The sequence below is a fragment of the Amycolatopsis sp. NPDC003731 genome (assembly GCF_053586895.1).
In genome coordinates, this window is sequence record NZ_JBSFNC010000072.1 from 1 (window position 1) to 44,420 (window position 44,420).

The 44,420-nt window shown below is 71.0% G+C and carries 44 protein-coding genes and 3 pseudogenes; 35 read left to right on the forward strand and 12 right to left on the reverse strand.

Annotation, left to right across the window (positions count from 1 at the left end):
• A partial coding sequence (locus ACWDN5_RS26715) for a hypothetical protein (RefSeq protein WP_449678210.1) occupies positions 1-199 on the reverse strand: 199 nt, incomplete at its 3' end.
• Positions 200-262: 63 nt separating this feature from the next.
• Between ACWDN5_RS26715 and ACWDN5_RS26720 the strand changes: the two genes are divergently transcribed.
• From ACWDN5_RS26720 to ACWDN5_RS26730, 3 genes are read left to right on the forward strand one after another with little or no spacing between them, the layout of a single operon-like run.
• Positions 263-1,432: an acetoin utilization protein AcuC gene (locus ACWDN5_RS26720; protein WP_310976365.1), complete on the forward strand. Its 1,170-nt coding sequence runs from the start codon at positions 263-265 to the stop codon at positions 1,430-1,432.
• Between the two features lie 3 nt (positions 1,433-1,435).
• A complete protein-coding gene (locus ACWDN5_RS26725; RefSeq protein WP_310976364.1) occupies positions 1,436-4,117 on the forward strand; it encodes a bifunctional acetate--CoA ligase family protein/GNAT family N-acetyltransferase in 2,682 nt (893 codons plus the stop codon).
• 2 nt (positions 4,118-4,119) lie between these two features.
• A complete protein-coding gene (locus ACWDN5_RS26730) occupies positions 4,120-5,253 on the forward strand; it encodes a serine hydrolase domain-containing protein (protein WP_449678211.1) in 1,134 nt (377 codons plus the stop codon).
• Here ACWDN5_RS26730 and ACWDN5_RS26735 read toward each other — a convergent pair.
• Both ACWDN5_RS26735 and ACWDN5_RS26740 read right to left on the reverse strand, forming a co-directional pair.
• Positions 5,250-6,275 (reverse strand): acyl-CoA dehydrogenase family protein, encoded by a 1,026-nt coding sequence (locus ACWDN5_RS26735; RefSeq protein WP_449678212.1) that lies wholly within the window; start codon positions 6,273-6,275, stop codon positions 5,250-5,252. The genes ACWDN5_RS26730 and ACWDN5_RS26735 overlap by 4 nt on opposite strands.
• 8 nt (positions 6,276-6,283) lie before the next feature.
• Entirely contained in the window at positions 6,284-7,447 is a 1,164-nt protein-coding gene (locus tag ACWDN5_RS26740; RefSeq protein WP_449678213.1) for an acyl-CoA dehydrogenase family protein, read from the reverse strand.
• Between the two features lie 70 nt (positions 7,448-7,517).
• Here ACWDN5_RS26740 and ACWDN5_RS26745 point away from each other — a divergent pair, with 70 nt between their 5' ends.
• From ACWDN5_RS26745 to ACWDN5_RS26810, 14 genes are all read left to right on the forward strand, one after another.
• Entirely contained in the window at positions 7,518-7,709 is a 192-nt protein-coding gene (locus ACWDN5_RS26745) for a ferredoxin (protein ID WP_449678214.1), read from the forward strand.
• An 82-nt stretch (positions 7,710-7,791) separates the two neighbouring features.
• On the forward strand, positions 7,792-8,649 hold the full coding sequence (locus ACWDN5_RS26750; protein WP_449678215.1) for a 3-oxoacyl-ACP reductase: 858 nt from the start codon (positions 7,792-7,794) through the stop codon (positions 8,647-8,649).
• Positions 8,646-9,404, forward strand: coding sequence for a glucose 1-dehydrogenase (locus ACWDN5_RS26755; protein ID WP_449678216.1), 759 nt, complete (start codon positions 8,646-8,648; stop codon positions 9,402-9,404). Before ACWDN5_RS26750 ends, ACWDN5_RS26755 begins: the two co-directional genes overlap by 4 nt.
• A gap of 99 nt (positions 9,405-9,503) precedes the next feature.
• Positions 9,504-10,292, forward strand: a complete 789-nt coding sequence (locus ACWDN5_RS26760; protein ID WP_310976357.1) for an MlaE family ABC transporter permease — start codon at positions 9,504-9,506, stop codon at positions 10,290-10,292.
• Positions 10,292-11,140 (forward strand): MlaE family ABC transporter permease, encoded by an 849-nt coding sequence (locus ACWDN5_RS26765; RefSeq protein WP_310976356.1) that lies wholly within the window; start codon positions 10,292-10,294, stop codon positions 11,138-11,140. Before ACWDN5_RS26760 ends, ACWDN5_RS26765 begins: the two co-directional genes overlap by 1 nt.
• Positions 11,137-12,459, forward strand: coding sequence for an MCE family protein (locus tag ACWDN5_RS26770; protein WP_449678217.1), 1,323 nt, complete (start codon positions 11,137-11,139; stop codon positions 12,457-12,459). The genes ACWDN5_RS26765 and ACWDN5_RS26770 overlap by 4 nt, the downstream gene beginning before the upstream one ends.
• On the forward strand, positions 12,456-13,493 hold the full coding sequence (locus ACWDN5_RS26775) for an MCE family protein (protein WP_449678218.1): 1,038 nt from the start codon (positions 12,456-12,458) through the stop codon (positions 13,491-13,493). Before ACWDN5_RS26770 ends, ACWDN5_RS26775 begins: the two co-directional genes overlap by 4 nt.
• A complete protein-coding gene (locus ACWDN5_RS26780) occupies positions 13,490-14,521 on the forward strand; it encodes an MlaD family protein (RefSeq protein WP_310976353.1) in 1,032 nt (343 codons plus the stop codon). Before ACWDN5_RS26775 ends, ACWDN5_RS26780 begins: the two co-directional genes overlap by 4 nt.
• Positions 14,518-15,711, forward strand: a complete 1,194-nt coding sequence (locus ACWDN5_RS26785; protein ID WP_449678219.1) for an MCE family protein — start codon at positions 14,518-14,520, stop codon at positions 15,709-15,711. Before ACWDN5_RS26780 ends, ACWDN5_RS26785 begins: the two co-directional genes overlap by 4 nt.
• A complete protein-coding gene (locus ACWDN5_RS26790) occupies positions 15,708-16,853 on the forward strand; it encodes an MCE family protein (protein ID WP_449678220.1) in 1,146 nt (381 codons plus the stop codon). The genes ACWDN5_RS26785 and ACWDN5_RS26790 overlap by 4 nt, the downstream gene beginning before the upstream one ends.
• A complete protein-coding gene (locus ACWDN5_RS26795) occupies positions 16,850-18,079 on the forward strand; it encodes an MCE family protein (RefSeq protein WP_449678221.1) in 1,230 nt (409 codons plus the stop codon). The genes ACWDN5_RS26790 and ACWDN5_RS26795 overlap by 4 nt, the downstream gene beginning before the upstream one ends.
• A complete protein-coding gene (locus ACWDN5_RS26800) occupies positions 18,076-18,564 on the forward strand; it encodes a hypothetical protein (RefSeq protein ID WP_310976349.1) in 489 nt (162 codons plus the stop codon). Before ACWDN5_RS26795 ends, ACWDN5_RS26800 begins: the two co-directional genes overlap by 4 nt.
• Positions 18,561-19,043, forward strand: coding sequence for a hypothetical protein (locus tag ACWDN5_RS26805; RefSeq protein ID WP_449678222.1), 483 nt, complete (start codon positions 18,561-18,563; stop codon positions 19,041-19,043). Before ACWDN5_RS26800 ends, ACWDN5_RS26805 begins: the two co-directional genes overlap by 4 nt.
• A gap of 139 nt (positions 19,044-19,182) precedes the next feature.
• On the forward strand, positions 19,183-19,713 hold the full coding sequence (locus tag ACWDN5_RS26810) for a DUF4760 domain-containing protein (RefSeq protein ID WP_449678223.1): 531 nt from the start codon (positions 19,183-19,185) through the stop codon (positions 19,711-19,713).
• Positions 19,714-19,747: 34 nt separating this feature from the next.
• On the opposite strand, the gene ACWDN5_RS26815 is transcribed toward ACWDN5_RS26810, so the two are convergent.
• Positions 19,748-20,227 carry a hypothetical protein gene (locus ACWDN5_RS26815; protein WP_310976347.1) on the reverse strand — a complete coding sequence of 160 codons (480 nt, stop codon included), beginning with the start codon at positions 20,225-20,227 and terminating at the stop codon, positions 19,748-19,750.
• Positions 20,228-20,290: 63 nt separating this feature from the next.
• On the opposite strand from ACWDN5_RS26815, the gene ACWDN5_RS26820 reads away from it, so the two are divergent.
• The 3 genes from ACWDN5_RS26820 to ACWDN5_RS26830 all read left to right on the forward strand — a co-directional run bounded on the left by ACWDN5_RS26820 (position 20,291) and on the right by ACWDN5_RS26830 (position 23,800).
• Positions 20,291-21,532 (forward strand): aminotransferase class I/II-fold pyridoxal phosphate-dependent enzyme, encoded by a 1,242-nt coding sequence (locus ACWDN5_RS26820; RefSeq protein ID WP_310976346.1) that lies wholly within the window; start codon positions 20,291-20,293, stop codon positions 21,530-21,532.
• A gap of 116 nt (positions 21,533-21,648) precedes the next feature.
• Entirely contained in the window at positions 21,649-22,626 is a 978-nt protein-coding gene (locus ACWDN5_RS26825; protein ID WP_310976345.1) for a ferritin-like domain-containing protein, read from the forward strand.
• Positions 22,627-22,693: 67 nt separating this feature from the next.
• A complete protein-coding gene (locus tag ACWDN5_RS26830; RefSeq protein WP_449678224.1) occupies positions 22,694-23,800 on the forward strand; it encodes an FAD-dependent oxidoreductase in 1,107 nt (368 codons plus the stop codon).
• On the opposite strand, the gene ACWDN5_RS26835 is transcribed toward ACWDN5_RS26830, so the two are convergent.
• Positions 23,790-24,833 (reverse strand): LacI family DNA-binding transcriptional regulator, encoded by a 1,044-nt coding sequence (locus tag ACWDN5_RS26835; RefSeq protein WP_449678225.1) that lies wholly within the window; start codon positions 24,831-24,833, stop codon positions 23,790-23,792. The genes ACWDN5_RS26830 and ACWDN5_RS26835 overlap by 11 nt on opposite strands.
• Before the next feature lie 160 nt (positions 24,834-24,993).
• Between ACWDN5_RS26835 and ACWDN5_RS26840 the strand changes: the two genes are divergently transcribed.
• Genes ACWDN5_RS26840 through ACWDN5_RS26865 form a run of 6 tightly spaced genes read left to right on the forward strand, consistent with a single transcriptional unit; the run spans position 24,994 to position 31,842 of the window.
• Positions 24,994-26,274 carry an ABC transporter substrate-binding protein gene (locus tag ACWDN5_RS26840; protein WP_310976342.1) on the forward strand — a complete coding sequence of 427 codons (1,281 nt, stop codon included), beginning with the start codon at positions 24,994-24,996 and terminating at the stop codon, positions 26,272-26,274.
• A complete protein-coding gene (locus tag ACWDN5_RS26845; RefSeq protein WP_310976341.1) occupies positions 26,274-27,194 on the forward strand; it encodes a carbohydrate ABC transporter permease in 921 nt (306 codons plus the stop codon). The genes ACWDN5_RS26840 and ACWDN5_RS26845 overlap by 1 nt, the downstream gene beginning before the upstream one ends.
• 8 nt (positions 27,195-27,202) lie before the next feature.
• Complete coding sequence (locus ACWDN5_RS26850) at positions 27,203-28,090, forward strand: carbohydrate ABC transporter permease (RefSeq protein WP_449678226.1); 888 nt, start codon at positions 27,203-27,205, stop codon at positions 28,088-28,090.
• Between the two features lie 17 nt (positions 28,091-28,107).
• The gene (locus ACWDN5_RS26855) at positions 28,108-29,532 is read left to right on the forward strand and encodes a GH1 family beta-glucosidase (protein WP_449678227.1); all 1,425 of its coding nucleotides are present in this window, start codon (positions 28,108-28,110) and stop codon (positions 29,530-29,532) included.
• A gap of 56 nt (positions 29,533-29,588) precedes the next feature.
• Positions 29,589-30,755 (forward strand): HEPN-associated N-terminal domain-containing protein, encoded by a 1,167-nt coding sequence (locus ACWDN5_RS26860; protein WP_449678228.1) that lies wholly within the window; start codon positions 29,589-29,591, stop codon positions 30,753-30,755.
• A gap of 28 nt (positions 30,756-30,783) precedes the next feature.
• Positions 30,784-31,842, forward strand: a complete 1,059-nt coding sequence (locus ACWDN5_RS26865) for a hypothetical protein (protein ID WP_449678229.1) — start codon at positions 30,784-30,786, stop codon at positions 31,840-31,842.
• A 10-nt stretch (positions 31,843-31,852) separates the two neighbouring features.
• Here ACWDN5_RS26865 and ACWDN5_RS26870 read toward each other — a convergent pair whose 3' ends face one another.
• Complete coding sequence (locus tag ACWDN5_RS26870; protein WP_449678230.1) at positions 31,853-33,649, reverse strand: AMP-dependent synthetase/ligase; 1,797 nt, start codon at positions 33,647-33,649, stop codon at positions 31,853-31,855.
• A 127-nt stretch (positions 33,650-33,776) separates the two neighbouring features.
• On the opposite strand from ACWDN5_RS26870, the gene ACWDN5_RS26875 reads away from it, so the two are divergent.
• The 6 genes from ACWDN5_RS26875 to ACWDN5_RS26900 are packed head-to-tail and all read left to right on the forward strand — an operon-like array spanning position 33,777 to position 37,980.
• Positions 33,777-34,187, forward strand: a complete 411-nt coding sequence (locus ACWDN5_RS26875; protein WP_449678231.1) for a polyketide cyclase / dehydrase and lipid transport — start codon at positions 33,777-33,779, stop codon at positions 34,185-34,187.
• Between the two features lie 10 nt (positions 34,188-34,197).
• The gene (locus ACWDN5_RS26880) at positions 34,198-34,992 is read left to right on the forward strand and encodes a metallophosphoesterase family protein (RefSeq protein ID WP_310976335.1); all 795 of its coding nucleotides are present in this window, start codon (positions 34,198-34,200) and stop codon (positions 34,990-34,992) included.
• A 27-nt stretch (positions 34,993-35,019) separates the two neighbouring features.
• Positions 35,020-35,454 carry an SRPBCC family protein gene (locus ACWDN5_RS26885; RefSeq protein WP_310976334.1) on the forward strand — a complete coding sequence of 145 codons (435 nt, stop codon included), beginning with the start codon at positions 35,020-35,022 and terminating at the stop codon, positions 35,452-35,454.
• Between the two features lies 1 nt (position 35,455).
• Entirely contained in the window at positions 35,456-36,583 is a 1,128-nt protein-coding gene (locus ACWDN5_RS26890; RefSeq protein ID WP_449678232.1) for an ArsA family ATPase, read from the forward strand.
• On the forward strand, positions 36,580-37,026 hold the full coding sequence (locus ACWDN5_RS26895) for a hypothetical protein (RefSeq protein ID WP_449678233.1): 447 nt from the start codon (positions 36,580-36,582) through the stop codon (positions 37,024-37,026). The genes ACWDN5_RS26890 and ACWDN5_RS26895 overlap by 4 nt, the downstream gene beginning before the upstream one ends.
• 15 nt (positions 37,027-37,041) lie before the next feature.
• Positions 37,042-37,980 carry an ROK family protein gene (locus ACWDN5_RS26900; RefSeq protein WP_285993738.1) on the forward strand — a complete coding sequence of 313 codons (939 nt, stop codon included), beginning with the start codon at positions 37,042-37,044 and terminating at the stop codon, positions 37,978-37,980.
• A gap of 708 nt (positions 37,981-38,688) precedes the next feature.
• On the opposite strand, the pseudogene ACWDN5_RS26905 reads toward ACWDN5_RS26900, so the two are convergent.
• A pseudogene (locus ACWDN5_RS26905) lies at positions 38,689-39,021 on the reverse strand (hypothetical protein); the annotation flags it as partial.
• A gap of 26 nt (positions 39,022-39,047) precedes the next feature.
• Here ACWDN5_RS26905 and ACWDN5_RS26910 point away from each other — a divergent pair.
• The gene (locus ACWDN5_RS26910; RefSeq protein ID WP_449678234.1) at positions 39,048-39,890 is read left to right on the forward strand and encodes an NUDIX domain-containing protein; all 843 of its coding nucleotides are present in this window, start codon (positions 39,048-39,050) and stop codon (positions 39,888-39,890) included.
• Here the strand turns inward: ACWDN5_RS26910 and ACWDN5_RS26915 are convergent.
• The 5 genes and pseudogenes from ACWDN5_RS26915 to ACWDN5_RS26935 form a co-directional block, all read right to left on the reverse strand.
• Positions 39,887-40,114: pseudogene (locus tag ACWDN5_RS26915) on the reverse strand (IS481 family transposase); the annotation flags it as partial. The gene ACWDN5_RS26910 and the pseudogene ACWDN5_RS26915 overlap by 4 nt on opposite strands.
• 10 nt (positions 40,115-40,124) lie before the next feature.
• Positions 40,125-40,277: pseudogene (locus ACWDN5_RS26920) on the reverse strand (IS481 family transposase); the annotation flags it as partial.
• A 119-nt stretch (positions 40,278-40,396) separates the two neighbouring features.
• On the reverse strand, positions 40,397-41,536 hold the full coding sequence (locus ACWDN5_RS26925) for a glutamate--cysteine ligase (RefSeq protein WP_310976329.1): 1,140 nt from the start codon (positions 41,534-41,536) through the stop codon (positions 40,397-40,399).
• Positions 41,537-41,549: 13 nt separating this feature from the next.
• On the reverse strand, positions 41,550-42,041 hold the full coding sequence (locus ACWDN5_RS26930; protein ID WP_449678235.1) for a hypothetical protein: 492 nt from the start codon (positions 42,039-42,041) through the stop codon (positions 41,550-41,552).
• Positions 42,038-42,805, reverse strand: a complete 768-nt coding sequence (locus ACWDN5_RS26935) for an alpha/beta hydrolase (RefSeq protein WP_310976327.1) — start codon at positions 42,803-42,805, stop codon at positions 42,038-42,040. The genes ACWDN5_RS26930 and ACWDN5_RS26935 overlap by 4 nt, the downstream gene beginning before the upstream one ends.
• A 212-nt stretch (positions 42,806-43,017) precedes the next feature.
• Here ACWDN5_RS26935 and ACWDN5_RS26940 point away from each other — a divergent pair, with 212 nt between their 5' ends.
• Together ACWDN5_RS26940 and ACWDN5_RS26945 are read left to right on the forward strand one after the other, a co-directional pair.
• On the forward strand, positions 43,018-43,779 hold the full coding sequence (locus tag ACWDN5_RS26940; protein ID WP_086845273.1) for a lysophospholipid acyltransferase family protein: 762 nt from the start codon (positions 43,018-43,020) through the stop codon (positions 43,777-43,779).
• A 17-nt stretch (positions 43,780-43,796) separates the two neighbouring features.
• Complete coding sequence (locus ACWDN5_RS26945; protein ID WP_310976326.1) at positions 43,797-44,285, forward strand: polyadenylate-specific 3'-exoribonuclease AS; 489 nt, start codon at positions 43,797-43,799, stop codon at positions 44,283-44,285.
• Positions 44,286-44,420: the final 135 nt, after the last annotated feature.

The following is a 44,420-nucleotide window of genomic DNA, read 5'->3' on the forward strand; positions in this document are numbered from 1 at the left end:
GGGCCAGCCGGGCCAGCCGGGCCAGCCGGGCCAGCCGGGCCAGCCGGGCCAGCCGACCCGAGCCCGCCCGCCGGGCCGCCGTGTCTCCGGCCGGACCGCCCTGCCCGGCGCGCAGCGACCCCGCACCCCGGCGGGACCGGCCACCGCCGCCCACCCACTGCGAGCCCGCCCACTCCGAGCCCGCCCACCTCGAGCCCACCCACCCCGACCCGCGAGCCCGTCCACTCCACGCAGCCCCGCGATCGGCACTAGAGTCGACCGCATGTCGCCGGCCGTTGTTTGGGATCGGGCCCTGCTGGGTTATGACCTGGGCGGGGATCACCCGTTCAATCCCGTGCGGCTGGAGCTCACCGTCCGGCTGGCCACCGAGCTCGGCGTGCTCCAGGACGTCGAACTGCTCGTTCCCACCGCGGCCGGGGACGAAGAACTGCTGCGGGTCCACGCTCCCGAATACCTCGCCGCCGTGCGGGAGGCTCCTCTGGTCGGGTGGGATGTCGGGCATGGGCTCGGGACCTCCGACAACCCCGTCTTCTCCGACATGCACGATGCCTCCGCCCTCGTCGTCGGGTCGACGCTGCTCGCCGCGCGGAAGGTTGCCGAAGGGGAAGCCAAGCGGGCCGTCAACATCGCCGGGGGGCTGCACCACGCCATGCGGGACCAGGCCGCCGGGTTCTGCGTCTACAACGACTGCGCCGTCGCCATCTCGTGGCTGCTGGACCACGGCTTCGAGCGCATCGCCTACATCGACACCGACGTCCACCACGGCGATGGTGTCCAGGCCGCCTTCTACGACGACCCGCGCGTCCTCACCATCTCCATGCACCAGCACCCCTTCACGCTCTGGCCCGGCACCGGCTACTCCGCCGAGACCGGCCGGGGGAAGGCCGACGGCACCGCCGTCAACGTCCCGCTGCCGCCACGCACCAAAGACCCCGGCTGGCTGCGGGCCTTCCACGCCGTCGTTCCTTCCCTCCTCGCCGACTTCGAACCGCAGCTGCTCTTCACCCAGTGCGGCGTCGACTCCCACGAGGAAGACCCCCTCGCCGATCTCTCCCTGTCCGTCGACGGGCACCGGACCATCTACGCCACCCTCCGGGACCTCGCCGAGACCTACGCCGGCGGCAAGTGGATCGCCGTCGGCGGGGGTGGCTACCAGCTGATCCGGGTCGTTCCCCGCTCCTGGACGCACCTGCTCGCCACCGTCCTCGACCGGGACGTCGACCCCGCGACGCCGCTGCCGCCCGGCTGGCGGGAAACCGTCACCAAGGCCGCCCCGCACGCCGAACTGCCGCAGACCATGTCCGACGACCGCGACACCGGATTCAAGCCGTGGGGTGACGGCGAGGACGACCCGGTCGACATCGCCGTCCGGGACACGCGCCGCGCCGTCTTCCCGCTGCACGGCCTCGATCCGGACGACCCCAGGGACTGACCGATGGCCGGACGGGATCCCTTCGACTACCCCCGCGACTGGGAGGCCGACGTCGTGCTGTCCGACGGCGGCACCGTCCACCTGCGCCCGGTCGTGCCCTCCGACGCCGACGGCCTCGTCGCCTTCCACGCGAAGCTCTCCGAACGCACCCGCTACTTCCGCTACTTCGGCGCCTACCCGCGGATCCCCGAAAAGGACCTGAAGCGCTTCTCGACCGTCGACCACCACGACCGGGTCGCGTTCGCCGCCTTCCTGGGCGACGACATCGTGGCCGTCGGGCGGTACGAACGGCTCGACCACGGGCCGTCGGCGGAGGTCGCCTTCGTCGTCAGCGACGCCCACCAGGGCCGCGGGCTCGGCTCGATCCTGCTCGAACACCTCGCCGCGGCCGCGTCCGAATGCGGGCTGCGCCGGTTCGTCGCCGAGGTGCTGGCCGAGAACTCCGCCATGGTGCGGGTCTTCCGCGACGCCGGCTACCAGGTCAGCCGCGAATTCGAGGAAGGCGTGCTGCACCTGGAGTTCGACATCGACGCGACCGAGGAGTCCCTCGCCGTCGCGCGGTCCCGGGAGCAGGCCGCCGAGGCCCGCAGCGTGCACAACCTCCTGCACCCGACGTCGGTGGCCGTGATCGGCGCGTCCACCGAACCGAACAAGGTCGGGCACGTCGCCTTCGCGAACCTCCTGGTCGCCGCCTTCACCGGCACCGTCTACCCGGTCAACGCCGAGCACCGCTCGGTCCGCGGCGTTCGCGCGTACCCGTCCGTGCTGGACATCCCGGACCCGGTCGACCTGGCCGTGGTCGCGGTGCCCGCCGAGTCCGTCGAGTCCGTTTTGGACGCTTGCCTGGCCAAGGGCGTGAAGACGCTGCTGATCCTGTCCAGCGGGTTCGCCGAAGCCGGGCCGCACGGCCTGCACGCCGAGCTGCGGCTGGTCGGCGAGGCGCGGGCGCACGGCATGCGCGTGGTCGGCCCGAACGCGCTCGGCGTCCTCAACACCGCGCCCGGGATCCGGCTGAACGCCACTCTCGCGCCGCGGTTGCCCGGCCGCGGGCGCACCGGCTTCTTCTGCCAGTCCGGCGCCCTGGGCACCGCGATCCTCGCCGACGCCGAAGCGCGCGGCCTCGGTCTGTCGACGTTCGTCTCGGCCGGCAACCGCGCCGACGTCTCCGGCAACGACCTGCTCCAGTACTGGGAAACCGACCCGGACACCGACCTCGTCCTGCTGTACCTCGAGTCCTTCGGCAACCCGCGCAAGTTCGCGCGGCTGGCCCGGCGGCTCGCCCGGACCAAGCCGATCGTCGCGGTCAAGTCCGGGCGGCACGCCGTCCGGCCGCAGCTCGCGGCCACGTCGACCGAGATCGACGAGGCCAGCGTCCAGACGCTGTTCGAGCAGGCCGGGGTCGTCCGGGTGGAGTCGCTGGCGCAGCTGTTCGACACCGCCCTCGTCTTCGCCCACCAGCCGCTGCCCGCCGGACCGCGGGTCGCCATCGTCGGCAACTCCAGCGCGATCGGGCTCCTCGCCGCCGACACCGCGCGGATGCAGGGCCTGCGGCTGGCCACGGACCCGGTGGACGTCGGCCCGCAGGCGCCGCCGGAGGAGTTCGCCAAGGCCGTCCGCGAGGCCCTGACCTCGCCGGAGACCGACGCGCTCGTCGTCGTGTTCGCGCCGCCGATCGCCATTCCCGGCACCGCGTACGCGCGCGCCCTGCGGGAAACCGTCGTCGAACTCGGGCAGCGGAAGCCGATCGTCTCGACGTTCCTCGCCGCCGAGGGCGTGCCGGACGAACTCGCCGTGCTGTCCCGCGACGGCGTGCCGACGCGGGGCTCGATCCCGTCGTACCCGAGCCCCGAACGCGCGGTGAACGCCCTCGCCCGGGTCGTGCGGTACGCGGCGTGGCGGCAACGCCCGCAGGGCACGCTCATCCGGCCGTCCGGCATCCACACCGAGCAGGCGCAGGGCATCGTGCGCGAGCTCCTCGAAGCCGACAGCGGCAAGACGACGCTGCTCTCGGACGCCGAAGTCGTGCGGCTGCTGGACTGCTACGGCATCGACGTCGTGCCGTTCCGCATCGTGTCCACTGTGGATGAAGCGGTGGCGGCGGCGGGCGAGCTCGGCTACCCGGTGACGCTCAAGGCGGTCGACGAACGGCTGCGCGGCCGGCCCGACCTGGCCGGCGTCCGGCTCGACCTGGCCTCCGAAGACTCGGTGCGCACCGCCTACGAGACCTTGCGCGAGGTCTCCGGCGACGACGAGGTCTACGTCCAGCGGATGGCGCCCAAGGGCCTGTCGTGCGTGATCGGGCTGCAGGACGACCCGTCGTTCGGCACGCTCGTGTCGTTCGGGCTGTCCGGGCTGGTCAGCACGCTGCTCGGCGACCGCGCCTACCGGGCCGTGCCGCTCACCGACGTCGACGCCGCGACGCTCCTGCGCGAGCCGCGGACGGCGCCGCTGCTCACCGGCTACCGCGGCGACGAGCCGGCCGACCTCGCCGCGCTGCAGGACATGGTGCTGCGCGTGGCCGCGCTGGCCGAGGACAACCCCGAGGTGCGGTCGCTGGTGCTGGACCCGATCCTGGCCTCGCCGGACGGCGCCTTCGTCGCCAACGCCCGCCTGGTGCTGGGTGCCCCGCCGTCCCGGCCGGACACCGGCCCGCGCCGGCTGCGCGCGATCAACCCTCAGGACTGACCATGACTGCGCTGTCCGAGCTGCTGACCCGGCACATCGGCGACCTGCCGGGCGCGGTGGCGCTCGTCGCCCGCGGCGACCAGGTCGAAGCCGCGGCCGTGGGCTCGGCCGACGCCGAGGGCACCGTGCCGATGGCGCGGGACTCGCTGTTCCGCATCGCGTCGCTGACCAAGCCGATCACCGCCGCGGCCGTTCTGCTGCTCGTCGACGACGGCGAGCTGGCCCTGGACGACCCGATCGCGCGGTGGCTGCCGGAGCTGGCTTCTCCCGTGGTCGTCCGGACGCCGGACGGCCCGATCGACGACGTGGTGCCGGTCGTCCGCCCGATCACCGTGGCCGACCTGCTCACCTTCCGCAGCGGGTACGGCATCACCGAAGACATGACGCAGCCCGCCGTCGACCTGCTGCTCCAGGTCCTGGGCCACCCGGCCGCGTCGCCGCGGGCGCTGTCGCCGGACGACTGGCTGGCGGCGCTCGCGCAGGTGCCGCTGCTGCACCAGCCAGGCGAGGAGTGGCTCTACGACACCGGCTCGGACCTCCAGGGCGTGCTGATCGCGCGGGTCTCCGGCCGTCCGCTGCCGGAGTTCCTGGCCGAGCGGCTGTTCGAGCCGCTCGGCATGGCCGACACCGGATTCACCGTGCCGACCCCGGCGCTCGGCCGGTTCACCAGCGCCTACCGCCCCGGCGAGGAGGGACTGCGGCTGATCGACTCGCCGGAGGGCCGCTGGAGCGCGCCGCCGCCGTTCCCGTCCGGGGCCGTCGGGCTCGTCTCGACGGCCGACGACCTGCTGGCCTTCGCGAAGTTCCTCCGTGACGAGGGCACCGCGGGCGGCCACCGCCTGTTGACGCCGGAGTCGGTCCACCGGATGACGACCGACCACCTGACCCCGGCCCAGCGGGAGGCGGCCCGGCCGTTCCTGCACGGCCAGGGCTGGGGCTACGGCGGATCGGTGGACGTCGACGCGAAGCAACCCTGGGAGGTCCCGGGCCGCTACGGCTGGATCGGCGGCGCGGGCACGGCCCTGCACCTGACCCCGGCGACGGGCACGGTCTCGGTGCTGCTCACCCAGGTCGAGCTGACCGGCCCCGAGCCCACCCCGCTGATGAAGGAGTTCTGGACCTACGCGGCGAGCTAGCCGCGGTCCGCGAGCCGCTCGCCCAGCGCCAGGAGCTGCTGGGTGGCCGCCCCGAGCTGGAACTCCAGGCGTTTCGCCGCCGCGAAGTACCGGTGGACCACGTGGTCGACGTCGATGCCGACGCCGCCGTGGACGTGCACCGCCGTGTGCGCCACCCGGTGGCCCGCCTCCGCCGCCCAGAACTTCGCCGTCGCCACCGCTTCCGCGGCGGCCGGGACGTCCGACGTCAGCTGCCACGCCGCCTGCAGCGTCGTCAGCCGGACCGCTTCGACGTCCAGGTACGCGTCCGCCAGCCGTTGGCGGACCGCCTGGAAGCCGCCGATGACGTGGTCGAACTGCTTCCGCTCGGCCGCGTACGCCGCGGTCAGCTCCAACGCGCGCTCGACGACGCCGAGCTGCTGCGCGCACACCCCGACCGTCCCGCGCAGGCGCAGCCACTCGCCGATGTCGCCCAGCGGCACTCCCGGCACGTCGGACAGCTCCAGGAGCGCCGCGTCCGCGTGGTCGGTCGTCTGCTGCGGCCGCACCGTCACGCCGGATGCGGAAGCGTCGACCAGGAAGACCTCGGCCGAGGTGGCGACCAGGAACCCGTGCGCGAACGCGCCGAACGGCACCGCCGTCTGCGCGCCGGACACCCTGCCGTCCGGCGCCGTGAAGCCGGACAGCGCCACGGCCAGGACGCGCTCGCCGCGCAGCACCGGCAGCACCCAGCGGTCCACCAGCTCGGGCGTGCCGAACTCGGCCAGCGCCGACGCCGCCATCGTGATCGACGAGAGGTAGGGGACCGCCGCCACTGCCCGGCCGATTTCGGTCAGCACCGCGCACTGCTCCGGCAGCCCGAACCCGCCGCCGCCCAGGGACGACGGCAGCGCCGCGTCCAGGACGCCGGCCTGGCCGAGCGCCGTCCACGAAACGGTGTCGAAGCCGCCGGTGCCGTGCGGGTCGTGGGTGGCCTTGTCGGCCAGCAGCCGCCGGGTCAGCGCCGCGAGGTCGGCCGACGCTTCGGAAGGGGTGAAGTCCATGGGTGCTCCTAGCGCGTGACGGGCAGGCCGAGTGCGGTCGCGGCGATCATGTCCCGCTGGATCTCGTTGGTGCCGCCGCCGAAGGTGAGGATCAGCGCCGACCGGTGCAGCCGCTCGATCCGCCCGGCCAGTTGCGCCCCCGGCGAGCCTTCGCGGACGACGGCGGCCGCGCCGAGCACCTCCATCAGCAGCCGGTAGGCCTCGATCGCGAACTCCGTGCCGAACACCTTCGTCGCCGACGCCTCGGCCGGGCCGAGCTCGCTGGCCGCGGCCGCCCAGGCGATCCGCCAGTTCCGCAGCTTCAGGTACTCCGCGCCCGCGTGCACCCGCGCCAGGTGCAGCCGCACCCACTCCTGCTCGATGGCGCCGGTCTCCTTCGCCCACTCCAGGACGTCGGCCAGCGCCTTGCGGATCGGCGCCGACGACGTCAGCGCGACGCGCTCGTGGTTGAGCTGGTTGGTGATCAGCGGCCAGCCCGCGTTCTCCTCGGCGACGCGCGCCGACACGGGCACGCGCACGCCGTCGTAGTAGGTCGCGCTCGTCCCGGCGCCGGCGACCGTGTGGACCTTGGTCCACGAGAAGCCTTCCGCGGACGTCGGCACGATGAGCATCGACAGCCCGCGGTGCTTCTTCGCGGACGGATCGGTCCGGACCGCGAGCCAGACGTAGTCGGCGTACTCGATCAGGCTCGTCCACATCTTCTGGCCGGTGACGACGTACTCGTCGCCGTCGCGCTCGGCGCGCGTCCGCAGCGACGCCAGGTCGGTGCCGGCCTCCGGTTCCGAGTAGCCGATCGAGAAGTGCAACTCGCCCGCGGCGATCTTCGGCAGGTAGAACGCCTTCTGGTCTTCGGTGCCGTAGCGCATGATCGTCGGGCCCACGGTGTTCACCGTCAGGAACGGCACCGGCACCCCGGCGACGGCCGCTTCGTCGGTGAAGATCAGCTGGTCGAGCATCGACCGGCCCTGCCCGCCGTACTCGGGCGGCCAGCCCAGCGCGAGCCAGCCGTCCTTGCCCAGCTGCCGCACGATCTCCTTGTACGCCACGCCATCGCCGTACTCGCCGCCGCCCGAGCGGAGGCCCGCCCGCCGTTCGGGCGTCATCAGCTCGGCGAAGTACTCCCGAAGCTCGGCCGCCAGGGCCTGCTGCTCCGGCGTGTAGTCGATCCGCACCTGTCACCTCGATCCGGCGTTACACTAGAACCTGTTCTAGTTGTACCAGGACTCGTGTGGCGGAGGAAGCATGGAGATCGGGGTCGACCGTGAGCTGTGCGAGGCGAACGCGGTGTGCGTGGGGTTCGCGCCCGGGATCTTCGACCTGGATGACGACGAAGAACTCGTCATCCGACCCGGCGCGGTGCCGGACGACCAGATAGAACGCGTTTCGGATGCGATCAAGGGTTGCCCGAAGAACGCCCTGTTCACCATCGGTTAGCGGTGTTCACCGAAGGGGTTGCCTAGAACGAGAACAGATTCTACTGTAGGCCAGATCCTGGACTCGACGAGGAGGTCCCGCGGTGAGCTTGACCGGCAGGACGGCGATCGTCACGGGGGCCGCCGCGGGGCTGGGCCGGGCCGAAGCGCTCGCGCTCGCCGCGGGCGGCGCCACGCTCGTCGTCAACGACATCGGCGAGCCGAAGGACGTCGTCGCCGAGATCGAGGCGGCCGGCGGCCGGGCCGTCGCGGTGGCCGGCGACGTCGGCGAACGCGCCACGGCCGACGCGCTGGTGAGCGCCGCGCTCGACCTCGGCGGGCTCGACATCGTGGTGAACAACGCGGGCGTCCTGCGCGACAAGATGCTGTTCTCGATGTCCGACGACGACTGGGACACCGTGCTGCGCGTGCACCTGCGCGGGCACTTCCTGTTGTCCCGCAACGCCGCGAAGCACTGGCGCGACAAGTCCAAAGCGGACGGCGCACCGGTGTACGGGCGGCTGGTCAACACCGCGTCCGAAGCGTTCCTCATCGGCTCGCCGGGCCAGCCGAACTACGCCGCCGCGAAGGCGGGCATCACCGCGCTCACCATGTCGGCCGCCCGGAGCCTGGCCAAGTACGGCGTCCGCGCCAACGCGATCTGCCCGCGCGCACGGACGGCGATGACCGAGGGCGTGTTCGGTGCTCCTCCCGCCGAGGGCGCCGATCCGCTCTCGGTCGAGCACGTCGCCCCCTTCGTCGCCTACCTCGCCTCCCCGGCGGCCGAGCACGTGAACGGGCAGGTGTTCGTCGTCCACGGCGGCACGGTCGCCCTGGTCGGGCCGCCGCGGATCGAGCAGCGCTGGAAGCTCGACGAGCTCGAGACGTCCCTGAGCGGCTTCTTCGCCGACCGCGACCCCGGCCGGATGTTCGCCGCCACCGAAATCCTGGGAGAGTCATGAGGCTGGACGGGAAGATCGCCCTGATCACCGGCGCGGCGCGCGGGCAGGGCGAGGCCGCCGCGCGCGCGTTCGTCGCCGAGGGCGCCAAGGTGGTGATCGCCGACATCCTCGACGACGAGGGCAAGCAGCTGGCCGCCGACCTCGGCGAACAGGCCGTCTACCAGCACCTCGACGTCGGCGACGAGGACGGCTGGACCGCCGCGGTCGAGCGCGCGACCACCGAGTTCGGCGCGCCGAACGTGCTGGTCAACAACGCGGGCATCCTGCACTTTTCGGAGCTCGGGCAGACGACGCTGGCCGACTACGAACGCGTGATCCGGGTGAACCAGATCGGGGCGTTTCTCGGGATGCGTTCGGTCGTTGAACCGATGACCGCCGCCGGCGGTGGCTCCATCGTCAACGTGTCCTCTGTGGAGGGTCTGGCCGGGATGCCCTACCTCGTCGCCTACACCGCGAGCAAGTTCGCGATCCGCGGCATGACCAAGGTCGCGGCGATGGAGCTCGGCAAGAAGCACATCCGCGTCAACTCGGTGCACCCCGGGGCGATCGACACCAAGATGGTCGAGACCGCGGCGGGCGGCCAGAAAGTCGACATGTCGTACGTCGGGAAGAAGGTCGCGCTGAAGCGGGTCGGGCAGCCCGAGGACGTCGCCAAGCTGGTGTTGTTCCTGGCCAGCGACGAGAGCGCGTACTGCACGGGTGCGGAATTCGTCGCCGACGGCGGGGCGACGGCGACGCACGCCCTCAACTTCTGAAGGAGAACTGCCGAAGGGGAGAGTGAACACCGCTAACCAAAAGCGGGAACCGGGTGTGGAGAAGACTCGGAGGTCAACGGCGATCTACTGGGAGGTGTGGTGAGCGGAGGCACTGGCACGCTCCCGGGAACCGCGGCGCTGACCCAGGTCGGCCGCCTGGCCACGCTGTCGGTGGAAGTCCTGCGCGCGATCTTCAAGCGCCCCTTCCAGACCCGCGAGTGGATCCAGCAGTGCTGGTTCTTCGCCAGCGTCACGATCCTCCCGACGGCCCTGGTCGCCATCCCGTTCGGCGCGGTGATCGCCCTGCAGCTCGGCTCGCTGACCGCGCAGATCGGCGCCCAGTCGTTCACCGGCGCGGCCAGCGCCCTGGCGATCGTGCAGCAGGCCAGCCCGCTGATCACGGCGTTGCTGGTCGCGGGCGCCGGCGGCAGCGCGGTCTGCGCGGACATCGGCGCGCGCAAGATCCGCGAAGAGATCGACGCCATGGAAGTCCTCGGCGTCAACCCGATCCAGCGCCTCATCGTGCCCCGGGTGCTCGCCGCGATGGTCGTTTCGGTGTTGCTGAACGGCTTGGTCAGCGTGGTCGGCGTGCTCGGCGGCTACTTCTTCAACGTCGTCCTGCAGGGCGGCACCCCCGGCGCGTACCTGGCCAGCTTCAACGCCCTCGCGCAGGTGCCGGACCTGTGGATCAGCGAGATCAAGGCGCTGCTGTACGGCTTCGTCGCCGGGGTCGTCGCGGCCTTCCGCGGGCTGAACCCGGCGGGCGGCCCGAAGGGCGTCGGTGACGCGGTCAACCAGGCCGTCGTGATCACGTTCCTGCTGCTGTTCCTGATCAACGTCGTGCTCACCGCGATCTACCTGCGGATCGTCCCGCCGAAGGCGATGTGATGACCGCCGGAGGAGTCGACGCCGACCGGACGCTCGAGTACATCGCGCGCCCGGGCCAGAGCCTGGAAGGGCTCGGCAAGCAGCTGGCGTTCGCCGCGAAAGCGCTCGCCTGGTCGCCGCGCACGATCCGCCGCTACAGCCGGGAAACGCTGCGGCTGCTCACGGAGGTCTGCTTCGGCACCGGCGGCCTCGCGGTCATCGGCGGCACGCTCGGCGTGATGATCGGGATGACGCTGTTCACCGGCCTGATCGTCGGCCTGCAGGGCTACTCCGCGCTCAACCAGCTCGGCACGGCCGCGCTCACCGGCTTCATCTCCGCCTACTTCAACACCCGCGAAGTCGCCCCGCTGTCCGCGGGACTCGCCTTGAGCGCGACCGTCGGCTGCGGCTTCACCGCCCAGCTCGGCGCCATGCGGATTTCGGAGGAGATCGACGCCCTGGAGGTCATGGGCGTGCCGAGCATGCCGTACCTGGTGACGACCCGGGTGCTCGCCGGCGTCGCCGCGGTGATCCCGCTGTACGCGGTCGGCCTGCTGTCGAGCTACCTCGCGTCCCGGCAGATCACCATCTGGCTCTACGGCCAGTCCGCGGGCACCTACGACCACTACTTCACGCTCTTCCTGCCGCCCGGCGACGTCCTCTGGTCGTTCGGGAAGGTGATCGTGTTCAGCGTGCTCGTGATCCTGTCCCACTGCTATTACGGCTTCCACGCCAGCGGTGGCCCGGCCGGCGTCGGGGTCGCGGTGGGCCGCGCGGTGCGGACGTCGATCGTGCTGATCTCGGTGCTGGACTTCTTCCTGTCCCTCGCCATCTGGGGCGCGAACACCACGGTGAGGATCTCGGGATGAGGCGCGAGCTCTGGCAGCGGCTCCGGTACCAGGTGCTGGGGCTGGTCTTCCTGCTCGTCGCCGCCCTGTTCATCGCGCTCACGCTCGCTGTCTACAACAAGGCGTTCACGCCGGTGACGCTCGTGAAGCTGGAGACCGACCGGGTCGGCAGCCAGCTGCGCACCGGCGGCGACGTCAAGGTCCGCGGCATGCTCGTCGGCGAGGTCCGGTCGGTGCTGGCGAAAGGCGACCACGCCGAGCTGGAGCTGGCCCTCGACCCGGACAAGACGCACGTCATCCCGAAGAACGTCTCCGCGCGGCTGCTGCCGAAGACGCTCTTCGGCGAGCGGTACGTCGCCCTGCAGTTGCCCGGCAAGTCCGACGGCCCGATCGAGGCCGGTGACGTCATCCCGCAGGACCGCAGCAGCGCGGCGATCGAGCTGCAGAAGGTCCTCGACGACGTCATGCCGCTGCTGCAGGCGGTCCAGCCCGAGAAGCTGTCCAGCACGCTCACCGCGGTGGCGACCGCGCTCGACGGCCGCGGCAAGCAGCTCGGCGACACCCTCGTCCAGCTGAGCGACTACCTCGGCCGGCTGAACCCGGCACTGCCGGACGTCAAGGCCGACATCACCGGCCTCGCGAATGTGGCGAACACCTACGACAAGGCCGCGCCGGACATCCTGCAGGCGTTGTCGGACCTGACGACGACCAGCCGGACGATCGTCGACCAGCGCGCCCGGCTGGCCGACCTCTACGCCACGGTCACCGCCGCTTCGGTGGACCTCACGAGCTTCCTCCAGGTGAACAAGGACAACCTGATCCGGCTCACCACGGCCATCCAGCCGACGCTGGACGTCCTCGCGAAGTACGCGCCCGAGTACCCGTGCCTGATGCGCCAGCTCGCCGAGTCGGTGCCGCGGGCGGAACTGGCGTTCGGCAAGGGCACCGCGCACCCGGAGGTCAGCCGGGTGACCATCGAGTTCGCCGCCAGCCGCGGCAAGTACCTGCCCGGCGTCGACGAGCCGAAGTACGAGGACAAGCGCGGCCCCCGCTGCTACCCGAGCGTCCCGCACCCCGGCGTGTGGCCGCAGTACCCGCCCGACGGCCCGATCGAGGACGGCTCCAGCAAGCCCCCGCCGCCGAAGTACCCGCCCGAGACGCTGCCCGCCGGTGGGGGCGCCATCGGCGGCGACGGCACGATCGTCGGGTCGGCCTACGAGAACGACCTGATCGACCTGCTCGCCTCGCCCGCGCTCGGCACCGCGCCCGGTGCCGTGCCCGGGTGGGCCGGCCTGCTCGTCGGGCCGCTCTACCGCGGGGCGGAGGTGGAGCTCAAGTGAGGAGTTTCGTCCCGTCGCTGATCAAGCTGGGCGTCTTCGCGGTCGTCACCGTGCTGCTGACCGGGATCCTGGCGGCCACCATCGCGAACACGAACTTCGGCGAGACGTCCGGCTACCTGGCGAAGTTCACCGACGCGTCCGGGCTCAAGGAAGGCGACGACGTCCGCATCGCCGGCGTCAAGGTCGGCCAGGTCGACGCGATCGCGGTGGTCGAAGGAGACCGGAACCTGGCCCAGGTGCGGTTCGACGTCGAGCACACCTACCGGCTGCCGGAGACGGTCACCGCGACGATCAAGTACCGCAACCTGGTCGGCCAGCGCTACCTCGCCCTCGGCACCGACGTCCCGGGCGACAAGGCGCTGCCGGACGGCGGCACGATCCCGCCGGAGCGCACCAAACCCGCGTTGAACCTCACCGTGCTGTTCAACGGCTTCAAGCCGCTGTTCAAGGCGCTGAGTCCCCAGGACGTCAACCAGCTGTCGGCCGAGATCATCAGCGTCTTCCAGGGCGAGGGCGGCACGATCACCAGCCTGCTGCAGCACACCGCGTCCCTGACGACGGCGATCGCGCGCAAGGACCAGGTGATCGGCCAGGTCATCGCCAACCTCAACACCGTGCTCGGCACGGTGAACGCCCACGGTGCGCAGCTCGGCGACCTCGTCGAGCAGACGCAGAAGTTGGTCAGCGGGCTGGCCGAGCAGCGCAAGCCGATCGGCGACGCGGTCAGCGCGCTCGGCGACCTCGCGGTGTCGACCACCGGGCTCCTGGCCGACGCGCGCCCGGCGCTCAAGGACGACGTCGACCGGCTCGGGGTGCTGTCGCAGAACCTCGGCGACTCCGGGGTGCTGCTCAACCACCTCCTCGAGGTGCTGCCGGGCAACCTGCAGAAGTTCACCCGGACCCTGAGCTACGGCAGCTGGTTCAACTACTACCTGTGCGGGATCACCGGCACCATCGGCATTTCCTCGCTCGACATCACCCTGCCGATCATCCCGATCCCCGGTACGCAGCGCGCGGAGAGGTGTGGTCCGTGAAGCCGCTGAAGGAACGCAACCAGGCCGCGGTGGGCGCGGTCGCGCTCGTGCTGATCGTGCTCGTCACGGCCACGACGTACTTCTCCGACCAGCTCCCGTTCTTCGGCAACGGCACGACGTACTCGGCGTACTTCGGCGAGTCCGCCGGGCTGGCGCCGGACAACGAGGTCGAGGTCGCCGGCGTCAAGGTCGGCACGGTGTCGTCGGTGAAGCTGGCGGGCAAGCAGGTCCTGGTGAAGTTCCGGGTCAAGGACGTCCGGGTCGGGGACGCCACGACGGCGTCGATCGAGATCAAGACGCTGCTGGGGGAGAAGTACCTCGCGCTCGACCCGAAGGGCGACGGCGCGCAGGAGCCGAACTCGACCATCCCGCAGACCCGCACGCGCACGCCGTTCCAGCTGCAGGACGCCTTCGAGCAGCTGTCGACGACGGTCGGCGACATCGACACGAAACAGCTGGCGGACAGCTTCAACGCGCTTTCCGACAGTCTCAAGGACAGCCCGCAGTACCTGAAGGACACGCTGACCGGCCTGTCGTCCTTGGCGAAGACGGTGTCCTCCCGCGACGCCGACCTGCACACGCTGCTGGCCAACACGAGCCAGGTGTCGAAGACGCTGTCCGACCGCAACGCCCAGCTGCAGCGCGTGATCAGCGACGGCAACCTGCTGCTCACCGAGCTGCAGAACCGCAAGCAGGCCATCAACGCCCTGCTCACCGGCACCCAGCAGCTCTCGCAGCAGCTGACCGGCCTCGTCCAGGACAACCGCGACCAGCTCAAGCCGACGCTGGACAAGCTGGGCAAGGTGACCGACATCCTGCAGCGCAACCAGGGCAACCTCGACAAGAGCCTGCAGCTGATGGCGCCGTTCGCCCGGGTCGGCGCGAACGCCACCGGCAACGGCCGCTGGTTCGAGGGCTACCTGTGCGGGCTCCTGCCGCCGACGATCACCGTGGGCGGCCTGCACATCAACCCCGAAGGCTGCACCCCGCCGATCGCGGCGCCGAACCAGGGGGTGGGCCGCCGATGACCATCCACACCGCCCGCGGCCGCAGCCTGGTGACCTGGCTGGCGTTCGCCTGCATCCTCGCGCTGATCGTCACCGCCGGGCTGTACCTGGTGTTCCGGGCGTCGAACGGCACCAAGCTGTCCGCGTACTTCGGCAAGACCGTCGGGCTGTACGCGGGTTCGTCGGTGCGGGTGCTCGGCGTGCCGGTCGGCGAGGTGACCGACGTGACGCCCGAAGGGGACGCGGTCCGCGTGGACATGCGCGTCGACGACGTGTCGCTGCCCGCCGACGTCGGCGCGGTCGTCGTGGCGCCGAGCCTGGTCAGCGACCGGTACGTCCAGCTGACCCCGGCCTACGACAGCGGTCCCGTGCTCGCATCGGGGACGGTGCTCGCGAAGGACCGCACGGCCACGCCGGTGGAACTGGACGACCTGTATTCGAGCCTGGACAAGCTGTCGACGGCGTTGGGCCCGAACGGCGCCAACAAGGACGGCGCGTTGTCCGGCGTCCTGGACACCGCGGCGAACACGCTGAAGGGCAACGGCGCTTCGCTGAACTCGACGGTCGGGCAGCTGGCCGAGCTCGCGAAGACCCTCGACGGCTCGAAGGACGACCTGTTCTCGACCGTGCAGAACCTCAACTCCTTCACCGGCGCCCTGGCCCAGAGCGACCAGCAGCTCAACGAGTTCTACGGCCGCGTCGCCGACGTCAGCCAGTTCCTCGCCGCCGACTCGTCCGAGGTCGGTGCCGCGTTGCAGTCCCTCGGGGGCGCGCTCGGCGACGTCCAGCAGTTCGTCAACGACAACAAGACGGCCTTGGAGTCCAATGTGGACAAGCTGGCGTCGCTGTCGAAGGTCCTGGTCGACCAGCGTGCCGCGCTCGCCGAGGTGCTCGACATCGCGCCGACCGGCGCCACCAACTTCATCAACTCCTACGACGCGGCGTCGGGCACCATCGCCGTCCGCGACAACCTGAACGAACTGACCAACCCGCCGATCCTCACCGCGTGCCGCCTGATCAGCTCGTTCACGCCCAAGGAAGTCCCCGACACCCTCGGCACCATCTGCAAGCAGCTCGCCCCGGTCCTCGACGGCGCCTTGAAGCTGCCGACCATCCCGCAGGTGCTGAATTCGCTGCAGAACGGGACGCTGCCGCCGTTGCCGCTCCCGCTCGTCGACGTCATGGAACAGCTTTCGGGCGGTGCCAAGTGAAGCGGCTTGCGGGGGTGCTCGCCGGGGTGCTCGTGCTGGCGGCCTGCAGCGACGGCGGGTTCAACGGTCTCTACGGCACGCCGCTACCGGGCGGCGCGGACGTCGGCGACCACCCGTACCACGTCACCGCGCTGTTCACCGACGTGCTCGACCTGGTGCCGCAGTCGAGCGTCAAGGTCAACGACGTCGCGGTCGGGCGGGTCGACAAGATCACGCTGACGCCGGACACGCGCTCGGCGCTGGTGGCGATGACCGTCAACGGCGACATCGCGCTGCCCGCCAACGCGCGCGCCGAGCTGAAGCAGTCTTCGCTGCTGGGGGAGAAGTTCGTCGAACTGAGCGTGCCCACGGCGGAACCCGCGTCGGGGAAGCTCGCCGACGGCGGGCAGATCCCGCTCGGGCGGACCAACCGCAACCCCGAGGTCGAGGAGGTGCTCGGCGCGCTTTCGCTGCTGCTCAACGGCGGCGGCGTCGAGCAGATCCAGAAGATCAGCCACGAGCTCAACGACGCGCTGTCCGGGAACGAGCCGGAGATCCGCGCGCTGCTGTCCCGGGTGGACGAACTGGCCACCCAGCTCGACGGGCACAAAACGGAGATCCTGCGGGCGATCGACGGTCTCGCGAAGCTCTCGAAGACGTTGACCGGCCAGACGCAGAACCTGACGAACGCGCTGGACAACCTCGCGCCGGGCCTGAAGGTCGTCACGGACCAGCGCGACCAGCTCGTGGGCATGCTGAACGCGCTCGACACGCTGTCCGGCGTCGCGGTGGACACCGTGACGAAGAGCCGCGACCAGCTCGTCGCGAACCTCAAGGCCCTGCAGCCGACGTTGACGAAGCTCGGCGAGGCCGGTGCCAACCTGCCGAACGCCTTGCAGATCCTCCTGACGTACCCGTTCCCGGACTACGCGGGCAACGTGATCAAGGGCGACTACGCGAACGTCGAGGCGAACGTGAACCTCGACCTGGACGTGCTGATCTCGAACTTCACGAACTCGTCGCAGCCGCCGATCGCCCTGCCGTCCGGGCAGCCGTCCGCCGTCGCGCCCCCGCTGCCGCTGCCCGACCTGGGCACGGTCCCGCCGGCGGCCGGTCCCGGCCTGCTGAGCGGCCTGCTCGGCCTGATCGGGGGCGGCCGGTGACCCGCAAGATCCGGATCCAGCTGTTCGCGTTCGTCGTCATCGCGGTGGTGTCGGTCGTCTACGCCGGCGGCCGGTACGCGGGGCTGGACCGGCTGTTCGGCAACCGCGGCTACGTCGTCACCGCACAGCTGACCGACTCCGGCGGCATCTTCGTCAACTCCGAGGTCGCCTACCGCGGGGTCACGGTCGGCCGGGTGACCTCGATGACGCTGACCGAGCACGGCGTCGACGTCGCCCTGGACATCGACGCGGGCGCCCCGGACATCCCGGCCGACGCGCACGCGCAGGTGGCCAACCGTTCGGCGGTGGGGGAGCAGTTCATGGACCTGCTGCCGCACCACAACGGCGGCCCGTTCCTCGAGGACGGCTCGGTGATCACGGCGGACAAGACGTCGCTGCCGCCATCGCCGGACACGGTGCTGACCCACCTCGACGACCTGGTCGCGAGCGTGCACCCGGAGTCGCTGCGAACGGTCGTCGACGAGACGTACAACGCGTTCGCGGGCGCCGGGCCGGAACTGCAGCAACTGCTCGACAGCACGGGTTCGCTGACGGCCGTGGCCGCGCAGTACGTGCCGCAGACGCAGGGGCTGCTGGCGAACTCGCGGATCGTGCTGGGCACCCAGGAGCGCCAGGCGGCGAACATCACCGACTTCGCTTCGGGACTGCGGACGATCGCCGGTCAGCTGAAGAAGTCGGATCCGGACCTGCGGCGGGTGATCGCGCAGGCGCCGCAGCTGAGCCGGCAGATCAGCGACGTGCTGGCCGCGTCGGGGACGGACCTGGGCGTCCTGTTCGCCAACCTGCTGACCACGGCGCAGATCACGACGTCCCGGAAGGACTCGATCGAGGAACTGCTGGTTGCTTATCCGATCATCTCGGCGTTCTCGCCGTCGACGTCCCCGGACGGCACCGGGCACCTGGGTGTGGTGTTCAACTTCTTCGACCCGGCTTCGTGCACGAAGGGGTACGAAGGGACGAAGCAGCGTCCGGCGAACGATGAGTCGGAGGCGCCGGTCAACATGAACGCGTACTGCGCCGAGCCGCCCGGGAGCCCGACCGGCGTGCGGGGCGCGCAGAACGCGCCGTACGCGGGGAAGCCGCCCGCGATCCCGGCGGCACCTTCGCAGACTGCTTCTTCCACGCCTGCGCCGTTGCCGGGAATGCTGAGCCTGCTGACCGGGCCGTCCGCGGGCGGACTCGGCCGGTTGCTGGGCGCGCCGTGACACAGCGGCTCCTGGTGGTCCTGGCGGCGTTGTCGATCCTGGCGGCGGCGTTCGCGGGCTGGTCCTGGTGGCGCGCGGCTTCGGACGAGTCCTCGGCCCGCGGCCGTTCGCGCGACGAAGTGCTCGCGGCAGCAGGCCCGGCATTGGTCACGTTGAACACGATCGACTACCGAACGGCGGCGGCGGACGTCGACCGCTGGATAGCGGCGACGACGGGCCAGTACGGGAAGGACCTGTCGGGCGACCGCCAGCTGCAGATCGACCGGGCGGTCACGGCCCGCACGGTCTCGTCGGCATCGCTGGTCCAGGCGGCGGTGACGGAGATCGATCCTGCTCGTGGTTCCGCCCGTCTGTTGGCGGTCCTGGACGTGCGGGTGTCGACGGGCGGAGGCGCGGTTTCGCCGCGTCTCAACCGCCTGACGGTGGACGTCTCCCGCTCCCCGTCCGGCTGGAAGATCGCGGCAGTCCAGGCGGCGGGCTCATGACGCGTGTCCTGGTCTTGGTGGTGGCGCTGGCATTGGGCTGCACGGCGTGGTTCGGCATCGAAGCGGCCTCGCTTTCGCCGGGGGACAACCAGGCTTTGGTGGACGTGCAGGCCACTTCGGACGTTTCGTCTCAGGTGAGCGACGCGGTGAAGGCGGTGTTCTCGTACGACTACGCAAACCTGCCCCGCACCGAACGCGCGGCGGCGGAGGTGTTGACGGGGGATGCGGTCCGGCAGTATTCATCCCAGTTCGCTTCGGCACGAACGCGGGCCACGGCGGAGAAGCTGACCCGGACGACGACGGTCCGGGCGGTGGGGGTGCGCTCGTTGCGAGGGGACTCGGCGCACTTGCTGTTGTTCCTGGACCAGCAAACGGTGGCCCAGGGCGGAGGAGCACCGACGTCCTCGGTGGCCCAGCTCGCGGTGACGGCGAAGCGCGTGGACGGGCGTTGGAAGCTGGCCACCCTGACGGCGCTCTAGGCTCGCGTCCCAATGCCTCACGAGCAGAATGGTCTTGCATGGTGCCAGCCTGCAAGGCGTCCGCAAGCTCAAGGCATCCATCGCGCTCGGTTGGCGTGCGCGCGGCAGCGGTCAATGGTCGCTGCGTTAGGGTCAAGAAGTGATACTCAAAGATGTCCTCGACGTACTTCCGCTGGCCATCTCGGCCGCTGCTCTCTCAGTGGCGGTGGTTTCGATGCGTCGACAGTGGAAGTCTGCGAGAAACGCAAACGCGGTAGCTTCGATCTTGAAGCTATTCGAAGAGTACCGGGCAGATGATCTGAGGGCAGCTCGACGAGCGGTCTTCGCTATGTCGGACTGCGACATGGATCCCGCGCCGCCTTTGCGAGATCTGCCTGACGAGGTCAGAGTCCCGGCTGAACGAGTGGCACAGTATTTTGATCATGTAGGCCTCTTGCTCGGGCATCATCTGGTTCCTGCGAAGCCGATGATCTCGTTCTTCGGGTTCGGGTGTGAGATGTTGTGGAGGAAGTTGGAGCCGTACGTTATTGCCGAGCGGAAGTTAAGGAATGTTAAATACTATCTTGGATACTTTGAAGCTTTCGCTGTACTTTCTGAAAAGACTGGCGCCGATGACCTGAATGGGGAGGTGACAGGCAATTTGAGGTCCGGAAGGGTGTCGCTGGAATGAATCGTTTCAGCGTCGATCAGCTGGCGCTCCCCGTCTAACCGTCCCAAACGGCCGCGCCCTGCCGCAAAACCTCCACATCGGACCCTTCCTCGACCGGCCACAGCTCCACCACGTACCGGTAGTGCTCCCCGAACTCGTGCTCGTTCCACGTCACCGCGGGCGGATCCGCCGGTACGTACGACACCCGCGCCCGGTACAACCCGGGCAGCACCGAAAAGAACTTTTCCTGCGACGGGTAGTCCGAAGGCCCGGAAATCACCAACCGCCCGCTCGGAACCGGAAGGTCCGCTTCCACCACGTGCTCGGCGTCCGGCAAGAGAGCAGGCGCCGAAGGCAGCAGCGTCACCGATGACTCGACCACGTCCGACCGCGCCGTCGCGATCGCCAGACCGCCCGGCTCGGCCCCGATCCGGTGAAGCTCCACCGCGGAAGCAGTCCAGCCGTTGCCCGTCAACCGGGCGGAAGAATCCCGGATGGTGAACTGGCGCTGGTCGGCGTGGACGACGAGATGCACACCAACCACCCTAGCCAGGACCCGCCCCGAAATGGTATCGACGGCGGGTTTAGCGTTGACGGCATGACCACTGCTTCCGTCGACGTCGACACGGCCCGCAGCGACTACGCGGCCCTGGTCGGCCGAGGCCTCTCCCTGGACATCACCCGCGGCAAGCCGTCCCCGCAGCAGCTCGACCTCTCGAACGCGCTGCTCTCCCTCCCGGGCGACGGCACCTTCAAGGCCGAGGACGGTACCGACGTCCGCAACTACGGCGGCCTCAACGGCCTGCCCGAGCTGCGCCGCATCTTCGCCGCCGCGCTGCAGGTGCCCGCCGGGCAGCTGCTCGCCGCCGGCAACTCGAGCCTCGAGCTGATGCACGACGCCGTCGTCCAGGCGCTGCTGAGCAAGCTGCCCGGCGCCGAGCGCCGCTGGGCCGACGAGCCGCAGGTGAAGTTCCTCGCCCCCGTCCCGGGCTACGACCGCCACTTCGCGCTCACCGAGCGCTTCGGCATCGAGCTCGTCCCGGTCGACATGACCGACGAGGGCCCCGACATGGACGCCGTCGAGACGCTGGTCGCCGAGGACCCCACCGTCAAGGGCATCTGGTGCGTCCCCAAGTACAGCAACCCCACCGGGGTCACGTTCAGTGACGACGTCGTGAAGCGGCTCGCCACCATGCGCACCGCGGCGCCGGACTTCCGGATCTTCTGGGACAACGCCTACGCCGTGCACCACCTCACCGACGACGAGCCGGAGCTGGCCGACCTCCTGGCCCTGGCCACCGAGGCCGGCAACGCCGACCGCGTGTTCGTCTTCGGCTCGACCTCGAAGATCACCCTCGCCGGCGCCGGCGTCGGCTTCTTCGGCGCCTCCGAGGCCAACCTCGCCTGGTGGACCGGCAACACCGGCAAGCGCACCATCGGCCCGGACAAGGTCAACCAGCTGCGCCACGCGCACTTCCTGAAGGACGAAGACGGCGTGCGCGCCCACATGCGCAAGCACGCCGAGATCATCGGCCCGAAGTTCGCGGCCGTCGACCGCATCCTCACCGAGGAGCTGGCCGACCTGGCGTCCTGGACCAAGCCGACCGGCGGGTACTTCATCACGCTCACCGTCCCGCAGGGCACCGCGAAGGAGGTCGTGCGGCTGGCGAAGGAAGCCGGGGTCGCGCTGACCCCCGCCGGGGCGACCCACCCGCACGGCAACGACCCGGCCGACGCCGTCATCCGGATCGCGCCGACCTTCCCGAAGCTCGAAGAGGTCGAAGAGGCCGTCCGCGCGCTCGCCGTGTGCGTCCGGCTCGCCGTCGCGCAGCGCGGCTGACCTGGGCAAACGCAAGTCGATCAAAATTTTTCCCGTTTTGACCGAGCCGGGGGACGCCCAGGTACGTATGACCGGTGGGTGAGGTGGACGAACTCGTCACGAGAGGACGTCCCCCGGTGTTCGGAAAACGCTACACAGAGCAGCTGATCGAGCGCAGCGCGGAGAACGCGACCGACCGCCGCCGCTTCCTCAAGGCTGCGGGAGCGGCGGGGCTCGGCGTCGCGGGTGCCGGCGCGCTCGGCACGGCGCTGTCGCTGGGCCTCGGCTCGGCCGGTGCCACCTCGCAGTACGGCGCGCAGGGAGGTGACGCGGGGAAGGAGGCGGCGAGTGACGCCGCGGTGCTGAACTTCGCGCTGAACCTCGAATACCTCGAGGCCAACCTGTACTCCTTCGCCGCGTACGGCTACGGGCTGAACGAGAAGTACGTCAACGGCGTCGGCAACCTCGGCAAAGTCTCCGGCGGGCACGGCGTCAAGTTCAAGAGCGAGCACACCAAGCAGATCGTCCAGGAGATCGCCGGCGACGAGGTCGCCCACGTGAACTTCCTGCGCAAGGCGCTGGACAAGGCCGCCGTCGCGCAGCCGGAGATCGACTTCCAGAACAGCTTCACCGCGGCCATGCAGGCGGCCGGGGTGATCCAGAAGGGTCAGACGTTCGACCCGTTCGGCAGCGAGAACAACTTCCTGCTCGCCGCCTACCTGTTCGAAGACGTCGGCGTGTCGGCCTACAAGGGCGCGGCGCCGCTGGTGAACAACAAGACGTTCCTCGACGCGGCCGCGGGCATCCTGGCCGTCGAGGCCTACCACGCCGGGATCATCCGATCCGCCCTGTTCGAGCGGGGCCTCGGCGACGTCACGAACAAGATGTCCGACGCCCGCGACAGCCTCGACGGCAAGGCCGACGACGACGAAGGCGTCATCAAGAACGGCAAGGCGAACCTCGTCCCGGCCGACGCCAACGGCATCGCGTTCGGGCGCTCCGCCGAGCGCGTGCTCAACATCGCGTACCTCAACCCGGACAAGGTGTCCTCGGGCGGCTTCTACCCGCGCGGCCTGAACGGCGACATCGCCACCAGCGGTGCGAAGGAGAAGTAGGCACCGCGTGCCGCCGTCACGGTAACGTCAACGGCGGCGGCACGCGGAGTCGACGGGGGGACGCGAAGTGCGGGTACTGGTCGCGGGTGGCGGGATCTCGGGCACGGTCACGGCGATGGCGCTGAAGCTCGCCGGGCACGAGCCGATCGTGTACGAGGCCTACCCCGCCGGTGGGGACGACATCGGCGCGTTCCTCACGATCATGCACAACGGCATGGACGCCCTGCGCGCGATCGGCGCCGACCGGCCGGTGATCGACGCCTCCTTCGCGGCGTACGGCGTCGAGCTCGTCGCCCCGAACGGGGAGACCGTGGGGCGGCGCGAGTTCGACACCGAAGGCCTCGACGGGCCGCGCACCCTGACCCGCGCCACGCTCTACCGCGTCCTGCAGGACGAGGCCACGCGCCGCGGGGTCCCGCTGGAGCGCGGTCGCCGCCTGGTGAGCGCCCGGTCCGGCTCGGGCGGGATCACGGCGGAGTTCGCCGACGGCACCACCGCGACCGGCGACGTCCTCGTCGGCGCGGACGGCCTCCGCTCGGTCGTCCGGCGGCTGATCGACCCGGCCGCCGACGAGCCCCGCTACACCGGGCTGACCGTCGTCTACGGCTACACGCGGGCGGGCGGGCTGCCCGCCGCGCCGGGGATCTACCGGATGGTCCGCGGCAGCCGGGCCGCCTTCGGGTTCACCACGGACACCGGCGGCGCCACGTTCTGGTTCGCCCGCATCCCGGACGCCGAGCGGCCGCGCGAGGAGATCGCGGCGGTCACCCCGGCGGGCTGGCGCGAGTTCGCCCACGCGGCCTTCGACGGCGATCCGTTGCCGTGTGCGGACATCGTCGCGGCCACCGGGGACGAGGTCTTCGGCGGGCACTCGTACGACGTCCCGGAGACCCGCGTCTGGTCGACGCCCGAGATGGTCCTGACGGGCGACGCCGCCCACGCCGCGTCCCCGGCCGCGGGCCAGGGCGCGTCGATGGCCCTGGAGGACAGCGTCGTGCTGGCGCAGTGCCTGCGCGACCTCCCGGACCCGGCCGCGGCTTTCGCCGCGTACGAGGGGTTGAGGCGGGAGCGCGTCGAGAAGCTGGTGAAGGCGAGCGCGGGTGGCGACGTCGGCGAGGAGCGCGGCTGGCTGTACTCGCACCACATCGACTGGGACGCGAAGATCACCGTTTAGCGCCGCAGGAATCGCGGACGACCAGTTTCGTCGGCAGCAGCACCGGTTCCGGGGTCGTCGCGTTCTCGAGCATCGCCAGGAGCGCCCCCGCCGCCGCCGTGCCGAAGCCCGGTTTGTCCTGGGCCACCGTCGTCAGGGCCGGGTCGACCAGGGACGCCACCTCGATGTCGTCGAAGCCGACCACGGCCAGGTCCGCCGGCACCCTCAGCCCGGCCGCGCGGGCCGCCAGCAGGGCACCCACCGCCATCTCGTCGCTGGCCGCGAACACCGCCGTCGGCGGCTCCTTGCGGGCGAGCAGCCGGCGCATGCCGACGAAGCCGCTCTCGCGGTAGAAGTCACCTCCGACCACGAGATCCTCCGACGCCGGGAGGCCGGCTTCGGCCAGCCCGCGCCGGTAGCCCTCGGTGCGCGCGGTCGCCGGCGCGTTGCCGCGGGGGCCGGTGATCGTCGCGATCCGGCGGTGGCCGAGGGCGGCCAGGTGGCGGACCGCTTCCGCCGCGCCTCCGGCGTTGTCCGACGTCACGTGCGTGGCCCGCGGCCCGGACAGGGCGACGTCCAGCGCGACGCACGGCAGCCCGGACTGGGCGAACGCGGTGAACGCGTCGGCGTCGGTCCCGCTGTCGATGAGCACCAGCCCGGCCAGGTGGTGTCTTCGGGTCATGCTCACGTAGCCGATCGGGTCGGCCAGTGACACGCCGGGGTGGCGGTCGCGGGCGTCGTCGCTCGTCGCGAGCAGCAGCAGGTGGTAGCCGTGCGAACTCAGCGCGGATTTGAGGCCCAGCAACAGGTCCTGCAGGAACGGGTGCCGCCAGCCGGGCCGCCGGTGGTCGGTGTCCCAGACCAGCCCGACCATCGCCGACTGCTGCCGCGACAGCGCGCGCGCCGACTCGTTCGGCGAGAAATCGAGGTCCCGCGCCACGCGTTCGACGCGTTCGCGCGTGGTCGCGCTGACCGTGGCCGGGCGGTTGAACACCCGCGACACGGTGGCGACGGAAACCCCGCAGAGCTGCGCGACCTCGCGGGCAGTGACCATGTCGATCTCCGTTCTTGTAACCGGTTACATCTGTAGCACACGACGTCTGGCAGCGTAAACGCCAGCCCTGGTTATCATTTCGTTACTTGACGAAAGGGTGTTGGGAGCGCTCTCATGGGTCCCGCGTTTTCCGACCGGCCCGCAGAACAACGGAGATCTCATGCGCCCGAAAACGAGAAACCGCCGGATCCGCCTGCTCGCCGGGGTGGGTGCCGCCCTGGTCGCGCTCACCGCGGTGAGCGCGTGCGGCGACAGCGGCGCCGCCGGTGGCAAGGTCAAGCTGAGCCTCGGCCTGTTCGGCAACTTCGGCTACACCGACCTGATCAAGGAGTACCAGGCGGCGCACCCGGACATCGAGATCACCGAGCGGACCGCCGCCTACTCCGACCACCACAAGAACCTCGCCGCGCACCTGGCCACCGGCGCCGGCGCCGCGGACATCGAGGCCATCGACACCGGCTACGTCGCCCAGTTCAAGGCGACGCCGGACAAGTTCGTCGACCTCAACACCGTCGGCGGGGACAAGCTCAAGGACCGCTGGCTCGGCTGGAAGTGGGCCGCGTCGCTGGGCAAGGGCGGGCAGCAGATCGGCTACGGCACCGACGTCGGCGGCCTGGCCATCTGCTACCGCCGTGACATGTTCAAGACCGCCGGGCTGCCCGAGGACCGCGACGCCGTCTCCGCGCTCTGGCCGACCTGGCAGGCGTTCTTCGAGACGGGCAAGCGCTTCCAGGCCCAGGCACCCCAGGGCGTCAAGTTCATGGACGGCGGCCCGACCGTGCTCAACGCCATCGTCGGCCAGGCCCCGCAGGGCTACTACGACCAGAACGACCAGATCATCGTGGGCAGCAACCCGGCGCTGCGCCAGGGCTGGGACCTCGTGGTCGACGCGGTCAAGGCGAACCTGAGCGCCGGCCTGCTCTACAGCACGCCGCAGTGGAACACCGGCTTCACCCAGGGCCAGTTCGCGACCGTCACCTGCCCGGCGTGGATGATGACCAAGATCAAGGACCAGGCGCCGGACACCGCGGGCAAGTGGGACGTCGCGGCCGTGCCGGGTGGCGGCGGCAACTGGGGCGGCTCGTACCTGACCGTGCCCAAGCAGGGCAAGCACACCAAGGAAGCGGCCGACCTCGCCGCCTGGCTGACCGCGCCCGAGCAGCAGGCGAAGGTGTTCACCAGCAAGGGGCTGCTGCCCTCGGTGCCGTCGCTCTACGACGACCCGAAGATCACCGGCTACACCAATGCCTTCTTCAACAACGCACCCGTGGGCAAGGTCTTCACCGACGCCGCGAAGAAGCTGAACCCGCAGTACCAGGGCCCGAAGGCCGGTGACGTGCAGACCGAGTTCGGCAACGCGATGCAGCGCGTCGAGCAGGGCAAGCAGGACGGCCCGGCGGCGTGGCAGCAGCTGGTCGGTGACGTCGCGAAGATCAAGTAATGGCACTCACCTTCGCCGAGCGGCGGCAGAAGTGGGACGTCAAGCTGTCGCCGTTCGGCTTCATCAGCCCGTACTTCCTCATCTTCGGCGTCTTCGGGCTGTTCCCGCTGGTGTACACGGCAGTCGTGTCGCTGCAGAAGCGGAACCTGATCGACGCCGAGGGTGCGCAGTTCATCGGGTTCGGCAACTACGAGCAGCTGCTGTTCCACGACCCGTACTTCTGGAACTCGATGGGGAACACGGTCAGCCTGTGGCTGCTGACCACGATCCCGCAGATCCTGTTCGCGCTGGGCATCGCGCACCTGCTCAACCGGCGGCTGCGCGGGCGGATGTTCTTCCGGATGGGGATGATCCTGCCGAACATCACCTCGGTGGCGGCGGTGACGATCATCTTCGCGCAGCTGTTCGGCCGGGACTTCGGCCTGGTCAACTGGGTGCTGAGCTGGTTCGGTGCCGGTCAGGTCGACTGGCAGGCCGGCACGGCCAGCTCGCACACGGCCATCGCGGCGATGGTCGTGTGGCGCTGGACCGGCTACCACGCGCTGATCTTCCTGGCGTCGATGCAGGCGATCCCGTCGAGCATGTACGAGGCCGCCACCCTCGACGGGGCCAAGGGGTGGCAGCAGTTCTGGCGGATCACCGTGCCGCTGCTGCGGCCGCAGATCATCTTCTCGACGGTGATCGCGACGACCGGGAACATGCGGCTGCTGGCCGAGCCGCTGCTGTTCAACCCGGGCACGGCGGCCGCCACCGGCGGCTCGGACCGGCAGTTCCAGACCGCCGCGCTCTACCTCTACGAACAGGGCTTCGCCAAGTACGACTTCGGCTACAGCTCGGCGATCGCGCTGATCCTGGCCGTGGCCACGATGCTCGTCGCGGGCCTGTCGTACCTGGTGACCCGGCGGATATCGACGGACTGAGGAGCGACATGACCACCGTGCTGACCCCGGCGGCCTCCGCGCCGCCGGCCGCCTCACCCGGGCGGCTGCGGCGGATCTCCAGGCGGGTCGCGAGCCCGTGGACCTACGCCGCGCTGATCGCGATCCTGGCCGGCTCGGCGTTCCCGGTCTACTGGTCGTTCGTCGTCTCCTCGCAGACGACGGAGGCGGTCGGGAAGGTGCCGCCGGTCCTGGTGCCGGGCGGGCACCTGTTCGAGAACATCGCCCGCGTCTTCGACGAGACGGACTTCGCGCTGGCGCTCGGCAACTCGCTCATCGTCGCGGGCACGATCACCGTGTCGGTGGTGCTGTTTTCGACGCTGGCCGGCTTCGCCTTCGCCAAGATGCGCTTCCGCGGGCGGACGGCGCTGCTGCTCGTCGTGGTCGCCACCCAGGCGATCCCGACCGAGCTCGGCGTCGTCCCGCTGTACATGATGATGGCCGACTTCGGGTGGGCCGGGCAGCTGCAGGCGGTGATCGTGCCCGGCCTGGTCACCGCGTTCGGCGTGTTCTTCATGCGCCAGTACTTCGAACGCGCGTTGCCGCTGGAGCTGCTGGAGGCCGGCCGGATGGACGGCTGCGGCTCGCTGCGGCTGTTCTGGCACGTGGCCCTGCCGGCCGCCCGCCCGGCCGCGGCGGTGCTCGGGCTGTTCACCTTCATGCAGGCCTGGAACGACTTCTTCTGGCCGCTGGTGGTGCTGGTGCCGGAGAACCCGACCGTCCAAACCGCACTGTCCACACTGGCCAGTGGCTACACCGCCGACTACACGCTCGTGCTCACCGCCGCCACCATCGGCACCGTCCCCGTCCTGATCGTGTTCCTGCTGTTCGGCCGCCAGATCGTCGGCGGCATCATGCAGGGCGCGCTCAAGGGCTGACCCCTCCGGAGTTGACCGTGACCAGCAGTGACGACCGGGGCTTCGCCCCGGGCCGGGGGCTTCGCCACCCGGACCCCCGAAATGAGAGGTTCCCGCCCGCCTTCCGCTGGGGCGTCGCGACTTCGGCGTTCCAGATCGAGGGCGCCACGACCGCCGACGGCCGTGGACCGTCCATCTGGGACACGTTCGCGGCGGTCCCCGGCGCGGTGGCCGGCGGCCACACCGGAGAACCGGCGGCCGACCACTACCACCGCTGGGAGGCGGACCTCGACCTGCTCGCCGAGCTGGGCGTCGACAGCTACCGGTTTTCGGTGTCCTGGCCCCGGATCCAGCCGTCCGGCCGGGGTGCGCCGGAACGCCGGGGCCTGGCCTTCTACCGGCGGCTGGTGGAAGGCCTGCGGGAGCGGGGGATCGAGCCGTTCCTGACGCTCTACCACTGGGACCTGCCCCAGGCCCTGGAGGACGAGGGCGGCTGGCGGTCCCGCGACACGGCGTACCGGTTCGCCGAGTACGCGGCGCTGGTGCACCAGGAACTGGGCGACGTCGTCGACTTCTGGACGACGCTGAACGAGCCGTACCCGTGCGCGGTGGCCGGGTACGGCGAAGGCCGCCACGCGCCGGGGGCGCGGGAGGGACACGGCGCGCTGGCGGCCGCCCACCACCTGCTGCTCGGGCACGGCCTGGCGGTCCGGGCGATGTGCGAGCGGGCGGCGCTGCCCCACCAGTTCGGCATCGTCCTCAACCAGTCACCGGCGGTCCCGGTGACGGACTCGCCGGCGGACACGGCGGCGGCGGCCCGGCAGGACACGTTGCTGCGCAGGCAGTTCACCGACCCCCTGTTCGGCGGCCGCTACGCCCCGGGCCTGACGGCGATGTTCGACGGCGTCTCGGACTTCTCGTTCCGCCGCGAAGAGGACTTGGAGATCATCGCGGCGCCCCTGGACTACCTGGGCGTGAACTACTACTACCGGGTGCACGTGGCGGACGCCCCCCACCGCGAGCCGGACCCGGCACTGCGAACGGTGGCGGACATCGGCGTGGACACCACCCGCCTGCCGGACGTCCCGCGCACGGGCATGGGCTGGCCGGTCGAGCCGGAGGGCCTGACGGAAGCCCTGGTCGGCCTGCACAACCGCTACCCGGGCCTGCCACCGGTGTATGTCACGGAGAACGGGTGCGTGTACGCGGACCGGAGCGACTTCGCGGATTACGAACGAATCAGCTTCCTGAGCGAGCACATCGAGGCGGCCCGCACCGCGGCGGCGGCGGGAGTGGACCTGCGCGGCTACTTCTGCTGGTCGCTGCTGGACAACTTCGAGTGGGCCCACGGCTACAAGCACCGGTTCGGCTTGGTCCACGTGGACTACGAGACGCAAGCGCGCACACCGAGGTCGAGTTACCGCTGGTACCGCGACTTCATCGCGGCCCAGCACACGCCGTAGCACGCGGGGGAGCGCCGGCCGGTAACATCCGGGCCCATCAGGGGGAAGGTGGGTGCGTGGAGCAGCAGTCGGCGAGCCCGGACACGGCCGGGCAGTGGGTGTGCAAGGCCTGTGTGAACGACTACGCCTTGGCGGACAGCATCGCGGCGGCGGCCGAAGCCGCTGAGGTGTGCAGCTTCTGCGGGAACTCTGTCGCCGCGCCCCTGGAGGTGCTGGTCGAAGCCTTCGAGAAGGGGATCTCGAACGAGTACGGCAACCTCGACGACGAAGCCGTTCCCTACGACTCGGCCGAGGGCGGCTACCAGTTCGTCGAACCCAAGGACACCTGGGACATCGTCGAGGAATTCGGCGACCGGTTCATCGGTCCCGGATTGGCCGAAGCCGTCCGGGATGGCATTCCCTTCGTCTTCTGGGCCGAAAAGGATTGGGCCCGTCGCCGACGGGACGAAGTGCTTCGCGACAGTTGGACGCGATTCAGCGACGCGGTCACGTTCGAAACCCGTTACGTCTTCTGGCTGCGACGGTCCGCGGAGGACGAAGACGCGGAACTTTCCGGCGAGGTGCCGGCCGGACGGATCCTCGACCACGTCGGAGCCTTGATCGACACGGCCGGGTTGGTGCGGACCCTCCCCGCGGGAACCCGGTTCTGGCGCGCCCGCGCGCACGACGAGCGAGGCGAGTGGACCAGCCGGGACCTGGGCACCATCCCGGCGAAGCTCGCCCGGCAGGCGAACCGGATGAGCCCGGCGGGCATCCCGCTGTTCTACGGTGCCGAAGAAGAGCGGACGGCGATCGCCGAGGTCTCGCAGCTGGACGCGGGGTTCGCCCGGGTGACCGTCGGCCAGTTCGAGGTCTCCGCCCCGTGCCGGGTGGTCGACTTCACCCGGCTCCCGGAGGTCCCGAGCGAGTTCGATCCCCTCTGGGGAGGACGCTGGCGCGAGTTCCGCTTCCTGCACGAATTCGTCGCACGGATCAGCCAGCCGGTCGGCAAGGGCATGGAGCAGATCGAGTACGTGCCGACGCAGATCGTCACCGAATACCTCCTCAAGATCTTCCGTGCCGGGGAGGTCGACGGAATCCTGTTCAGGTCGGCCGTCAACGGGTTGGCCGACGTGGTCCTCGACGTGCCGAACGAGCGGTGCTTCGATCAGCTCCCCGGCGAGCAGCCGCAGAAGCTGAGCCTGCGGCTGGTCGAGGGTTCGATGCGGACCACCGACCGGTGAGCGGGCTTCCGGTCGGGGGAGAGCCGCCGTGCCACTGATCGGACCGCTTTCGGCTCAGCTGCAGAGCGCCATCGTGGCGGGGCTGGTCGCCATCCTGGTCGCCGTGCTCGCGGAGGTGTTCCGCCGCCTCGCGGCGCGCCGGGAGACCAAGGCCGCTTCCAAGCTGACGTACGAAAACTACGCGAACCCGCTCGCCGTCAGCGCCGCGGATCTCTTCTACCGGATGCGGGAGATCTTCGACCCGGACGGAAGCGGGTTCTTCCTGTCGGGTGAGGTCCATGTGACGACGTTCGAGCGCTACAAGGTGCTCAGCACGTTGTACCGGATGGCCGGCCTGCTCGCCTGGATCCGGGCTCTGCGCCGAGAACTGCTGCTCCTGCAGCCCAAAGTCGCCCGGAAGAAGGAACTCGAAGCGGCGTTGAACGCCTTCAGCGAGGCATTGGCCGAAGGAGGGCACATCGAGACGACGCGCCTGAGCGGCCTGGCCGAGGTCTGGGGCCTCGGCCCGGGTGCGGGCGAATCCTCCCGGCGGGCGGGCATCCAGGTGGACCACGAGCTGAAGAAGGCTTTGCACGCCGGGACAGCCGCGAAGTTCCGCGACCTCGACGAGGCCGCGCAGCTCGATGCCCTCGAACGGATCCACGCTGTGGTGGCGGCGGCAGCCGGCGCCGATGCGCTGGACGGAGCCGGACTCGTCGGCAGCCGGTCGCGTGCCGCGGGCATCCTCTCCGTCCGGGAAGCCTGGATCTACCGGGACTGGCAGGCCGCGATCGGCGATGTCCTGCTGCGCGAGACGTCCTCCGGCCCGCGCCGGTTCCAGGTGCTCGGCTACCGGGACTTCGAGACCCTGGTGGAGGAAGGCGAAGAAGCCGATCGCCGGTGGCTGCGGCGGCTCTACTCCGTCATCGACGATGTCGACGTCCACGCCGACCGCACTTCGGATGCCCGGATCGGTCAGCTCCACGCGGTGTACGTCGCGACCGCCGGAATTATCAAGGCGCTCAGCGCGGCCGGCGGGAGGAGGTCACCGATCGGCGGTGACCTCCTCGCCTGCGCCAAAGCCGTCGTCCGCGAATCGGCCGGCTGAGCGCGTCAGCTCACTTCTTGTACAGGCCCTCGATGTCGTTCGCGTAGTTCTTCGAAACCACGTTCCGCTTCAGCTTCAGGCTCGGCGTGATCTCGCCACCGGCCTCGGTGAAGTCGTTCGCCAGCACGGTGAACTTCTTGATCGCCTCGGCCTTGGACACCGATTTGTTCGCCTCGTCCACCGCGGCCTGGATCTCCGCGAGCAGGTCCGGGTCCGCGGCCAGGTCCGCCACCGAAGCGCCGGCCGGCTTGCCGTGCTGGGACTTCCACGACGGGAAGTACTCCTCGTCCACCGTGACCAGGGCCGCGATGAACGGGCGCTGGTCGCCGACCACCATCGCCTGGCTGACCAGCGGGCACGCCTTGATCGTGTCCTCGAGGCCGGACGGGGCGACGTTCTTGCCGCCCGCCGTCACGATGATCTCCTTCTTGCGGCCGGTGATCTTGAGGAAGCCGTCCGCGTCCAGCTCGCCCAGGTCGCCCGTGTGGAACCAGCCGTCGGTGAGCGCTTCCTTGGTGGCCTGCGGGTTGTTGTAGTAGGCCCGGAACACGACGTCGCCCTTGAGCAGCACTTCGCCGTCGCCGGCGATGCGGACCGACGTGCCGTTCACCGGCTTGCCGACCGTGCCCACCCGGAACGCCGTCTGCGTGTTGACGTTCGCCGCCGCGGACGTCTCGGTCAGGCCGTAGCCCTCGAACACCGGGACGCCGATGCCGCGGAAGAAGTGTGCCAGGCGCGCTCCCAGCGGGGCGCCGCCGGACACCGCCGCCACACAGCGGCCACCGAGGGCCGCGCGCAGCTTGCCGTAGACCAGCTTGTCGAACGCCAGGTGCTTCAGCTTCAGCCCGAGCCCGGCCCCGCCGGAGTCCTGGGCCTCGCTGTAGGCGACCGCGGTGGCCTCGGCGGCGTCGAAGATCTTGCCCTTGCCCTCGCTGTGCGCTTTCTGCTTCGCCGAGTTGTAGACCTTCTCGAACACGCGCGGCACCGCGACGGCGAACGTCGGCCGGAACGTGCCCAGGTCGGCGACCAGGTTCTTGACGTCCGGGGTGTGCCCGAGGGTGACGCGGGCGGTCAGCGCGGTGACGGCGATCGCGCGGGCCAGCACGTGGGCCAGCGGCAGGAACACCAGCAGCGAGTTGCCCTGCTCCATCAGCTGCGGGAACGCCTCGATGTCGGCGCGGATCTCGGCCAGCAGGTTGCGGTGGGTCAGCTCGACGCCCTTGGGGCGGCCGGTGGTGCCCGAGGTGTAGACGATGGTGGCCAGCTCGTCCGCGGTCACCTCGCGGCGGCGGTCGTGCAGCTCGTCGTCCGAGAGCGACGCGCCCAGGGCCGACAGCTCTTCGACGGCGGGGGAGTCGCCCTCGATCTGCCAGGTGTTGGCCAGCTCGGTGAGCCGGTCCCGGACCTCGTCGACCGCCGCGGCGTGGGCGTTCGTCTCGACGAAGACGCCCTTCGCGGCCGAGTCGGAGAGGATCCAGTGCACCTGCTCCGGAGAGGACGTGTCGTAGATGGGCACGGTGACCGCGCCGGCCGCCCAGATCGCGAAGTCGATCAGCGTCCACTCGTAGCGGGTCTTCGACATGATCGCGACGCGGTCGCCGCGGCCGATCCCGGCCTTGGCCATGCCCTTGGCCACGGCCAGCACCTCGGCCGCGAACTCCTTGGCGGTCACGTCCAGCCAGCTGCCCTCGACCTGGCGGCGGAAGCTCACCACGTCGGAGAACCGCTCGGCGTTCGCCCAGACGACGTCGGACATGTTTTCGTCGTCGGCCACCGGCTTGCCGGCGGGAGCGCTGTATTCGCGCACGTGGACCTCCGTGTTCAACGCGTGCGGCAGGTGACACCGCTGTTACCCGCCAGTCAACTTAGCGTGGTGAGCACCTTAAGACCATGCTGATCGCCGCCGCGAGGCGAGGCCGTGACATTCTTCGCACGTGAACGCGCCACCCTCACTCGACATCGTCGACGAGACGTTCCTCGCCGTTCCGCCGGCCACCGTGGCCGCGGTCTTCGCCGAGCCGGCCTCCTGGCGGCGCTACTGGCCCGACCTGGTCCTCGAGGTCTACACCGACCGGGGCGACAAGGGCCTGCGCTGGACCGTGACGGGTGCCCTCGTCGGTACCATGGAGGTCTGGCTCGAGCCGGTGCTCGACGGCACCCTGCTGCACTACTTCCTGCGGGCGACCCCCGCCGACGCGGCCGGGGCGCCCCGTGCGCTGGCGCCACGCGACCTGCGGCGGGAGTTCGACCGGCGGGCCCGCGCGGCCAAGGCGATCGCGCTCGAGCTCAAGGAGATCCTGGAGGACGGCCGCGAGCCCGGCGTCCCTCCGCGCGGCGAGAACTAGGGGAGCACGGGTGCGGGTACACGTCGTCTCGGACGTGCACGGCAACGCCGACGCGCTCAAGCGCGCCGGGGACGGGGCCGACGCCCTGGTCGTGCTCGGCGACCTGATCGACTTCGTCGACTACCACGACCACGAAAAAGGCATCATGGGCGCCCTGTTCGGCGCGGAGAAGGTCGGCGAGTTCGCCCGCCTGCGCCGCGAGGGCACCCGTGACGAAACCGTTGCCTTCTCGCGCACGCTCTGGGCGACCCTCGACGACCCGGGCGCCGCGGTCGACGAAGCCGTCCGCGCCCAGTACGCGACGCTGTTCGCGGCGATGACCGCGCCCACCTACGCCACCCCCGGCAACGTCGACACCCCGGCGCTGTGGCCGGAGTTCACCGGCGAGGGCGTGCACGTGCTCGACGGCGAAGTGGCCGAGATCGGCGGCCTGCGGTTCGGGTTCGTCGGCGGCGCGCTGCTGCCCGACGGCGTCGTCCCGCGGCCCCGCAAAGGCGCCGCCTGGCGTCCCTACCTGCGGGTTCGCGAGGACTACGACGCGAGCGTCGCCGCGCTCACCGACGTCGACGTCCTCTGCACGCACGGTCCGCCGGCCCTGCCGGAGCTGACCTACGACGTCGTGGCGCGCCGCAGCGAGATCGGCTCGACGGCGCTGCTGGCGCTGATCCGGGCCCAGCGGCCGCGCTGGTCGGTGTTCGGGCACGTACACCAGCCCCTGGCCGCCCGCGCCCGGGTCGGCCTGACCGAGTGCCGTAACGTGGGTCACTTCAAGGAGACCGGGCAGCCCTACGTGCTGCGCTGGTGACCAACCGCGGCGGCTACGCTTCGACCCATGGCCGAGCAGTCCACACAGTCCATCGAGGTCGACGCCGAGCCCAGCCGGGTGATGGCCGTGATCGCCGACTTCCCCGCGTACCCGGAATGGGCCAAGGCCGTCCGGCAGACCGAGGTCCTCGACACCGACGGCGAGGGCCGGGCCAAGCAGGTCAAGCTGACCTTGGACGCGGGCCCGATCAAGGACGTCTACACCCTCGAGTACGACTGGGACGACGACGGCCTCGGCGTCAGCTGGCACCTGGTCAAGGGCCAGATGCAAAAGGCGCAGAACGGCCGCTACGCGCTGGCCGACCTCGGCGGCCGGACGCGGGTCACCTACACGCTGTCGGTCGAGCTGGCGTTGCCGATGATCGGCCTGCTGCGCCGCAAGGCCGAGAAGATGGTCATGGACACCGCGCTGAAGGAGCTGAAGAAGCGGGCCGAGGGCTAGCGTGCGGATCCTGCTGTGCACCGGCAAGGGGGGTGTCGGGAAGACCACGCTGGCCGCGGCCACCGGCGCCGCCCTCGCCGCCCGCGGCAGGAAGACCCTCGTCGTGTCCACCGACCCGGCGCACTCGCTGGGTGACGCCTTCGCACGTCCCCTCGGCGCCGAACCGTCCGAAGTGGACTCGCTGCTGTCCGGCGTGCAGGTCGATTCGCGCACCTTGGTGGACGCCACCTGGGAAGGGCTGCGCGGCGAGCTGCGGGCGGTGCTGGCCGGCGCGGGGCTCGACACGCTGGACGCCGAAGAGCTCACCGTGCTGCCCGGGGTCGACGAGCTGCTCGCCCTCACGGAGGTCCGGCGGCTGGCCGAGGACGGGCCGTGGGAGACCGTCGTCGTCGACTGCGGGCCGACGGCCGAGACGCTGCGGCTGCTCGCCCTCCCCGAAGCCGTCTCCGGCTACCTGACCCGCGTGTTCGGACGCCGCGTCAGCGAGCCGATCCGACGGCTCGGTGCCCACCTCGACGGCCTGCGCGCCCTGCTCACCGATCCGTCGGTGACGACCGTCCGGCTGGTCCTCACGCCGGAGCGGGTGGTCGTCGCCGAGGCGCGGCGCACGCTCAGCTCCCTGGCCCTGCGCGGCATCGCCGTCGACGGCCTGATCGCCAACCGGCTGATGCCCGCGCCCGGCATCTGGCGCGGCGGCGCCGCGTCCTGGCTGCGCACGCGCCGGACGCAGCAGGACGCCGTGCTCGCCGAGCTCGCCGCGGCCGGGATCGCGCCGATCGCCCGCGTGGAGCACCGCGCCGTCGAGCCGGTCGGGCTGCCCGCGCTGCTGGAGATCGCCGCCGAGCTCTACCGCGGCGAAGACCCCCTCGCGGGCAACGGCACGCCCGTCACCCCGCTGCTGCGCGTGCGTCCCGCCACCGGCGGGTACACCCTGCGCGTCGCGATCCCGCTCGCGCGGGACGCCGAGGTCGACCTCGCCCGCGTCGACGACGACCTGGCGATCACCGTGGACGGCTTCCGCAGGCTCATCGCCCTGCCGGAGCCGCTGCGGCCGTGCCGGATCACCGGCGCGGAATCCGACGCCGACGGCCTGGTCGTGCACCTGGCCGGGAACCGGGGACGCGGGTGAGCGAAGAGGAACACGGGCCGCGGCTGGCGGAGGAGATCCGCCTGCTCGCCGAGATGGTCGCGGAGAAGGCGGCGCCGTGGCTCGAAGGGGTGCTCGCGGCCGGACACGGCAGTTTTCCGGGGGGTCCGGGTGGCGGAGCCCCCGGCCCCGGTGATCACGCCACCCCTGACGAGGCGAAACCGGCCGGTTCGGCGTGCGGCTGGTGCCCGCTGTGTGCGATCGTCGCGGTGGTGCGGGGGGAACGGCCCGAGCTGGTCGCGCGGCTGGCCGAGCAGCTCGCGCAGCTGGTCGCCCTGCTGCGCGCGGTGCTCGCGGACCGCTGGGAGCCGCAAGAAGGCGTGCACGTGCCCGGGTTCCGGCCCGCGCCGCGGCCCGCGGACCCGCGGACCTCGCCGCGGGTGCAGCACATCGCCGTCCGCCGGCGCGACGAGTGGGAGAGCTGAGTGCGGACGATAGGGGTGGACGTCGGCGGGACGAGCATCCGGGCCGGCGTGGTGGACGAACGCGGCTCCCTGCTCGACACGGCCAGGGTCGCGACGCCGACCGAGGAGGGCGCCCTCGAGGACGCCATCGCCGGCGTCGTCGAGGACCTGCGCAACCGCCACGACGTGGCCGGGGTCGGGCTGGCGGTGGCCGGCTTCGTGGCCCGCGACCGCCGATCGGTGATGTTCGCGCCGCACCTGGCCTGGCGCGGCGCCCCGGTCGCGGACCGGATCGAGAAGCGCGTCGGCCTGCCGGTGCTGCTGGAGCACGACGTCAATTCGGCGATCGTGGGCGAGCACCGCTTCGGCGCGGCCCGCGGCGCCCAGGTGGCGGCGCTGGTGGCCCTGGGAACGGGCATCGGCGCGGGGTTGTTGCTGGACGGCAAGCTGTACCGGGGCGCGTACGGCGTGGCGCCGGAGCTGGGCCACCTGACGGTGGTCCGCGGCGGGCGGCCGTGCCCGTGCGGCAAGTACGGCTGCTGGGAGCGGTACTGCAGCGGAACGGCCCTGGCGGCGACGGCGGTGGAGCTCCTGGCCCGGCACCCGGGCCGCTCGACGGTGCTGGCCCCCCAGGTGGCGGGCGACCCGGGTTCGGTGACGGGCCGCCGGGTGGCCGGAGCGGCCCGCGACGGCGACCCGATCGCCCAGCTGGCGATGGCCGAGCTGGCCAAGTGGCTCGGCGAGGGCCTGGCCCTGGTGGCGGACGTGTTCGACCCGGAGATCATCGTGATCGGCGGGGGAGTGTCGGAGTCGGCGCCGTTGTTCCTGGACGAGGCCCGCGAGCACTACGCGGGCACGATCACGGGGGCGCGGCACCGCCCGCTGGCCCGGATCAGGACGGCCCACCTGGGTGACGACACGGCGATCGTCGGAGCGGCCGCGCTGGCCCTGGAGGCGGCGAAGACCCCGGTCTGATCTTGTGGACGGCGACCGCTGCGGGCGCTCTGCTCGCGCGGAACTGTCGGTGGTCCCCGGTAGCGTGGAAGTCGGGGGGCGGGCCCGCGGGGGATGGCGCGGCAGCATGACGTGGCGGGCGGTGCGCTCGATCAGGGTGCCGATGGCGACCGGTCGTGCTCGGGCCGGGCGGCGGCCCGCTCGTGGGCGGCGTGGGGCTGGCCGGTCCCGCCGCGGTGCAGCTCCCGGATGATCGTCGGCACCGGACCCCTGGAGGGTGTGGCGGGCCCGTGTCACCCGTCCCCCGATCGGGTACCCGATAGCCGGCCCGGGGAGGGAGCGCGCATGCCGGGGGACGTGTGGATCGGGATCGGAGGCGCGGCGCTGATGGCGGCCGGCGTCCTGCTGCGGCGGAAGGTGCGCGGCCGGCGGGCGAAGCTGCTCCCGGCCGGGCTGGTGATCTTCGGCTGGATGCTGGTCGGCCAGTTCCTGATCAAGCCGCTCGTGCCGACTCCGGTCGTCGCCGGGATCCTCCTCGGCGGCCTCAGCCTCGGCATCCTCCTGACCGCGGTCATCGGCGGCCGCGCTCACTCCTCCGGGAAGTCCGCCGACGGCACCAGCCCCTCGGCGAACGCGCGGAACGTCGGCGCGCGCCAGCTCCGACGCCAGCTCCACGTCGAACCAGGTCACCGACGGCTCCGACGACCGGCGGTAGTCCAGGGCGATCCACGTGTGCCCGTCGCCGGACAGCACCACCACCCGCTTCGGCAGGTCCCACTCGGTGCTCAGGTACGGCGAGTCCAAGATCGACAACCGCCCGCCGACGCCGAGCAGGTGATCGAACGGCACGTGCGTCCCGCTGTACGACGTCGGCTCGCTCGTCGGGAAGGCGTCGAACGCGGCCGCCACCGCGCCGCCGTTGCGCAGGCCCAGCAGCTCGCCGAGCTCGAGGGGCAGCCGGACGCCCAGCTCGCGGCCGGCGTGGGCGAACGCGCGGGCGTCCAGGGGCTCGCCGGGGCCGGCGTCCCAGAAGGTGGGCTTGAGCTGATCGAACCGGGTCACGCCGGAGAGTGTGACAGGCTGGAGCGGTGAGTCCCCCGTCCGCGAGCGTCTTCGTCCGCTGTGCCGGCGGGCACCTGCACTGGGGCCGCTACGGTGCCGCCGGGCTGCTGCTCGTCGATCCCGCCCGCGGCGTCCTGCTGCAGCGCCGCGCGTGGTGGGTGCACCACGGCCGCACCTGGGCTCTGCCCGGCGGCGCCATCGAAGCCGGCGAGACCGCCCGGACCGCCGCCGCGCGCGAAGCCTTCGAGGAGACCTCCGTCCCCGCCGAGGCCTTCCGCGCCGTCTCCGCCTCCGTCGTCGACCACGGCGACTGGAGCTACACCACCGTCCTCGCCCTCGCCGACGGCGCCGAAGCGCGCGTCGCCAACACCGAAAGTGCGGAGGTGCGCTGGGTGGATCCCGACGACGTCCCCGGTTACCCCCTCCACCGCGACTTCGCCGCCGCCTGGCCGGACCTGCGCGACCGCGTCGGCCGCGAACTCGTCCTGGTCGTCGACGCGGCCAACGTCGTCGGCTCGCGCCCGGACGGCTGGTGGCGTGACCGGCACGGCGCCGCCGAGCGCCTCCGCGACCAGCTCGCCAAGCTCGCCGAAGCCGGCGTGCCCGACCCGGACGACGCGGCGGTGACCTGGTGGCCGCGGATCATCCTGGTCGTCGAAGGCCAGGCCAAGCACGTCACCGGCACCCCGGGGGTCGAGGTCGTCGCCGCGGACACCGACGGCGACTCGAAGATCGTCGAGGTCGTCGCCCAGCAGCAGGCGAACGTCCTGGTCGCGACGGCCGACCGCGAGCTGAAACGGCGCGTCGAAGCACTCGGCGCGTCGATCATGGGCCCCGGCACGCTCCGCAGGCAGCTCGACGAGCTCTAGTTGTGCTGACCTGTGAGGTTGGGGATGCGGCTGGCGGGCGGGTGGCCTGCGAGCGCGGTGTGGCCGCGGTGGTGATTGCAGGTGTGGAGCCATCGAGGTAGCACTGCTCGACGTTCGGTGTCGGGTCGGGTGCGTTTTGGGGAGAGGCCTGCTTCGCGCAGCGTGTCACGCCAGAGGTGGGAGCGGTAGCAGGATCCGTTGTCGGTCAGGACCCGTCGGATGGTCCACCGCCGCCCGCTGGGCCGGCCGGCCCGCTACCGGCTTCCCCGCCTGAGACCGACACCTGGAACCGTTCGCGGCTCGCCGCAGCGGCCAGCCGTCCTCGACGACACAACGGGCCACGCAGCGTCTGCCGGTCGGGGTCAGGGGTGCGTTAGCGTGAGTCACGAGGACCTCCAGGGCAGCCGGTGCAGATGTCGCAACCACACCGACCCCGGAGGCTCTCCCTCACACCAAGATCATCCGATCACGTGTCACCACGATCGCAACCTCCCCGGACAGAACATCTAGTCCCGCGCGATCCCGTCGCGCATCTCGGCGACGAGCGACGCCATCACGGCCTTCAGGCTGCCCTTGTGCTGCTCGGCCACCGCGCGCTGCCGCCGGTAGCTCGGCCCGTAGCGCAGGATCGTCTCGACGTCCCGCAGCTCGGCCACGCAGTCCAGCCGCCGCGCCACCGGCTCCAGCCGGTCCAGCAGGTCGGCGACGTCGTCGGTGACCAGCCGCTCGCGCCCGGCCGCGTCCAGGATGATGATCGCGTCCGTGCCGTAGCGGGCCGCGCGCCACTTGTTCTCCTGGACGTGCCACGGCGGCAGCGTCGGAAGGATCTCGCCGTCCTCCAGGCGCTCGACGAAGTCGTCCACCAGGCACTGCGTCAGCGCCGCGATCGCGCCGACCTCCTCCAGCGTCGGCAGGCCGTCGCAGACGCGCATCTCGATCGTGCCGAGCTTCGGCGACGGCCGGATGTCCCAGCGGATCTCCGAGAAGTGGTCGATCACGCCGGTGGTGAACATGTCCTCGACGTAGCTCTCCAGCTCCGCCCACTTCCGGAACTGGAACGGCAGCCCGGCCGTCGGCAGCTGCTGGAACATCAGCGCCCGGTTCGACGCGTACCCGGTGTCCTCGGCGCCCCAGTACGGCGACGACGCCGACAGCGCCTGCAGGTGCGGCGCGTAGTTGAGCAGCGCGTCGAGGACCGGCAGCACCTTCTCGCGGTGGTCGACCCCGACGTGGATGTGGACGCCGTAGATCAGCATCTGCCGCCCCCACCACTGGGTCCGGTCGATCAGCTTGGCGTAGCGCTCCTTGTCGGTGACCTTCTGCTGGTACCAGTTCGAAAACGGGTGCGTCCCCGCCGAGAACATCTCGACGCCGAGCGGATCGGCGACGCCGTGCACGACGTCGAGCGAGCCGGCCAGGTCGGCCTTGGCCTCGGCGATCGTGTCGCAGACCCCGGTGATGATCTCGATCGTGTTGAGCAGCAGCTCCTGCTTGATCTTCGGGTGCTCGTCCCGCCCGTCGGGCCGGACGGCCTCGAGGATCTGCTCGGCCACCGACGACAGCTCGCCGCTGCGGCGGTCGACCAGGCCGAGCTCCCATTCCGCGCCGACGGTCGATCGCCGCGAAGGACTGAACTCGATGTGCATCGCCGTCCGGGGGTCAGACCTGGGCGCCGTTGCTGGGGTCCGCGCCGGGCGGCGGCCCCTGGCGCACGCGGAGCAGCAGCAGCGCGATCGCCGTCGCGAGCGCGAGGATGCCCAGCGGCGTCGCCACCGTCGGGCCGACGCCGATCGCGCCGGGCAGGATCAGCAGGAACAGCCCGGACAGGAACAGCAGCAGGATGAGGAACGCGCCCAGCTTCGGCCGGGGCAGCGGCGGCGGCTCCGGCGGGACGTAGTGCTCGTCGTCGCCGGCCGGGTCGTCGGAGAACATCGTGGTGTCCCACGACGTGCCCCCGGAGCGCCAGCCGGGCTCCGGCGGGCTGTCCACGGCCGGCGGGTCGGCGGGCCGCTCGGGCGTCTTGCGGGACTCGGTCCCGGCGGTCTCGGCGGTGTCCTCTTCCGGGAGGCCGAACCCACCGGCCCGCAGGTCCGCGACGATCTCGGCGAACGTCGCGTCGACGTCCTCCGGCCCGTCTTTCCCCCGGCTCATGCGGTCTCCTCGGGCTGGGCGGCGTGCGCCTTCGCGAACTCGACGCTGCGGGTGAAGATCACTTCGGCGTCGTTGTCCTGCGTCGCCACGTGGTAGCTGTTCTCCAGCACGACCTCGGTGACGTCGGTGCTCGAGACGCCCCGGAGCACCAGCTGCGAGTTCACCGGCTCGACGACGTGGTCGACCGACGAGTGCAGCAGCAGCACCGGCTGCGTCACCTTGGCCAGGTCGGCGCGCACGACCGCCCACAGCTTCGCCAGGCTCGCCGCCGCGCGCACCGGCGTCCGCGGGTAGGCCAGCTCCGTCTCGCCCGGCTTCTTGATGTCGTTCGCGATCGCCGGCACCGACGGCACGATCCGGCCCAGCACCGGCAGCAGCTTGGTGTCCCACTTCAGCCGCGTCACCGACGGGTTGACCAGGACGATCCCGGCGATCCGGTCGCCGAACTCCTCGGCCAGGCGCAGGGTGAGCGTGCCGCCCATGGAGAGGCCGCCGACGAAGACGGTCTTGCAGGTCGCGAGCAGCGCGAGGAGGGCCTCGCGGACGGCGCCGTACCAGTCCTCCCACGTCGTGCGGTTGAGGTCCGGCCAGCGGGTGCCGTGGCCCGGCAGCAGCGGGCAGCGCACCGTGAACCCGGCGCCGGCCAGGTGGTCACCCCAGGCCCGCATGCTCGCCGGAGTACCGGTGAACCCGTGGCAGAGCAGGAACCCGGTTTCGGCCGAACCGGTGTGGCCGAACGGTTCCGCGCCGGCGAGCACGCCCATGCGATCGCCTTCCGTGTGAGCGGTGCAGTCCGTCCATGCTCTCACGCCCGGCGGACCTTGTGGGGCTCCGCCCGGGCCCGGAATTCGCTGTGAGATCGATCGCTGCCGAAGTGGTAACCGGGTGGTCGGCGTTGTGCGGCGGCCGCCGGTGTTCGTAGGCTGTTCGTCTCGGGTGACAGGGGCTGCGGCTGCGATGGAGGACTGAGGCACCGGTGCTGTACTGGCTCATGAAGTGGGTGTTCCTCGGACCGCTGCTCAAGACGCTCTGGCCGACCAAGGTCGTCGGGGCGGAGAACATCCCCGAGACGGGTGGCGCGATCCTGGCCGGCAACCACCTGGCGGTCGCGGACTCGTTCTTCATGCCGCTGCGGGTCAAGCGCAAGGTGACCTTCCCGGCCAAGTCCGAGTACTTCACCGAGCCGGGCTTCAAGGGCACGCTCAAGAAGTGGTTCTTCACCGGCGTCGGCCAGTTCCCGATCGACCGGTCCGGCGGCAACGCCGCCCAGGCCGCCCTCGACACGGCCACCCGCCTGGTCCGCGAGGGGCACCTGCTCGGCATCTACCCGGAGGGCACCCGCTCCCCGGACGGCCGCCTGTACAAGGGCAAGACGGGCGTCGCCCGGATCGCCCTGGAGTCCGGCGGCGTCGTGGTCCCGGTGGCGATGATCGGCACGGACAAGGTCAACCCGATCGGCTCGAAGATGTGGTGGCCGCGGCGGCTCGAGGTCCGGTTCGGCAAGCCCCTGGACTTCTCCCGCTACGAGGGGCTGGCCGGCGACCGGTTCATCGAGCGGTCGATCACGGACGAGATCATGTACGCCCTGATGGAGCTGTCGGGCCAGGAGTACGTCGACATCTACGCGGCGAAGGCGAAGGAGCTGCTGGCGGCGGAGGCGGCCGGGGTCAAGCCCGCGGTGCCCGCCCAGCCGTCCGCCCGCGACGCGGCCCGGGTGCCGGATTCCAAGGTCGGCTGACCCACTACTGTTCACCAGTGCGTTTTTTCTACGACACCGAGTTCATCGAAGACGGCGTGACGATCGATTTGGTGTCGATCGGGGTGGTCGACGAGCGGGGCCGCGAGTTCTACGCGGTCTCGACGGAGTTCGACCCTTCGAAGGCGGGGCCGTGGGTCCGGGACAACGTCCTGGACAAGCTCCCGTCCCCGGCCGACCGGGCCTGGCGGAGCAGGGAGAAGATCCGCGCGGACCTGCTGGAGTTCTTCGGCAAGCCGCCGGGCGGGATCGAGCTGTGGGCGTGGTTCGCGGCGTACGACCACGTGGCCCTGGCCCAGCTGTGGGGCCCGATGCCGGCGCTGCCCCGGCAGCTGCCGAGGTTCACACGGGATCTGCGCCAGCGCTGGGAGGACGCCGGGAAGCCGAAGCTGCCGGCGGCGCCGACCGACCAGCACGACGCACTGGCGGACGCGAAGCACAACCTGGCGCGGTGGGAAGTCATCGAGAGCTACTTCCCACGCCGCTGACCGCCCGGCCGGCCGCGGGGGCGCCCCCCGGTTTCCACTTTACCGGCGGGGACCGACACTTCCCGAGGCTCGCCGCGGTTCGAACGTCGCGAATGACTCATTGGGGACCTCGGACGTCCCCAATGAGTCATTCGC

What these genes read in the sequence shown, in the direction of transcription:
- ACWDN5_RS26720 (WP_310976365.1), top strand. Translation starts at nt 263, where the DNA reads ATGTCGCCGGCCGTTGTTTGGGATCGGGCCCTGCTGGGTTATGACCTG.
- ACWDN5_RS26725 (WP_310976364.1), top strand. Translation starts at nt 1,436, where the DNA reads ATGGCCGGACGGGATCCCTTCGACTACCCCCGCGACTGGGAGGCCGAC.
- ACWDN5_RS26730 (WP_449678211.1), top strand. Translation starts at nt 4,120, where the DNA reads ATGACTGCGCTGTCCGAGCTGCTGACCCGGCACATCGGCGACCTGCCG.
- ACWDN5_RS26735 (WP_449678212.1), bottom strand. Translation starts at nt 6,275, where the DNA reads ATGGACTTCACCCCTTCCGAAGCGTCGGCCGACCTCGCGGCGCTGACC.
- ACWDN5_RS26745 (WP_449678214.1), top strand. Translation starts at nt 7,518, where the DNA reads ATGGAGATCGGGGTCGACCGTGAGCTGTGCGAGGCGAACGCGGTGTGC.
- ACWDN5_RS26755 (WP_449678216.1), top strand. Translation starts at nt 8,646, where the DNA reads ATGAGGCTGGACGGGAAGATCGCCCTGATCACCGGCGCGGCGCGCGGG.
- ACWDN5_RS26765 (WP_310976356.1), top strand. Translation starts at nt 10,292, where the DNA reads ATGACCGCCGGAGGAGTCGACGCCGACCGGACGCTCGAGTACATCGCG.
- ACWDN5_RS26770 (WP_449678217.1), top strand. Translation starts at nt 11,137, where the DNA reads ATGAGGCGCGAGCTCTGGCAGCGGCTCCGGTACCAGGTGCTGGGGCTG.
- ACWDN5_RS26785 (WP_449678219.1), top strand. Translation starts at nt 14,518, where the DNA reads ATGACCATCCACACCGCCCGCGGCCGCAGCCTGGTGACCTGGCTGGCG.
- ACWDN5_RS26805 (WP_449678222.1), top strand. Translation starts at nt 18,561, where the DNA reads ATGACGCGTGTCCTGGTCTTGGTGGTGGCGCTGGCATTGGGCTGCACG.
- ACWDN5_RS26820 (WP_310976346.1), top strand. Translation starts at nt 20,291, where the DNA reads ATGACCACTGCTTCCGTCGACGTCGACACGGCCCGCAGCGACTACGCG.
- ACWDN5_RS26835 (WP_449678225.1), bottom strand. Translation starts at nt 24,833, where the DNA reads ATGGTCACTGCCCGCGAGGTCGCGCAGCTCTGCGGGGTTTCCGTCGCC.
- ACWDN5_RS26840 (WP_310976342.1), top strand. Translation starts at nt 24,994, where the DNA reads ATGCGCCCGAAAACGAGAAACCGCCGGATCCGCCTGCTCGCCGGGGTG.
- ACWDN5_RS26845 (WP_310976341.1), top strand. Translation starts at nt 26,274, where the DNA reads ATGGCACTCACCTTCGCCGAGCGGCGGCAGAAGTGGGACGTCAAGCTG.
- ACWDN5_RS26850 (WP_449678226.1), top strand. Translation starts at nt 27,203, where the DNA reads ATGACCACCGTGCTGACCCCGGCGGCCTCCGCGCCGCCGGCCGCCTCA.
- ACWDN5_RS26885 (WP_310976334.1), top strand. Translation starts at nt 35,020, where the DNA reads ATGGCCGAGCAGTCCACACAGTCCATCGAGGTCGACGCCGAGCCCAGC.
- ACWDN5_RS26925 (WP_310976329.1), bottom strand. Translation starts at nt 41,536, where the DNA reads ATGCACATCGAGTTCAGTCCTTCGCGGCGATCGACCGTCGGCGCGGAA.
- ACWDN5_RS26930 (WP_449678235.1), bottom strand. Translation starts at nt 42,041, where the DNA reads ATGAGCCGGGGGAAAGACGGGCCGGAGGACGTCGACGCGACGTTCGCC.
- ACWDN5_RS26935 (WP_310976327.1), bottom strand. Translation starts at nt 42,805, where the DNA reads ATGGGCGTGCTCGCCGGCGCGGAACCGTTCGGCCACACCGGTTCGGCC.